Raw genomic sequence first — 57,309 nt, forward strand, 5'->3', positions numbered from 1 at the left:
ATCGATGCGCTTGACCGCATCGTGCGCGCAGCGGCCTTCCAGCATCGCCATCACCGGAAACAACTGGTTGAGGTCTTCCAGCGTCAGCCGGGTGACCCGGCTGCCGCGGCCGGCATCCAGTTGCACCAGGCCTTCGGCCGCGAGCAGCTTGAGACTTTCGCGCAGCGGCGTGCGGCTGATGCCCAGCTCTTCGGCCAGGGCCGGCTCGTCGATCCACTCGCCCGGCGGCAGCGCGTAATCGTAGATCTTCTGACGCAGGCGCTCGGCCACTTCCTCGTACAGCGGCACGCGCTTTTTGGAGGCGCGCGAATCAGGAGCGAGGGTCATGGCGGGCAGGCTGTCGGCATCGGGTCGGGGCACCCATTCTACGTGGGCGCCCCGCTGCGCTGTGGCGCGCGGACCGCATCACAGCCAGCCCGGCACCACGAAGACCAGCCACGCCGCCAGCGGCCCCAGCAACACCACCAGGCCGCTGTAGATCAGGAAGCGGCGGAACAGGCCGTCGCGCTCTTCCTTGGCTGCCGAGGCCACCACCAGCGCGCCGTTGGTGGAAAACGGGCTGACGTCGACGATGGTGGAGGACACGGCCAGCGCGCAGATCACCCCGGCCGCGCCCAACTGGCCCTGCATCAGGAATGGCACCGCCAACGGAATGGTGGCGCCCAGCACCGCTGCCGAGGAGGCGAATGCCGAGACGATACCGCCGACGTAGCAGACCAGCAGTGCGCCCAGCAGCGGCATGCCGATGTGCGACACGCCGGTGCCGATGTAGTCCACCGCACCGGATTTTTCCAGCACGGCGATATAGGTCACCACGCCGCTGATCAGCAGCACCGTCGACCAACTGATGCCGTCCACCGCGCCCTTCTGTGCGTTGGGCGAGATCAGCGCCAATGCCACCGCCACCGTGATCGAGACCAGGCCGACGTTGAGGTTGTAGATCAGCGCAGCAACGCCCAGGCCCAGCAGGCCGATCAAGGTGATCACGCGGTCGCGGGTGATCGACACCGCCTCCAATGCCAGCGGGTCGGTGGACAGGGTGCCACCGCCCGGCGCCACCAGCGCGCCATGCCCTTCGATCGCGAAGCCGCGGTGCGATGCCTGGTCGCCGGCAACCGCCACGTACTGCGCATCGGCCAGCGACAGCTCCTGCCGGCGCATCAGCTTCAACCCACCGAAGGCGCAGAAGCAGATGATCGCCATCATCAGGTTGAAGCCCAGGCTGGTGAGGAACACCGCCATCTCGCTGACGTCCAGCCCGGCCTTTTCGACCACCTTGTTGGTGATGCCGCCATACACGCTGATCGGCGAGAAGCCGCCGCCCTGTGCACCGTGGATCACCAGCAGGCCCATCATCAACGGGTTGATGCGGTACTGCTTGGCGAAGCGCAGCGCCACCGGCCCGATGATGGCCACCGCTGCCGGCCCCAGCGCACCGAAGGCGGTCAGCAGCCCGGTGATGACGAACATCACCCAGGGGATGGCGACGATGCGCCCCCGCACCGCGCGCACTGCCCAGTGCACCAGCAAATCGATGGTGCCGTTTTTCTGCGCGATGGCGAACAGATAGGTAATGCCCACCAGGGTCAGGAACAGGTCGCCGGGAAAGCCGGCCAGCACTTCCTTGCCCTCCAGCCCCACCCACACGCCGCCAATGATGAAGGCCAGCGCGAACGCCACCGCCCCCATGTTGATGGGCAATGCGGTGGCGACGATGAACATGATCACCAAGCCAAGAATCGTTGCAATTTGCGGGGTCATGCGCCCTCCAAGACACCTGATACGCGTACAACACGGATGGCCGCCCGCCACCCTGGGGTCACACCGTGTGCAGCACCTGCCGGACCGTCATGCCGCGCGCTCGCACGCAGCCGTGACCCATTCGAGAACACCCTGAGTGCTGTGGAATTCGTCCACCGAGCGCGCTTCGCATGCCGGCAGCACCTCGCGCGCCATCCGCGCCAATGCGCTGCCGGGGCCGAGTTCGAGAAACACGCGTGCGCCGCGCTCGGCGGCTTGCACCAGCACGTCGTACCAACGCACGGTCTGCGCGATCTGCCTGGACAGCGTGTCGATCACCAGGGCGTGCGTACCGACCGCACGCGCATCGATGCCTGCCAAGACGCGCAACTTGGGCGCGACGAGGTCTGCGGTTGCCAGTTCAATGGCAAAGCCTTCGGCAGCCGCGCTCAACCACGGCGTGTGCGCCGGCACGCTGACCGGCAGCAGCGTGACGCGCGCACCTTGTGCGCTGGCAGCCTCGCCAAGCGCCTGCAATGCAGTGCGCGGGCCGCCGAGTACGGCATGATCGTCGCCGTTGACGATGGCGAGCGCTGCGCCGTGCGTCTGACACAGCGTTTCCAGGCCGCGCAAGGGCACACCGACTACCGCCATCAGCCCTGCCTGCTGCGGGCTGGCCGCATCCATCAACCGGGCGCGCGTCGCTGCCAGCTGCAGGCAGGTGTCGATGGACATGCTGCCGGCCACCGCATGGGCGGCAAGCTCGCCAACGCTATAGCCGAGCACCATCAGCGGCGTGGGAAGTTGCGCATGCAGCACCTGCCAGTGCGCCAGCGTACCGGCGCAGACCAGTGGCTGTGCGATGGCATTGGCGTAGCGGCCCGGATCTGCGGCCAGTGTTCGTGGTGCGGCGCCAAGCACGCGCTGTGCGCTGGCGAGGACGGCGGCTGCCGCAGGCGCATCGCCGACACGCGCGAACATTTCGGCATGTTGGCCGCCTTGGCCCGGGCAGAGCACGGCCAGGCTCATGCGGTGGCCTGGCTGTGTTTGCAGAAATGCCTTGCGCGCACGCTGCCGTGTTCCGCATTGCAAGCGATGTGGCGAGACACCTGGATGCGAAGGTCGACTGAGGAGCAATGTGCGACGTGTGTTGCGACGGCGGGCAGGCCAGCCGGCGTTGCGCCGGCGAGCAGAACGCCGCGGCAGTGCGCCTGCGCATGCACCACATGTTCTGCAGCCAGCGAGCAAACGCGACTCATGCCAGCTCCTGCCGATGCAGGAACCATGCACAGGCCAGCAGATCTGCGCTGCCGCCAGGGCTCAGGCGACGCGCGACAAACTGCTGGCCGATGGCATGCAACTGCGCGCGCCACTGCGGGTGCGCAACGCCGCCGTCGGCAAGGAAGGCTGCCGCCTGCGCCTTGGCGAATGCCAGGCCCTCCGCCCCGCCACGATGCAACAGATTGAGATCGTCCACCTGGGCGATGAGCTGCATCAAGGTCTGCACCAGCGCCGCTTCACGCGTGGCGCCCCCCGCAAGCGCAGTACGCAACGCAGGCAGGGCGATCTCGCGCAGCACCGGATACCCTGCCGCGGCGTGTTCGCGCACGCCACTGATGCGGTACTGCGCACGCACCCGCTGGCCATGGCTGTGCGGATCCAACGGTGCAGCCTGCAATGCATCGCGCCAGGCGCGTACGCCATTGCAGACCTGTTCTGCAGTGGGTCGCCGCCGCTGCGCAACCCACAGGCGTGCAGCCTGCGCAGTGAGCAGGCCCAGGCTGAAAACCGCGCCGCGATGCGTATTGATGCCACGGGTGGCGCGCAACATCGCGGACTCGGCCCCGATACCCAGCTCGCGGAGCCGCTCGAATGGCGCATGGTCGATGCCGGCCTGGGCAATGGCGACAAAATAGCCACGCAAGGCGAACAGGCTACGCATGAAGGTGGCGGCATCCATGTCGGTGTGGCTGCCGCTGTCGAACGGCGTCACCAAGCCCGGCTTGGGCGCGCAGGCCAGCTCTGCATGCAGGGCGCCAACCGCCAGACGTGCGAGCTGGTAGGCAGCATCGCGCGGCAGTGCAGGCGCACCGGCAACCCAGGTTTGCTGCAGGTGTGCGCTCATGCCGCATTCCGGATCGGAAACAGCGCAGCACGCGGCAATAACCGGCAGTCCTGGTTGGATTTCACCAACACCTGTTGCGCAGTGCCGGCGTACTCGCGCCAGTTCACCGCGTTGTCTTCGGGCAACAGCAGTTCGCCATCGGCACGCAGCCCGTGCTGCTGCTCCCAGCGCTGCAGCAGCGTGACCAGCGCGCACGCTTGCTCTGGCGTTTCGATGGGCCACAGCAGATCCAGGTCCGATTGCGCGTGCACGTACGTCAGGCCGGTCAGGGCTTGCCAGGCAAAGCTGCCGAAGACGTGCGGGCGCAACGCATGCGCGTGCGCTTGAGCGAGCAGGACCTGCAGTGCCGGCTGCACCGTGACAGGCGCCTGTGGCGTCACCGCATCCAGTGTCAGTGGGGCAATGCAGCGTGCGATATCGGCCACGTGCGCCTGCAGGGCCAGACGCTGCTTGCCTTCGCTGGGCGGCAGCGGCACGCCAAGCCGAACGCTGCCGGGTGCCTGACTGCCATCGCCACGCGCCACCACCGCTGGCAGGCCGGCCGCGAACCACTGCCGCAGCCGTGGCTGCGCGCCAGGCGTGACGGCCTGCCACTGCGCATCTTCGCGCAACCACACCAGAGCGTGGCGGCCGGCCATGCTCAGGCCTCGCCCGCAGCCACGGCGCTGGCGACATCGCGCGCCAGCGTGCGCCCGCCGCGTTGCGCTCCGCGTGCACGGCGCTGGTCGCCGTCGACCGGCGCGGCCAGTGCGTCGAGCAGCGCCTGCGCCAGATCGCCCTCCCACAGCGATTCCACCGCGCCCATGCGCACGTAGTTTTCCACGCCCGGCGCAAACACCGGCGAGCTCTTGCTCAACGCCTGCAAGGTGTCGACCGATTGCTTGGTCACGCGCGCCATCGCACGCAGATCCATGACCCGGATCTGCGCATCGGGCAATGCATGGATATGGTCGGCCATCAGCCCGAACGACAGGAATCCACCGCTGACCGATTCGCCATAAACCAGTGTGACCAGCCGCGCACCGCGCGTGCGTGCCAACTCCAGCGCACGTGCCAGGTGCGCGAAATACCCGTTGATGCCCAGTAATTCATCGCGCCGTGCCAGCCGCTGCCCGGCGGTGTCGGCCAGCATCACGATCGGGCGCTGCGGGTATGCGCGGGTACTCGCCAAGACAGTGGCAGCCAGGGCCAAGGCGTGATCGACACCGACTTCGAGCTTGTTGGCGGTACCGATCACGGTGACATCGCCGGCGGCGGTGGTTGCGCTGCCGGTCAGCACATCGTCGTTGCGCGCGATGGCGTGACCGAGCGGAAACAGCTGATCGAGCAAGTGACTCAGGTCCATGGAAGGCTCCGGTCTGCGGTCGCGGCAAGAAAGGCCTCGGTATCGAGCAGCGGCAGGCGCTGCGCATCGACGATGCCTTGGCGCTTCCAGATCTCCAGCCCGTCGCGGCAATCGCCGTAGGCATCGATGCGCGCCGTCAACTGCTGCTGCGCATGCTCCAGCGCCTGCAATGCGGCCTCACCCGTCGCTTCGGCGAGTGCATCGAGCGTGGCCAGCGCTGCATCGGCGAAGGCATCGATGCGATCGGCCACCAACGTGTGGGCTTCGCCAAGCAGGTAGCGGTGTTTGCCGCCGGTGATGCGCCACACCAGCGCACGGTCGCGCGCGTCGAACTCTTCCACCCCGCGCACGGTTTCGATCACGTCCGGGCCGGACAACGACAGGCGGCCTTCTTCGGACATGATCACCGCGCTGCAGCAGCGCGCCACGATGCCCATGCCGCCGAACGCACCGTTGCCGCTGCCGATCAAGGCCAGCACCGGCACACCGGCGGCACGCGCGCTCAAGGTGGCACGCATGATTTCGGAAATGGCGATGAGCCCTGCATTGGCTTCGTGCAGACGCACGCCGCCGGTGTCCAGCAGCAATAGCACCGCTGCCGGCTGCATGGTTGCGGCGCGCTCCAGCAGGCCGGTGAGCTTGGCGCCATGCACTTCGCCCACGCCGCCGCCCATGAAGGCGCCTTGCTGCGCAGCGATCAACACGTTGCGGCCGCGCAAGGTGCCTTCGCCCACCACGATGCCGTCGTCGAAGGCGCCGGGTGTGTCCAGTTGTGCCAGGTGCGGGCTGATCAAGCGACGCCGCGGACCAACGAATTCGCGAAAGCTGCCGGCATCCAGCAGACCCTCGATACGTTCGCGGGCATCGGCTTCGTAGTAGCTGCGCTGGGCCATGGGAACGGTGCTCATGTGCGACTCCCGATGACTTGCGTAGGAGCGCACCTGGGCGCGACCGGGGTATTACCGGCAATGCCCGTCGCGCCCGGGTGCGCTCCTACGCAGTGGAGGGGGCGGCTCATGCGTCAGCTCCCTGCAGCACATCCAGCGCTTGTTCCAGGCGCAGGCTCACCACCGCCGGCGTGGCGCCGACATCGTTGATGCTGATGCGCACATCGCGCAGTGGATGGCGTGCAGCGAAATCGTCCAGCACTGCCTGCCAGATTGCGCCAAAGCCGCGTGCAGCAGTGAGGATCTCGATCTCCATGGCGCCCTCGAGCGGCACGCGCTCGACCAGCACTTCCAGATTGCCGGAGGCCACGACACCGACCAGCGCGTGTTCCAGCCCGGCGCGTGCACCGCGCTGTCCATCAAAGCGATATCGCAGGGTTTCCATGCTGTGCCCTTACCAATTGCGAAAACGTTTCGGCGGGTCGTACAGGCCGCCGGACCAGCGCACCAGGTCCTTGACCGTGCGCGCTGCAAGCAGGTCGCGCGTGGCATCGCGCGGGCGAATGCCCAAATCGTCCGGCCGCTTGATGACGCCGCGGTCGCGCAGGTTTTCGACCATGCGCTTGTCGCGGCCCAGGCCCACCGCGGTATAGCCGGACACGCCGCGGATTGCCTGTTCGCGTTCTTCCGGCGTGCGACACAACAGCAGGTTGGCGATGCCTTCTTCGGTCAATACGTGGCTGACATCGTCGCCGTAGATCATCACCGGCGGCAGCGGCATGTTGGCGCGCTCGGCCAGTTCCCAGGCGTCGAGTCTGTCGACGAATGCCGGCGCCATGTGTTCGCGGAAGGTCTCCACCATCTGCACCACCAGCTTGCGCCCGCGCGGCATCTCGCCCGGCGTTGCCGCTTCGCGCCCGGCCTTGAGCCAGGCAGCACTGGCATGCCGGCGACCGCGCGCATCCGAGCCCATGTTGGGCGCGCCGCCGAAGCCGGCGATGCGGTCGCGCGTGGCGGTGGAGCTGTTGCCCTGCAGATCGATCTGCAAGGTGGAGCCGATGAACATGTCGCAGGCATACAGCCCGGCGGTCTGCGACAGCGCGCGGTTGGAACGCATGCTGCCGTCGGCGCCGGTAAAGAAGATATCCGGACGCGCGGCGATGTAGTTCTCCATGCCCAGCTCGGAGCCGAACGAATGCACCGATTGCACGAAGCCCGATTCGATGGCCGGGATCAGCGCCGGATGCGGATTGAGCGCCCAATGGCGGCAGATCTTGCCCTTCAGCCCCAGCGATTGGGCGTAGGTGGGCAGCAACAGTTCGATCGCGGCGGTGTCGAAACCGATGCCGTGATTGAGCCGGTCCACACCGTATTCGGCATAGATGCCCTTGATGGCCATCATCGCCATCAACACCTGGATCTCGGAAATCTGCGCCGGGTCGCGGGTGAACAACGGTTCGATGTAATTGGGCTTGGGCGCCTGGGTCACGAAATCCACCCAATCGGCGGGAATATCCACGCGCGGCAGGGTGTCGAGAATTTCGTTGACCTGCGCAATCACGATGCCGCCCTTGAACGCGGTGGCCTCCACGAGCACCGGCGTGTCTTCGGTATTAGGGCCGGTATAGAGATTGCCGTGACGATCGGCCGCCTGCGCGGTGACCAGTGCGATGCGCGGGGTCAGGTCGATGAAGTAGCGGCCGAACAATTCCAGATAGGTGTGGATGGCGCCGATCTCGATGCGACCTTCGCTCACCAGCCCGGCCAGGCGCGCGGCCTGCGGGCCGGAGAACGAAAAATCCAGGCGCTTGGCGATGCCGCGTTCGAATACGTCCAGATGCGCGGCAAGCGACAACACCGATTGCACCATGTGCAGGTCATGCACGCGCGCCGGATCCACCTCGGTAAGGCACCGCGCCAGGAAATCGGCCTGCTTCTGGTTGTTGCCCTCCAGGCAGACACGGTCGCCGGGCTCGATGACCGCTTCCAGCAACGCCACGACATCCTCGGCAGCCAACACGCGACCCTGCGGCGCCAGCGCGGCGGCCCGCTGCAGACGCTGACGCCGGCTTTCGGCCTGGGTGTCCCACTGTCGACTCATGCCTCTGCCTCGCCGGGGCGAGCCCGTAATGTCAAAGTAATTACATCGTAATTATGAAATTTACGGGTGTCTAGACGCGTTGCAGCATCCGGGTTTGCCACTGGGCAGGCGTCAGCCGCCAGCAAGCCGAGCGCTTGCGCGTCAACACACTTCGATATATCGTTTCTCCATGATTCGATATATCGAATGAAACAGCGCCCGCCCGTCAGGCCAACGGCCGATCTCGATGCGGCACCTGCCCGCACGCGCGGTGCCGGCGCACGTGTGCGCCCGCTGGAGCACGGCGATCTGCGCCTGCTGCTGCTGGCGCTGATTGCCGAGCGCCCGTGCCATGGCTATGAGCTGATGCGGCAGATCGCCGCCCTCTTCAAAGGGCTGTACACGCCCAGCGCCGGGGCGATTTATCCGGCGCTGGCGCAACTGGAGGCCGCCGGCTGGGTGCACACCGATCTGGATGCCGGCCGCAAGCGCTATCAGGTCACTGCCGCTGGCAGCGACTACGTTGCACAGCAACGCGATGCGCTCGATGCCGCACTGGCCCGCACCCATCGACGCGCGCGTGAGCTGATCAAGTCGCAAACGCCGGCCCCGATTCGCGAGGCGATTCATCGCATCAAACATGGCTTGTTCGCGCGCCATGGGCAATGGAGCGAGACAGAAACCGCGCGAATTGCTGCATTACTCAACGCCGCCGCCGACGGCATGGAGCGCGACGACGACTGAGCGGGTGTGGGTAGCACCTGGGCTCGGCCCGACAGCGATCTGCGAACCGCGCAGGGCGATACAACGCCCCCGCTGCCCCGGTTCGAGGTGAAGCGATGCAATTGCATGCAGCTTCACACGCCCCCTCCTCTGCCCCCTGCGGGCACTTCTCCTGCAGAGCTGAAGACCACGCCGTTGCGCTGGATGACAGCACACCAGCATGGCCGATCGCCACTCACCACGTCATTGACTGATCACGCATTGATTTCGTAACGCTCCCTCTTCCCCCGCACCGCCGCGCATCCGTGCGGCACTCCAGGAATTGCATCCCATGGCTGCACACACCAATACCCAACTCCGTCGCGACCCACGCCTGCGTTCCGTGCAGGTGCTGCGTTGCGAAGCGATCACCCCGCACATGCGCCGTATCGTGTTCGGCGGCAGCGACCTGGCCGGCTTTCAAAGCGATGCGCCGGACGATCACGTCAAACTGTTCTTTCCCAACGCCGACGGCGCCTTCGTCCTGCCGACCATGACGCCGGAAGGCCCGCGCTACGAAGAAGGCGCGCTGCCTTCGCCGGCGCGCGACTACACGCCGCGCGATTTCGATCCGCAGAGCGGCGAGTTAAGCATCGACTTCGTGTTGCACGGCGAGGGCGTGGCGTCCAGTTGGGCCGCGCGCGCACAGCCCGGCGATCCACTGAAACTGGGCGGCCCGCGCGGCTCGTTCCTGGTTGCCGATGACTATGACCACTACGTGTTGATCGGCGACGAAACCGCGCTGCCGGCGATCGGCCGCTGGCTCGAAGCGATGCCCGCCGACATGCACGCGCAGGTATTCATCGAGATCGCCGATGCCGCCGAGCGGCAGGAACTGCTCAGCGCGGCCGAGGTGCGGGTGAACTGGCTGGAGCGCAATGGCTTCGATGCCGTCAGCAGCACCCTGCTGGAAGACAGCCTGCGCGACTACGAGCCAGAGGATGGCGACACGTTCTACTGGATCGGCGCCGAATCGATGCGCGCGCGCGCCATGCGCAAATTCCTCGAAGACCACCTGGGTGTGGACAAGGAATGGGTGCGCGCAAAAGGCTATTGGAAGGCGCGCGGCGAGCACGGCGAGGAGTGATTGCCCTGCGTGCACGCAAGGCGCTTCGGCTCTCAACGCGTCACTAAGCCGCTTCTTGCGCACTCGCCGCGCATGACATGCGCTACGGTGACGCCGGCCAGGACTGCATGGCCGGCAACGCCACTTGCACCTGGGCCGGATCGATGCGCGTGCGCAGCCAGGCCAACGCAACCGGCAATGGACACAAGGCCTGACCGTGGCAACCGGGCAATACCAGGGTGGACGAGGCCAGCGCATCGCCGTCGAAGCGCCCACGGCGCAACGCCGCCAGGCTGGGCATCAAGGTCCGCACGCGCAGCAACGGCATGCCGTCGCGTTCGAACACATCCAGCACCAGCGCACCGCCGGGTGGATAGTCGTCGGGACGATCGCTGCGATGCCACTGCACGCCGAGCAGTCCACCGAGCGTGGCCAAGGTAGTGTCGTGTCCCACCAGCACCAGCAGCCGCGTGGAAGGCGGCGCCAATGCCGCTACCGACGGCGTCTGCCCGACCGCGGCCTGCACGGTGGCCAGAAGATGCGCGAGCAGGTTGGATGCCGCCGCCGTGGCAACCGGCAACGGACGCTTGCTCTGGGCGAACGAGGTGTTGTGCAGGGCAATCAATTGCGCCACTGCGGCGCGATCCACCCGGCCCCAGCCCAGCTGCGCCGCATCGAAGCCTTCGATGTCTTCCAGCATCAGGTTCTCGGCCAGTCCGCCGGCCAGCTTCAGGGTGCTGGCCGCGGCCGGCGAGCCATCGCGCGTAGCCGGCTCGTAGAGCAGGCGGGTAGGCGGCGGCGTGGCGCAGCGTCCGTGCTGGCAGGCACTCAACACCGCCTGCAAGTGCGCCAGCTGCGCGCGCGTCTCAGCTTCCAGCCGCACCGGCGGCGTGGGCGCCTTGCCGCCATCGAACAATACAGTGCGCTCGCCCTCCGGCAGGGCCTGGTAGTGCACTGCGCAGCCCGGCGCCATGCCCTGCAGCAGCGCCTGCGCGCTGGCGTGGTTGCGGGCGGTACTGTCGGCGATGGTGACGATCTGTTCGGTGCCCGCGCAGCCACTGGCCGCCAGTCCGAGCGGCGGCGCGAATAACGCGCGATAACGTGCGCCCAGCGCCTGCATGCCGGCTCGTCCGTGCGGCGTCAGCTGGCCCGCGGCCACCGGCCAGTGCGGCCATGGCTGCGCGCTGTAGCGATCCAGCTCGCTGCCGGGCTGGGTCGGTGCACGGATGCCATGCCGCACCAGCACGATGGTCAGGCGCAGGTGCGCGGTTGCAGCGGCGGTCTCTTTTGCCACGACCGGTTTTGCCATCGGCAGGCAGAGCGCCAGACCGAGCAGTGCGTGCCGCATCGTTCCGGCAAAAGAGCGATTGTGCATGGCTTGCCTCATAACGTTGCCGACAACGCGAGCACTCTCCCGCGTCCAGGCTGACCGGCATACCGCGGTGCATGGATGGAACGCGCGCCAACGGTGCGCGTGCCGCGAGGCCGGACATCGCGGTGGCGCAATGGCTGCCCTTGCCGGAACAGCGGCAACAATCTACCCAAGCGCACGACAGACATCACCGCTCCAGAAAAATGCGCCCAGCCTGCGTGGACCGGATGACGCGTGGATGACAGCCGCAACTCCGTTGCCGCGCGTTGCGCCCGGCCGTTGATTCGCGGCGATGGCGATGGCGCGATCTATCGAGACAGTGCAGCGGCGCCAGGTTTGCCAAACGTCGCGACGGCCACCTGTTTGCCGATGCCACGGTCACGCAGTCCACGCTGCCGGCGATGCCGTGAGCGGCGGTGTTTCCCAGGATTCGCCCCGGCACGCAGGCCGCCCCAACATGACGTGACCACGCCCGACGGCATCTCACTTGGCCGTTACCCTCAACGACAAAGGCCCGCCGAAGCGGGCCTTTGCCTGGACAGCAGCCAGACCGCTTACTTGGCAGCGGCATCCTTCGCCGCAGCATCGCCCGCCTTGGCCTGCAGGGCTTCGGTGGTGATGCGGATCTTCACTTCGTCGCTGACGTTCGGGGCGTACTGGCCCAGGCCGAAATCGCTGCGCTTGATGGTGGTGGTGGCGTCGAAACCGGCGGCCGGCACCTTCTTCATCGGGTGCTCGCCGGCACCGTTGAGGGTGACGTCCAGCACGACCGGCTTGGTCTGACCCTTGATGGTCAGGTCGCCGGTGACGGTCAGCTTGTTGGTGCCGGCAGCTTCCACCTTGGTGCTCTTGAAGGTGGCGGTCGGGAACTTGGCCGCGTCGAAGAAATCACCGCTCTTGAGGTGTTCGTCGAACTTGGCGGTGAAGCTGTTCAAGCCGGACAGCGGCAGGGTGACCTGCACGGTGGACTTGGTCACGTCGGCCGCGTCGTACACCAGGGTGCCGTCGACATTGCCGAAGTGCGCGCTCGGGTTGGAGAAACCGAAATGGCTCCACTGCGCCAGCACGTCGGTGTGCGATGGGTCCAGGGTGTAGGTGCCCGACGCCACTTCCACGGCCGGGGCGGTCGAGGCGGCAGCCGCCGGTGCAGGTGCCGGCGCAGCAGCGGCGTCGGCCGGTGCGGTGGCCGCCGCCGGGGTTTCGGCGGCCGGAGCGGCAGTGTTCTCGGCCGGCTTGGAGCAGGCGGCAATGGCCAGGGTCAGGGCGAGCGGCAGCAACAGCTTGTGGGTGGTCTTCATTGGAACTCCATGGGATGAGAGACGCGTCGGATCAACGCGGGTGGGACAGATGCAGACGGACGAGGACTGCAGGAAACGCAAGACACCATGTACGTCGACACGGCGAGCCAGATCAAGCGATCGTCAGGCGAACGGCCAACTGCGTCGCTTGACGCGGCAGGCACACGCGGCGTGCCGGGCCGACGCACGCCGTCCACGGCGCTGCGCGGCAGCCGGCACGCATGCATCGCCTTACTCGAAGCGCGCCGCTTCGTCGAAGCTCAGGCGTGGCGAACGCGGGAACAGCCCGGCCGGGTCGCCATAGCCAAGATTGACCAGGAAGTTGGACTTGATCGGCGTGCCGGCAAAGAACGCCGCATCCACCTTGGCGTTGTCGAAGCCGGACATCGGGCCGGCGTCCAGTCCCAGCGCACGCGCGGCCAGGATCAGGTAGGCGCCCTGCAGCGAGCCATTGCGGAACGCCGATTCGGTGCGGCCCTCGCGCGGGCCGTCGAACCAGCTCTTGGCGTCGGCATGCGGGAACAGGTACGGCAGCTTCTCGTGGAAGTCTTCGTCGTGCGCCACGATCACCGTCACCGGCGCGGCCAGGGTCTTGGCGGCATTGCCCTCCGACAGCGCCGGCTTGAGCTTGGCCTTGCCTTCGGCGCTGGTCACGAACACAAAGCGCGCCGGGCCGCTATTGGCCGCGGTGGGTCCCCACTTCACCAGCTCATACAGCTCACGCAGCACCTCGTGGCTGACCGGCGTGTCGGCAAACGCATTTTGCGTGCGGGCGGTGCGGAACAGCTGATCCAGTGCGGCGGCATTGAGCGAGTCGGACATGAGCACTCCAGAGGAAGGGGCGGTGCGACGGTAGGCTGCGGCGTCGGCGCCAGTGTGAAGACCCGCAGTGTAGAGTGGCGCGATTGCCGCCACACGCGTTCAATCTGAAACAAATCTATGTCGGATCTGAAACGATGGGGCTGACCTGGGCACTGAGCGACGGCCGTGCCGGCAATGCGCGCCAGGCCGAGGCGCTGGCGCGTGCATTGCACCCCGCTGCCTACCAGCCACTGCACCTGCAGACCAACGCGCCGTGGCGTTGGGCGGCGCCGCGGCGGCTCCCCGGCGCACGGCAGGCGTTTGGCGCGGCATTTGCCCGGCAACTGCAGCAGCCCCCGGCGCTGGCCATCGGCTGCGGCAGGCAGGCGGCGCTGGCCACCCGGTTGCTGCGTGCCCACGGCAGCCGCAGCGTGCAGATCCTGGATCCGCGGCTGGACCCGCGGCACTGGGACCTGCTGGTGGTGCCCGAGCACGATGCACTGCGCGGCAGCAACGTGCTCACCCTGCTCGGCAGCCTGCACCCGGTGGACGATGCGTGGCTGGCGGCCGGGCGGGCCGCCTTCCCCGCCTTGGGCGGCTTGCCGGGCCCGCGGCTGGCGCTGCTGGTCGGTGGCCCCACCGCCCAGGTGCCGTGGACGCCACAGGCGCTGGCGGCGCTGTGCACGCGCGTGAGCGCCCAACTGCGCGCGCTGGGCGGCAGCCTGCTGGTGACCACCTCGCGCCGCACACCGGGCGATGCACTCGCAACGCTGCGCGCGGCCTGCGCCGGCCTGCCGCATCTGCTGTGGTGCGATGAGCGCGATGGGCCGAACCCCTACGCTGGACTGCTCGGCTGGGCCGATGCCATCGTGGCCAGCGCCGATTCGGTCAACCTGCTCTCCGAAGCCTGTGCCACCCGCGTACCGGTCGCTGCCGCGTTCGGCGAGCAGGCACGTGGGCGCGTTGACACCTATTTGCAAGCGTTGCGGCAACGCCAGCGCTTGCACTTAGTCGATGAAGTTCTCGCCAGCGCTGTCGATATCGTTCCTGTGCGCGAAACCGAGCGCATCGCCATGCAGGTACGCGCGCGCCTGCTGCCATAACCCAACGCCCGCCAGCGGGCCAGCGAGACAAGGACGATGTGCATGACAGGGGCGATCAACGCGCGATGGATTGGGCAAACCCGGCGCAAGGCAATTGCGCTGCTGGTACTGGCCGCATTACCGCTGGCCGCCACCGCAACAACACCACGTTGCGTGCCGCGTTATCCCACACCGCACGCCGCTGCCGCGATGTTCGACATGGCCACCTCCACCGCACAGGCGCTGGATGCGTTGCCCGATGCCAAGGTGGTGCTGCTGGCGCGCGGCGGCCAGGATCTAAGCCGCTACGGTCTGAAACATAGCCACCTGGCATTTGCCGTGCGCGACGACGATGGCGGCTGGCGGGTGCGCCACCTGCTCAATCGCTGCAAGAGCGATGCGTCACAGCTTTACCAGGAAGGCCTGAGCAACTTCATCGGCGAAAGCGCGTTGAGCAGCGATCTGCGCGTGGGCATTCCCACCCAGGCACTGCAGCAACGTCTGTACGCGCGATTGACTGGCAATGGCGATCTTGCGCACCGCCTGCATGAAACGCGCTACAGCATCGTGGCGTATCCGTTTTCCACCGACTATCAAAACTCCAACCAATGGGTGCTGGAAGTGCTGGCCGTCGCGCTGGCGGCCGACGCGCAACCGGCGGTCGCGATTGCCAACCGCGGTGATGCACAGGCATGGCTGCGCACCGCGCGCTATCACCCAAGCGCCCTGCATCTGGACCTGAGCCAGCGCATCGGCGCGCGCTTTGTCGCCGCCAATGCGGCGGTCACCGATCATCCTGTGAGCGAACGTGTGTCCGGTAACTATTCGGTGGTCACGGTCGAATCGGCATTCGACTTCCTGCATCAGCGCGACGCGGTGGACAAGGAACTGTCGATTGCACGCGCCGCCCCTACTCCTGGAGAAACACCATGATGCACGCCCGCTCTTTTCTCGCTGCCAGCGCATGCCTGTTCGCCGCCTTGACATTGCCCTGCGCACACGCCGGTGAAGCGACCACACCCGGCGAAAAATCCGAGTTCTATTCGGCGCTGTCGCTCGCCATGCCAGTGCTGATCGCGTCCGGTGCGGCGGGCTCTGTGTTTTCCGCACCCGTTGCTGTATCTAATGCAGTGGCCGAATCACGTCGCGAGGCACGCGCGGGCAAGCTGCCGCCAATGCGCGTGCAAGCCGTCGACACCCTGCCTGCGGGTGCACGCCAAGTGCGCCTGCAGGACCCGCAACATGCCGAGAACACCGCAGTGCTGCAATGGCAGGCACGCCAGGACGACCCCGCCGCAGGCTTCCACGTCGGCGAAATGGTGACGTTCCAACCTAGCCCCGCAGGCAGCGGCTGGACCGTGCATGCGGAACAAGGCCAGGCGTTGGCGTTCGTACCGACAGAAGCGGCCGCCGCATACGGCAGCAGCCAGACCTGGTGACGTGCACGCCCTGCGCCGCAGGCCGGGGCCACCTCTGATCGACCGCAGCGCGATCGTCGTTGCATCGGCGGCGTTGCCACGACGCCGATGCCTCCAACCGCGCTGCGTTTACGGATTGCTGGGAGAACGCGGAATGCCGGCAGGCGCCGCATCCAGCGCGCCGATCATCAGCCGCACGACCGGGGTTCCCAAGCCGGTGGTGTAGTTGTACTTGCCGGCGATCGGCACGTCGTTGCCGACGACCCCGTTGTTGCCGGGAATGCCGCGGTGATAGGCCTGCGGGCCGTTGGCGGCCAGGCGATACAGGTAATCGTTGAGATTGCCCTGCCGGCCCTGCTTCTGCACCAGCAACGCGGCCACGCTGGCGAACTCCGGCGCCGCCACGCTGGTGCCGATCACCTTGGTGATGGCACCGGCCACGTAGATGGACACCGAGCTTGTGCCCTGCTGACAGGGATGCACGGCGATTCCCGGGCAGCCGCCGACCAACATGCCGACATCGGGCAATGCGCGCATCGAGGTGCGCGTGCCGCCCAGCGCGCGCAGCTGATATGCCGGACGCTGGAACAGCGTGCTGACGCCGCCACCGGCACCCCAGTAGCCGCCGCTGAGCAGCGCGCCGACGCCATACGGGTCCTCGGCCTGCAACGGGTCGGCAAACGCGCTTTCGCTGAGGTAGCTCGAATCCAGGCTGCCCTTCTTGTAGGCAGTGAGCAGGTTGCCGCCACCGACCGCGGTGACATGCGCATCGGCGGCGGGCCAATGCACGCTGGGGACGTACCGGCCGTTCTTGCCTTCCACCAGGTATTGCGTGTCCGGGCAATCCAGGCCGGCATTGTCGCCGCTGGAGGCGACGAAGCTGATGCCCTGCGCATTGCCTTGCTTGAAGACCGAATCGAACAGGCCAAGGATGGAAGTGGCGTCCTTGCCGTTATAGGCCGCGGTGAAGATCTGTTCGCAGAACCCGAACGAGGAGCTGACCACGTCCGCCTCATTGTCCTGCACGATCTGCCGGTAGCCGGCCAGGATGGAATCGATGGACAGATCGGGGAGCACGTACAGCAGCACGTGCGCGCCCGGTGCGCCGCCGAGTGCCATGTCCACATCGAGCGTTGCCTCGCGCACCGCAGCGCGATTGCCGTCCTGCACCCCGGGCTTGGCCCCGGCCACATAGCGGCGTGCATACAGTGTCGGGTTGGCATGGTTGCCGGCATAGCGGCTGAAGCGCTCGTGGTCGAACATCGCGGCAATGTCCGTATCCAGCACGTCGCTGCCGATCAGGACGGCGATCGTGCTGCCGCTACCGTCGAGCCGCTGTTGCTTGCCTGGCGCACCGATCATCGTCTGGTAGGACGGATAGCCGTAGGCCTGCTTGAGATCGTTGTACCAATAGCTGGTGGTGCCATCGCCGGTGCGGTTGCCGGGCGTGCCGGCCAGCATGCGCGAGTCCATGCGCGCCGCCGGCAGCCCGCGGCTCAGGCCGGTGACGGTGACACCGTTGGCACGCAGCGCGGCCGGCAGCTGCAGCGGAGCGGCAGCCGCCAGGCGTACCTGCTGGCCGGCGTTCAGATCAGCCACCAGCGGCGCGGCAAACAACCGCTCCACGCTGTCGGCATTCGCGCTGACATGCAGGGTTGGACCCTGCTGCACCACGGTCATGTGCGCGGCCTGCAGGGCGGCGCGTACCTGCGCGAGCTGCGCAGGCGCCGGACCAAAACGCCGCTGGAATTCGGCCGCCGACAGCCACTTGTGGTACTGCGGCGACAGCGGGTCCTGGATGTCGGCCAGCAGGGCGTTCAGGGCCACTTGGTCGCGTGGTGGCAGATGCACGTCGAAGGACACGGGCGCTGTGCGCAAGCTGGCCGTGATCGCGTCAATCCGGGCATCGGGGACGGTGGTGGCAGCGTTGGCGCTACCGAAGGCCAACAGCGAAGCGGACAGCACGGCAGCCAGCAGCGGCCGACAGCGGATGCGAGTAAGCATGGATCTCTCCAGGGGGCACAGCAGTGAGCGAGGCCGAATGGCATCGCAGGGACGTGCACGACCGCTCGCGACCACCGGCGCGATCATGTCGACACGGAAACAGGACACAGATGCCGGCTGCGATCGATGGCCGCGCGGGCCGCGATCCACGCGGCTGGCCGCTGACACAGACCACGGCAAGGCCGAGCGCTGACGGTGCACCATCGCGACACTGCACATTCGGCGGCTATCTCCATCGGCATCGGCAGGTCGCGCGGCTTGCAAGGGTTGCCATCACTCAGACGGCGGGTCGGGAGCCGGGACGATACGTGCGATGTCTACCGCTGAAATGCCAGCGGGCGAGGTTGTGTCGCCATCAGCGAGGTGCGCGCGCCTGCGGCAGCAGGTGCCGCTGCGTGCCAGCTCGCCGCGCGTGGCTGCCTCAAGGTGCGCGCCGTTGCCGCGAGTACATGCAAGCGCCCATTGCGCGCACCTGCGCCCGCTCATCACCGCAGTTCCTGCGTCGAGGCTGCCGCCCGCTTTGCGATCACCGCGTGCTGCCGATGCCGCCGGTCAGGCGTCATGTGCACGCGTCACCGATGACGACCCGATGTCGTGGCGCAGGCTTGCCACCCGCTGTGCACATCGCATGCCGACGGTGCTGCCGAGCGTCGCCGCCGCCACGAACGCAGGCGCCTTTGTATTGCGGCCGCGATGTGCGCACGCGCCCGGTCGTCGCCGCCGACGATACAGGCACGGTCCGGCGCCAGGTGCCTGCGCGATACGGGAAGGGGTCTTCGCGCAGCGGCGCCGTGGTCGGGGCGCGCATCGCTGCGCTGGTCCAGTCCTGCCGTCGAAGCGATAATTGCGCGCCCAATCAACCGTGTCGCCATGCGTCCTGCCTCGCCACCTGCCTTTGCCCCGCTCACCTCTCGCGCATTGATCTGGGCGGTGTTGGCAATGGGCGCGGTGGTCCTGCTGTCCAACATCCTGGTGCAATACCCGATCAACGACTGGCTGACCTGGGGTGCGTTCTCCTACCCGCTGGCGTTTCTGGTCAGCAACCTGATCAACCGCCGCTTCGGTCCACGCGCTGCGCGCCACGTTGCCTGGTGCGGGTTCGCGCTGGCGGTGCTGCTGTCGATCTGGCTGGCGACGCCCCGCATCGCGGTGGCCTCGTGCAGCGCTTTCATCGCCGCGCAATTGCTGGACATCAGCGTGTTCGACCGCCTGCGCGATGGCAGCTGGTGGCGCGCGCCGATCGTGGCCACCACCTGCAGCGCCACCCTGGATACCACCATCTTCTGGAGCATTGCGTTTGCCGGCGCGAGCCTGCCGTGGGTCAGCTGGGCCGCAGGCGATCTGGCGGTAAAACTGGGCATGGGCGTGTTCCTGCTCGGCCCGTTTCGCGCCCTGCTGTGGCGGAGTGCGCCGCGTCGGTAGAACGCATGACGCGCATGGATGCGGGGCTTTCCGCCAGGACAGCCAGGCACCGTTGCCGCCGTTTGCCGCAGCTGCATCGAAAGCGGCGCACTCACCAGGGCCCTTACAGCGCTGTTTCATCCTTGCCCAGCGGAAACGTCAGGCCCTGCCCACGTGCTGCGTTGAAGATGATGCCGCGCGCCTGCTGGATGGCCGGCGTCGGTGCGAGCAGGCGTGGGCGGCGGTCCAGCGTGCAGCTCAGGCCGGCATCGACCAGCGTTGCGTGCGCCTGATGCAGTGGTGCGCCGCTCTCGTCCGGGAGCCAGTGCGTGCGCGCCAGTGCGTCGATCAACGCTGGCGTGTCGCAGGCGTCCAGCAGCTGCGGCTGCTGCGCTGCCAGCCCGAGCACGCCGGCCTGCAGCACGAATTCCAGATCCACCAGGCCGCCAGCGCCCTGCTTGAGATCCAGCCGGCCGGCATCGCTGCGATCCAGTTCGGCGCGCATGCGCGCCCGCATCTTGCGCACGTCTTCGTGCAACTGCGCGGTGTCGCGCACCCGCATCAGCGTGTCGCGACGCACGTGGGCAAACGCGTCGCAAAGCGCCGCGTCGCCGGCCACCGCGCGTGCACGCACCAGGGCCTGATGCTCCCAGGTCCAGGCGCGATCGCGCTGGTAGTCGCGGTAACTGGCCAGCGAGGACACCAGTGCGCCCTTGCCGCCATCCGGGCGCAGTCGCACATCGATGTCGTACAGCCGGCCGGCGCCGGTCTCGGCAGCCAGCAATGCCATCACTTTCTGCGCAAGCCGCGCAAACCAGCGCCCGGCTTCCAGCGGGCGCTTGCCGTCGGAGGCGTCCACCTCGGGCGGATGATCGTACAGGAACACCAGATCCAGATCCGATCCGAACCCCAGCTCCAGCCCGCCCAGACTGCCGTAGCCGACAATGGCGAAGCTGCCGCCAGGCACGTGTCCGTGCGCGGCCAGCATGTCGCTGCGCGCCAGGTGCAGCACGGTCTGCACGACCGCTTCGGCAAGCCAGGCCAGTTGGCGGGTGCTCTCCACCGCCTGCTGGCGGCCATCCAGCGTGGCCAGCGCAATACGGAAGCTCAGTGCAAGCCGGCGCTCGTTGAGTTCACGCAGCGCCGCTTCGGTGTCGTCGATGTGCAAGGTCTCGGCGCAGGCCGCGTGCAACGCTGCGCGATCCGGTAGCGGGCCGCTGATGCGGGTGTCGAGCAATTCGTCCAGCAGCAACGGATACGCCGCCAGCCGCTCGGCCAGCAGCGCACTGCGCGAGAGCACATCGACCAGGCGGGCAAGCGCGCTGGGTTGCTCGTCGAGCAACGCCAGATAGCTGGTGCGGCGCAAGGTGGCCTGCAGCAGGCCGAGCATGCGACGCACTGCCGCGTCGGGCTGGCTGGCGCGGGTGGCCGCGTGCAGCAGTGCCGGCATCACCCGATCCAGCCGCGCACGCGCGCTATCGGACAGCGCGCGCACGCCGGAAGACTGCGCGAAATCGGCCAGCGCCTGATGCGCGCCATCGGGATCGTGCAAGCCAATCCCCGCCAACGGCGCAGCATCGCCTTCCGGCAGCGCGCGCCAGTAATCGGCAAGCGCGTCCGGTGCGGTGGCGCGCACGCGCGGGGCCAGCAGTTCGGCGAATTCCGCGGCCACGCGTGTGCGCTGCGGTGCCAGCGCGTCCAGCAATGCCGACCAATCCGCATACCCAAGGCCCAACGCAATGCGCTCGCGATCCAGCGGCGCCTGCGGCAATGCGTGGGTCTGCGCATCGCGCAACATCTGCAGGCGATTTTCCAGCCGGCGTAGAAAACGATACGCCGTCGACAGCGCCTGGCCGTTCTCCTGGTCGATCTGGCCTGCGGCCACCAGCGCCTGAAGCGCGGGCAGCAGCCGGCGTTCGCGCAGACTCGGTTCGCGTCCACCACGAATCAGCTGCAGCGATTGGGCCAGGAACTCGATTTCGCGAATCCCGCCGGGCCCGCGCTTGATGTCGTCCAGACGATCGTGCCGCGCCACTTCGGCGGTGATGGCGGCCTTCATTTCGCGCAAGCCATCCAGTGCGGTGAAGTCCAGATACCGCCGGTAGACGAAGGGGCGCAGCGTTTCCAGCCAGGCTTCCCCGGCGTCGATATCGCCAGCCACCGCGCGCGCCTTGAGCCAGGCATAGCGCTCCCAATCGCGACCTTCGCGCTGGAAATACTGGTCCATGCCGGCGAACGACAACGCCACGCGGCCGGCGGTGCCGAATGGACGCAGGCGCAGATCCACGCGATGGCTGAAGCCGTCGGCGGTGGTTTCGTCCAGCAACCTGGCCAGCTGCTGGCCCAATCGCGCGAAATACTCTTCTGCTGCCAATGGACGCGCGCCATCGGATTGGCCGCCCTGCGGATAGGCGTACACCAGATCCACGTCCGAGGAAAAATTCAGCTCGCCACCGCCCAGCTTGCCCAGCCCGAACACCACCAGGCGCTGCACGCTGCCGTCTGCAGCAACGACCTTGCCGTGGCGGGTGTGGAACTGCTGCTCCAGCGCTTGCAGGCCGCATTGCAGGCAGTGCTCGGCCAGCCGGGTGGCGCCGGCCAGGGTGGCTTCGACGCTGTCCAGACCGAGCACATCGCGCCAGACCAGGCGCGTGGACTCGGCGCTGCGATAGCGTCGCAATTGCGCAGGCCACAGCGGTGGCTGGGCCGGATCCAGCTGCGGCAGTGGCAGTGGCGGCGGATCGGGTTGGGCCAGGTGCTGCAGCAACACCGGTTGCCGCGCCAAGGTATCGAGCGCGAACTCGCTGGCCAGTGCGACCTGCGCAAGCTGCCGATCGAACGCGCCGCCCGGCCACGCCTGCTCGACAGGCAATGATTGACGAACACGCGCCATGGCCCGCTCGATCAGGGCGGTGAGCGCAGGAGACATGGAAACGGTCGGCATCGGCATGACCGGATTTTGGCATCCCCGCCACGCGGGGAGTACACGCATGCGCGACATCCCCCAGGGCGACTGCAACAGGGCGTGCAGCATTTCGCCGCCTTGAACATCTCGCTTACGCAGCCCTGACGACAGCCATGCTGCACTGCGGCTTTCGCACGAGGTCCCGCCATGTCGCCCACCACCTTGCCTGCTCACTTGCTGCCCTCGCAGATTCCGCTCCAGACCGATGGCAACGATCCTGCGCTGCCGCCCAGCCTGCCCTTTCTGCATCTATGGACCGGGCCGGATGGCAACAGCTGCCTCAACGCCTCGCAGCTGCCCGGCTTCGGTCGCAAGAGCGTGGGTGGCGGTGCCGCACCGCAGTGGTTGCGACCGTTTCCCGGCGAGGTGCTCGGCATCCAGTTCGCGGTGCTGCCGGTAGGCTGGGTCGGCGACTGGCATGAGAGCCCGCACCCGCAATGGGTGATTCCGTTGCGTGGCCGCTGGTTCATCGAAACCGGCGACGGCACACGCGTGGAAATGGGTCCTGGCGACATCCATTTCGGCCAGGACCAGGGCACCACCGATCAGCGCGGCCATCGCTCCGGCCAGTTGGGCGATGAACCTTGCCTGCAGATGATGGTGCAGTTTGCGCAATCGCCGGGCGCGGCCACCGCGCATCCGTTCGGCCATCCGGCGCCGCGCTGATGGACCGCCACTGCCGCGTCCGCGCGCCCGGCGCCGCCCGGCCGGCCGAGTGCCCGCCCCCCGCCACGCGCCACGCCGGGCTGGCGGCGCGCCTGGGCAACGCGCGCCTGCTGACCCTCTACGACCAGGCGACCTGGAGCGAGGGGCCAGCCTGGTGGGAGGCGCAGCGCACGCTGGTCTGGAGCGATGTGGTCGGCCGCCGCGTGCTTGGCTGGCGCGAGGACGGCGCGGTGGACGTGCTGCTGGATGCCACCGCCTTCACCAATGGCAATGCGGTGGATGCGCAACAGCGACTGGTGCACTGCGAACACGGGCGCCGCGCGATCACCCGTAGCGATGTCGATGGCCGGGCGCATCTGCTGGTCGGGCGGTTCGAGGGCAAACGGCTCAATTCGCCGAACGATCTGATCGTGGCGCACGACGGCGCGATCTGGTTCACCGACCCGCCGTTCGGGCTGCTCAAGCCCAGCCAGGGCTGCCCGGGCCCACAGGAGCTGGACCATCACGGCGTCTACCGGCTGCCGCCCGATGGCGGTGCCCTGCAGTGCATGGTCGGCCTGGATCACCCCAACGGGCTGGCGTTCTCCCCCGACGAACGCGTGCTGTACGTCTCGCAGACGCCCGAAGGTGGCCCGACCTCGCCGGAGATCACCGCCTTCGACTGGCGCGATGGCGCATTGCACAACCGGCGCCGCTTCGCGGTGGTGCCGGACGGCCTGCCGGATGGCTTTTGCGTGGACCGCCAGGGCTGGCTATGGAGCAGCTCCGGCGCGGGCGTGTGCGTCTTCGACACCGATGGCCAATACCTCGGCCTGGTGCCGACACCGGCCACGGCGTCCAACTGCAGCTTCGACCTGGAGCAACGGCGGTTGTTCATCACTGGCGGCAGCACGCTGTGGCTGCTGGAGTTGCAGCAATAAGAACGGTTAACGAAAACCGCCAGGCGGACGCGGCCGCTGCCCGCGATGGCAGGGATCACGCGTACGAACGGTTGCACGCACGCCGTGCACATCCAGCAGCATGATCGCTCGCCAGGTTTTGGGCGCAGCGCCACGCCATGCAAGCCTGCTCGCCGCGATGCGCGCAGGCGGCAGCCACGGCATGAGGTGCGGCCTTCATTTGCAGCGGATCTCGCGCGGATTGGCGCTTGACCCGGCAACCTGCAGGCATAAAAAAGCCCGCTTGCAGCGAACTGCCAGCGGGCTTTGCTCCCTCCCCCACGTCGGGATGCAGGATCATAGTGCGCGCCCCGAATCGGACTTGCACGCTGCACTGCAAAACAATACCAGGCAGTACAGAACTGGTGTTTTTTCTTCACGCCTGCGCGCGCGATGCAGGCGTCAGCGCAACAGGTCAGGTTGCGCGCGATACCACTCCGGCGCACCTCGCAGATGCCATTCGGGCGTGTCGCCGCGCAAGCCCACTGCCGCGCTCAGCAATCCCCAGCGGGCCAGCAGACTGCCGCGACGTTGATTGCCCTGCAGGCGCAGGCGCGCATCGACCTGAAAGCGTTCGTTGCGCGCCTGCAAGCGATCGACGATGACCGTGTCGCCTTGCCAGTGCGCGCGTGCGGTCAGCTGCGCCTGGCCTGCATCCACCAGCCGGAGCATCCAGTTCGGAATCGAGCGGTCGCGTGCATACAGCGCCACCAGAAATGCCAGATCGCGCACCTGGATGCGCACACGCCCATCCACGCCCACCGGTTGTCGCCATTGCATGCGCGCATCGTCCAGCACGATGCGCGCCCACCAGCCATCGCGGTGTTGTCCATCCGGGCCGGTGAATCCGACATTGCGCAGCTGGATGCGGCTGGCATCGAGACTGAACTGTTCGGCGCGTAGATCGCCGCGCTGCAGGCGCAGATCCGCATCCACATCGCCGCGCAACGGCAGGCCGGCGAACTGCAGCCGCGCTGCACGCGCCCCGATGCGCACACCGCCCTTGCCGATGCGCCCACCCGGCTCGATCTGCAGATCGCCGCTGAGCACGCCGTTACCGCCGTCAAAGCGCAGTTGCTGCTGCGGCAGATAGCGGTTGTAGGCACGCAGATCCGGCACGCGGGCATTGGCGAAGACCAGATGCGCGCGCGTGGCATCGCGCAGGCTGCTCAGGTTGCGCGCATCGGCGCGTGTGCGCAGATCCAGGCGCAGATCGCGGCCTTGCACGAACGGGCGCGCGGGTGCGTCGGTATGCGCGATCGAAAACTGCTGCATCTGCAGTGCAAGCGCCGGCAGCAACTGTCCACTGGCATCGGCGTCCACGCGCAGATCTGCACTGGCCTGTCCCGTGATCGCATGCCCCATCACGCCCACCTGCGCGTGCACGTGCGGCACCTGCAGGCGGCTGCCGGCAGCAAGCTGGCCGCGATCGATCCGCAGATCGGCATCGACCAGGCCCTCGCCCTCCAGGGTCAGCCAATCCACATCCGGAAACAGCGCAGCAATCCAGCGCAACGAAGACAGCTGCCAATGCAGCCGCGCATGCCCGGACGTGCGCGGCAACAGGCTGCGCATGGATTGCACCGGCAGTTGCCTGCCTTGCACGCGCAGGTCGGCGTCCAGCGTCAGCCCGACATCGGCCGGCTCGGGCATGCTGACCTTGAGCCGCATGTCCTGATCGACCTGTAACTGCGCCGTCAATTCGCCCAGCAATGCGGCCGGCGCGCGCGTGCTGTCGTGCAGCGGCGCGCGCCATTGCAGCTGGCTCCCGGGCTGCAACGCGCCACGTATCCAGCGCAGCTCGCCATCTGCACGCCCCTTGCCGGCACGGGTCGCCAGCGTGTGCCGGCCCTGCGCATGACGGGTGACATCCAGCGCTGCGGTGTCGCCATGCACGGCGATCAGCGCATCGGTGAGTTGCAGCACCGCCAGTCCGCTTGCCTGATCCGGTGCATGCCGTGCGATGCTGGCGTCGATACGCAGCTGCCCATTGCGCATCACTTCGTCCTGCCCCCACCGCACACGCGCCGATTCGAACACTGCATGGGAGGGGAAGATTTCCATCGGCCCGCCACGCAGTTGTTTGAACAGGCCCAGTTGCAGTTGGCCCTGCCCTTCGATGTGCAGCTGACGCAGCGACACGGCCTGCACCTGCTCGGCAACGATGCGGTCCAATTGCAGGGTCCAGGCGGTTGGCGAGGCGGGTGTACCGGCTTGCGTGTCGGCGCGCCTGGCTGATTGCGGTGTGCTGGTGATAGGCATTCCGGGCTTCGCGTCCGTCGTGGCCGTTGCAATCGTCACGCGCAGATCCTGCGCGGGCGTCTGCGTCGTCGCCGAGTGTTCGGCATTGGGCGTTGCTGTGGGCGCCCGCTCGTTTGCTAAAGCGGCCGGCGTATCCGCGGCCCCCTTCGCCGCAGCAACAGCAGCACGCGTCGCTTGCGCCGCCGCAGGGGATTGCATCGCCCCCGTCCCGGGCGTTGCGGCTGCAGCCTGCATACCGCCACGCACACCGCGCACATGCAACTGCGGCACCAGCAGCTGGCGGTGCAGCAATGGCAGCAGCCGAATCTGCCCACTCATCCGCTGCGCGCTGACATTCCAGTGCGTGCGTGCCGAATGGCCTTGCAGGTCGACATCCCACAGCACCACACGCCCCGGCCACCAGGTCAGCGCAGGGCCCCAGTGCATCGTGAACTTGTCGGGCGAGCGATTCAGCGCAGCCGGGCCAAGCGGCGTGTTGAGCAATAGGTTGCCCAGCAGCAAATAGCTTGCGTACAGCGCAATCAGTGCCGATAACGGCCATCGCAGTAAGCGTGGCAAGGCGCGCCAGCGGGCGCGAACAGGCATCGTCATGACGGCAGGCTCCTGGAAACCGCGCACGCGGCTGGGCACAGTGTGCCAAGCCAGCCGTGAGCAGGGCGCAGCACGCTCACGCCAGCGGCCGCATCACTTGGTTTTGGAGACCGCCGGCAACAGTGCGGGCTGCGCGTCATACCACTGGCGCGCGCCGGCCAGATGCCACTGCCGCTGCTTGCCATCGAGTTCGATGCCGGCACCCAGCACACCCCAGCGCAGATACAGATCGCCGCGCCGCTGCGCATCGTTCAAGGCCAGCCGCGCACGCAGCGACAAGCGCGCGTTTTCCGCATGCAGGTCGTCGATCAGCAGCTGCTGCTTGCGCCAACGCAGCCGGCCGGTCGCATCCAGTTCGCCCGAATCCAGCAGACCCAGCACCCAGCGCGGATAGTCGGCGCGCTGGGCGAACACCGAGAGCAGTGGTGCGATATCGCGCATGCGAAGGGCTGCCTCGGCATCCACCTGGAACGGTGCCTCGGCCTGGATGGTGCCGGCACCCACTTGCAATTCGCCCCACCAATCGGCGTCTTTATCGTCGTCGCCCACGCGCGTGTTGCGCAGGCGTATGCGCGTGCCACTGAGGTCGAAGAACTTGTTCTTGAAGTCGGCGCGCTGCAGCGTTGCCTGCAACTCGGCATCGCCGCGCATCTGCACGCCAGCCAACGCCAGGTGCGCGCCCTGCCCGCGCAGATGCGCATGCCCGTTACCGACATCGCCGGAGGCATTGAGCGCCACATCGCCGGTCAGGCTGCCGCTGCCGCCGAGCAGGCGCACGTTATTGCCCGGCAGATAGCGGTTGTAGGCGGTGAGATCGGGCACACGCGCATCGCTGAAACGCAGCTGCGCCTTGAGCGTGTCGCTCAGGCGGGCCAGCTCGGCATCGCCATGCATGGCCAGTTGCAGATCGCGGCCGTCCAGCAGGAGCTGTTTGGGCGCATCGCGTGGCGCCGCCTTGAAGGTGGGAATGCTGACATCCAGATGCGCCTGCGGGGTGGCGGCATCGTCGATGCGCCCATGCGCCTTGGCCACGCCGGCCAGGCGCGTGTCAAATACCTGCGCCACGGCCTCCACGCGCGGAATGTCCAGCGTGCTGCCGGCACTCAACCGGCCCCGTGCAAGGCGCAGGTCCGCTTCGACCAGACCGCCACCTTCCAGCTGGAACCACGGCTTGCGCACGAACAGCTCGGCGATCCAGTTCAACGATTCGAACTTCCAGCGCCCACGCACCTGCCCCGACAGGCGCGGCAACAGCTGCGCAGGCCGTTCGAACGGAACGCTGCGCCCGGCGACGCGCAGATCGGCGTGCAGCTCGCTGCCGGTCTTCTCATCGCGCGGCAGCCGCGCCTGCACGCGGATGTCCTGCGCCACGTCCAGTTGCAGCGCAAGCATGCCGCGGTCGGTGGCACCAACGCCCGCAAGCAATGGCAGCCGCCACACCGCACGGCTGCCCGGCTGCAGCGCGCCGCTGGCCAGGCGGATATCGGCCTCCACGCGCGCGGCCGATGGCCCGCTGCCGATGTCCACATGCGGCGCGCCGGTGTCGATCTTCAGCGCCACGGAATTGGCTTTGAGCTGTAGCCGTGCGGCGGTGATGCCGAGCTTGCGCAAGCCCGGCGCCTGGTCGCGGTAATGGCGTGGAAACTGGAACTGCGCATCCAGCTGCGCACCGTTGAACACCTGCACTCCGTCGTAGCTGACCACCGCGTCGGTAAAGCCCGCTTCGGAAGGAAACAGTTCCGACGGCCCGCCCTTGAGTTGCTTCAGGAAACCGACCTTGCCGTGCCCTTGTCCGGCAATCAGCAATTTGCCCAGGCGGGCACTGCGAATGCTGTTGCTGGTGATTGCATCAAAGCGCAACGTCCAGCCCTGGTTGCCCCGCGGCGGTGGCGGAATCGGCGTATCGGAGGTTTCCACTTCTGCGCTCACGCCGGTGGCATGCAGCCAGGGCAGCCGCACTTCGCGCCGAAACAAGGCCAGCAGGGCGATACGCGCATGTGCGCGGTCGGCGTGGAAGACGTACACGGTGCGGTTGGCCTGCCCACGCATGCGCACGTTCCAGGCGATGACCTCGCCCGGAAACAGCGTCACTGCCGGGCCGGTCTGCATGGTGAACTTGTGCGGTTGCCGATTGGTGCTGGCGTCGAACAGCGGGGTATTGAGATACAGGTTGCCGGCCAGCAGATACAGCGCGTACAGCGCCAACACCACGCCCACTGCACGACGCCACGGCCGTGGCCAGCGCTGGAAGCGGTCGCGAAGTGAGGGCATGGGCAAAGGCAGGAAAGAGTCTGCCGCCACTATCCCGGTTGCGCTGACCGCGACGCGTGAACAAGGCTGGTGCCGTTGCGGGAATCGGGAATCGGCGGCGAGCCTGGAAGTTGGCGCGCGGCCGGTGACCGGTGCTGCGCCGGCGATGCGCTGAACCGCTGCAATCGCGCAATCCCGGCGTTTAACGCTTCTCGAACTTCATTGCTGCGCACGACATGCAGCGACATCGCAGGGTCACGTGCCGGGTGGATAACGGTCCTGCCCGCTCGCTTCCTGTGCCAGGAAGGCTCTCTCCCCCTTCTGTCACTGAGCGAAACGGGCCATCACTGGGTGGTGTCCAATCCGTCGGGCCGGCTCCCTGCGCCGGCCCGACGTTCTTGGCCTGCAGCGGCCTGCCAGACGCCTGCGCTCACTGCCAAAGCCGATCAATGTCGCCATTGGTCGTCGCTGAGCGTCGTCGCCGATGGCACCGCCGCGCGTCACCTTGAACGTGCTGCACCTGCACGAGATCGGCGCGCCAGCTGTGCCTTCTCTCCTCGGTGAGGCGTGGACGAGCGTTCGGCGCATCCACTTCATCGCCTGCGCAGTTGCCGACGCCCGCTGCACCGACGCGCGTGCCAGCCGCAAGACACTTTTCCCATCGGGAGAAGATGACCCCCAGCGCCGGATGAGGGGACGCGCGAGGCCTCACGCTCACCGCAGACCAGCCAACGCGCTGCCTGGCAATCATTCCGTGTTGGCGATGCTCCACGCAGCATCAGCACATGTTCTGCCGATGCTGCTGCGTCGCCACTCACGCAGCCTCGGCAATCCGGCGCATGCGCCGTGCGCGCACTGCGCTCGCCAGGCGTTCCAGCACCTGCACCGAACTGTCCCAGCCGATGCAGCCGTCGGTAATGCTCTGGCCGTAGGTCAGTTCGCACACCGGCAACAGGTCCTGACGCCCACCGACCAGATGGCTTTCCACCATCACGCCGACGATGCGCGTTTCGCCGTTTTCCAGCTGATGGGCGATGTCCTCGACGACCTTGGGCTGGTTCTCGGGATTCTTGCTGCTGTTGGCGTGGCTGGCATCGATCATCAGGCGCGCAGGCAGGCCGGATGCATTGAGCACCTGGCTGGCCGCTTCCACATGGGCCGCATCGAAGTTGGGCTGCTTGCCGCCGCGCAGGATCACATGGCAATCCGGGTTGCCCGCCGTCGCTGCCACGGCGGTGTGTCCGTCCTTGGTCACGGCCAGGAAATGATGCGGATGCGAGGCCGCGCCCACCGCGTCCACCGCAATCTTGACGTCGCCGCCGGTGCCGTTCTTGAAGCCCACCGGGCATGACAGCCCGGATGCCATTTCGCGATGCACCTGGCTCTCGGTGGTGCGTGCGCCGATCGCGCCCCAGGCCACCAGGTCGGCGATGTATTGCGGCGAAATGATGTCGAGAAATTCCACGCCGGCCGGCAGGCCGAGATTGTTGATATCGCGCAGCAGGCCACGCGCTACGCGCAGACCCTTGTTGATCTGGAAGCTGCCGTCCAGGTCCGGATCGTTGATCAGGCCCTTCCAGCCGATGGTGGTGCGCGGCTTTTCGAAGTACACCCGCATCACGATCTCCAGCGCGTCGCCGAACTGGTCGCGCAACGGGCGCAGGCGCTGTGCGTACTCCATCGCCGCGACCGGGTCGTGGATCGAGCAGGGGCCGATCACCACGGCCAGGCGATCGTCGCGCCCATGCAGGATGTCGTGCAGCGCGGCGCGCGCATTGGTCACGGTTTCGGAGGCGCGCTCATCGCAGGGCAGCAGCGACAGCAGTTGCGCAGGCGGTGCGAGGGCTTCGATCTTGCGGATACGCAGGTCATCGGTTACAGGCGGCATCACAGTGTCTCGGTGGGCGGTGTTGCATCGGGGAGCCAGGCGAGGCGGCAACAAAAAAGCCGCCAGGTGTGCGCTGGCGGCTTTTCGGGAATGCTGCTGAAGTTGCCTTCAGGGTGAGCGCAATCCTTCCTCCGCCAGCGGCATCGGAAAACCGTAGTACCAAAAATAAAACTGGCTGCGGGGTGCGTTCATGGGATGCATTGATACCACGCACTTTTGCGCGTTGCCACTGTTTCATCGGCAACGGACCGGGCACAGGTGGACGCGAACGCCCTTCCACGGGCTCCGGCACACCCCCGCGTTGAAATGCATGCGGCCGCAGCGGTGAAGTCGGCACAGGTTACCGCGGCGGCCGCCAATCCAACGGGTGACGATGGCGCTGCCGCCAATCGGCGCGATGCAAACAATCGATGACGCGCTGATCGAGCTGGTCGTCTCGCCAGGTCCTGCGGCCCTGCCGGAAGCAGTGCAGACACCAGACGCCCGCACGCCACGGCCGCCACCGTGGCGTGCGCAAGCGCCGCACTCGCTCAGAACGTGAACACGTATTCGGCCGCCACTTCGCGGCCGATCGGGTTGAACAGCGTGGTGTTGTAGAAGCCGTACCCGTAGAAGCGTTCCTTGTGGTCGTAGCCCACTTCGTTGAAGACGTTGTTGACGTAGAAATTGACCTTGGCGTGGTCGGTGATCTTGTAGCCGGTGCTCAGGTTCCAGTAGATCGCCGGGCCCACGCGGCCGAAGTAACGCTTGCTGGTTTCGCCCAGATGCACGTTGGCGGTGTCGGTCACCAGGCACGCATCGGAGGCGCTGGGTTGATAGCCGTCGTCGAAGCGTTCGCAGGTGCCCCAGTTGACCGCGCGCATGGAGCCGATCCGGCGGAAATACACGGTCCAGTCCCAGGCGCCGCCGTTGTCCCAATGCACGCTGCCACGCACGCGGCTGCGCACGCGTTCGTCGCGGCGGTTTTCGTCGCTGTCGGTGCGGTAGATCTGCTCGCGGTAGGCGATCAGATTGTTGTAGTCCAGCGACAGCTGGAAGTTGCCCCAGCCTGCGGTGGCAAGGCGATACTTCAGCGACGCATCGATGCCGGAGGTTTCCATCTGCGCCAGGTTGATCGGGCCGCGCTCGATGCTAGCGATGGTGCCGTCGGCATTGCGCATCACGCGCGAGGTGATGGTGTCGCAATAGCCCGCGCCGCCGGGGTTATTCCACGTGCCGCCGCTGATGGTAGTGCCGGTACGGCAGCCGGCTTCGGCCGACAGGATCTCATCGCGGTCCAGGTCCTTGATCATTTCCTCCAGCTGGATGCGGTAGTAATCCACGCTCAACGACAGCCCTTGGGCGATGTCCCACACCACGCCACCGGTGAACGAGCGGCCGGTTTCCGAGCGCAGATCCGGGGTGCCGCGACGATTGACGTCCACCGTGTAGAAGATGTTGTTGTTCTCGTCGTTGCAGCCGCCGGTCAAATACGCGCCCGAGGAAATGCAGCGGTATTGATCGATCACCGTCTGGTTGGTGGAGCTGGGTTCGCCAAGCACGTAATGCATGTCGGGTGCGCGGAAGCTGGTGGCCACGGTGCTGCGCACCAGCAGGCTTTCCACCGGCCGCCATTCCAGGCCCGCGCTCCAGGTGGTGTCGCTCTGCGTGCCCACATCGGTGGGGATGGCGGCCGAAGAACGGTAATTGCCGTAGCGGTCGTAACGGCCGGCCACATTCGCGCTCAACGTGGAGAGCAATGGAATCTGGAATTCCAGACCGGCCGAACTGCGCATGCGTTCGCCACCGCCGCTGTCCACCACATCCACCGGGTAGCACTCGTTGGCGCAGGGGTCGGGCGAGAGTTGATAGCCTTGCTTTGCCACTTCGGCCACGGTGGCGAAGCGGATCGGCCCGGCCCAGCCCTGCACCACATCGCCGCTCACGCTGAAACTGGCTTGATTCACCCACGAATACGCCGAGTTATGCGACTTGGCGACCAGCGCGTCGTACTGGTCCGACGACAGCGGCGTGTACAGGCGCGCCTCGTTGATCGCATGGATCGGCGTGCCATCGGCGGCGGTGCCGAGGGAGCTGCCGAGGAAGTAGTCGGTGGCGCGCGCGGTGTCCACGGTGCGAATGTATTCGTCGACGGTGTAACGCGAGCGGCCCACGCTCAATTCCCAATCGAAACGGTCGGCCCAGACGCCGCGCAAGCCGGCGCTCAGATCCCAGGACTGCTCCTTGTTGTAGTTGGCAAGCCGGTCCCAGCCGCCGGCTTCGCGCCGGGTGAGCTGGCGGATCAGGTTCAACGAACGCCCGGTGGCCGCGTCCTGGAACGGGCCCAGGTACGCGTACGGCGGGTCGTAGGTCCAGCGGCCGATGCTGCGGTTGGCAGACAGCGTGGCCCAAGCCTCGGTGTGCTCGCCGAATTTCCAGGTGCCGTAGAGATATGCCGAATAATCCTCGCTGCCGGTGACCAGACCCCAGTCGCCGTAATCGCGCGCGACGCCGCAGTAATCGCCGGCATTGGTGAGCGCGCCTGTGTTCTGGTTGTAGCTCAGCCGCTGCCCGTCGATGAACTCACCGCCAAAGCGCGCGCAGGTGCCGGCCGGCGGTGCCAGGCGCTCGTTGGTATTGGCGTCGATCAGGCTCAAGCCGGTGAACGGATTGAAGCCGTACAGGCGGTTCTGGCCGGTCCAGTTGGAATAGGACATGTCGTCCGAATCGTCCATTTCAGGGCGATCGCGCCCGCTCAACGGGTCGCGCTTGGTGGCCTGCAGCGCGTAGGTCAGGCTCCAGTTCTCGCCGGTGCGCCCGCCGGCCCAGGACACGTCGAAACTGTCGCGCCCACCTTCGGTGGCGGTGCCGCCGCGCAGGCGCACCTGGTCGCCCTGATAGTCGCGCTTGAGGATCACGTTGATCACGCCGGCCACTGCATCGGAGCCGTAGATCGCCGACGCGCCGCCGGTGAGGATGTCGATGCGCTCCACCGCAGCGGAAGGAATATTGCTGTAGTTGGAGAAGTTGCTCTCGCCGCCGTAGGGCAGCGGGTAATCGGCCACGCGATGCCCGTTGACCAGCAACAGCGTCCGTCCCGGCCCGAGGTCGCGCAGATTGATCGGCGAGGCGTTGGGCGTATGCGAGCCCCACTGCGTATCGGCTTCCACCGAGCCCTGCTGATTCATGCTGTTGAGCACGTCGTAGACGGTGGCGAAGCCTTCCTGCTGGATCTGCTGCGCACTGATGGTGACCACCGGTTGCGCACCTTCGACCTGCGCGCGCTTGATGCGCGAGCCGGTGACGCTGACCGCATCCAGCGTGGAGGTGGCGCGCGTGGCATCGGGTTCGGTTTGCTGGGCCATGAGCGGCGGCGCGCACGCGGCAGTCACGGCAAGGGAGACGGAAATCGACAAGGCAAGGCGATGACTGCGGCAGTTCATAAGATCCCCGGGAGAGGCCGGACGTGGCCGGCGTGGCAATGCGCTGCAACGACGCCTGCCAGCGATGCGTGCACCGCTGCCCCTTGTCCGATGGCCCCCCGACCGCTCGGCGCAAACGCCTGCCCAGCGACGCTAAGGCTGCGATGACATCGGTGTCAACAGGTGGTCGCGGAGTGTGACGGCGATCGACTATCCGGCAGGCTGGGGCTGCCCTCACTGCGATGATTGCGCTCCCAGCGCACTCGACCCTGCGCAGCTGGCAACAGGTCATGCGATCACAAGTTGCCATCGTCCTGCCTGGTTGGTTCTTCCTGCAACGCAGTAGTTCGCATCGCGTTAGGCCGGCCGGGCAGGCTTGTTCGAATGATGCAGGCGCGCCAGCCAGTACGCGCTGGCCGCTCCCCCTCATCAAGGAAACCCACCATGGAGATCAAGAAACAGCAAACCGCAGGCCCCTCTTCTCTGGCGCCATTGCACGACATCCATACCGACAATGCCCCCGTCGCCGACGCCACATCGCCGACGCAAACCCCGCTCCACCCCAGCCTGGCTGCGCTCACTCCGCGCAGCCGTTCGCGCGCATCCAGCGCCGACTCCGAGCACGGCGCTTCGCCGGTGCCTTCGCACGACACCGAACCGCAGGCCGACTCACCCGAACGCGCCTCCGGCCCGTCCACCGCCGCAACACTTGCCGCACGCGCAAACGCCGCACTGGCAAGCGGCGTTCAGCAGGCTTACGCTGCGGTATCGAAGGGGGCGTCCAATCTCTGGTCGCTGGCGGACCTGCGCACCATGCTGCAGATCCATGCGGACGATCCCGCATTCCTGCAGATGGTGCGTCACACCGACCCGGAACAGAGCGCCCCGCACACTCTGGCCGCGTGCCGCCAACAGATCACGCAGCTGCGCGATGCCATCGAAGCGGCAACCGGCCTGGAAGCACGCTTCAGGCAGCAGTTGCTCGGCGACATCAAGGCCGTGGAAGACGCCCTGCAGCCGCTGGAGCACGGCACACCTGCGACCGGGCGGGCGCTCAAGTCGCTGGCCAACCTGGTCAATCTCTGGCCCCTGGTGGTCCCCAGTCCGTTGCTGGGCAACCAGGCCAAGACCTTCGCCTATTCCATCGCCGCGGCAACCAAGGGCGTGATGACGCTCTCGGCATCTGCACTGCGCCCCACCGCCGACGGGCTTCCGTTCCCGCTGATGGGCGGGCAGCTGGGGCGCGACGCCAACGAAATGCACTTCTATTCCGTTCTGCTCAACGGATTGTTTCTCACCACCGAACTGCCCAAGAAATTCGGCACCCCCTCCATGCGGCACCAAGCCGAAGCAGTGGAAAACAACCTGGGATTTGCCGCGGCCGCATCGACGGCATGCGCGGCGATGGTGCTGACGCCCTTCCTTTGGAACAGCCTCAACGTGCTGGGCAACCGGCTGCAGCACAAGCTGTCGCATCTGGGCGCCGGCATTGCAGAAAACGCCGGCTTTCAGAGCCAGGCGCAGCGGTTGCGTGCACGCCTGACGCCCGGCCAGGTCAGCGCGCAACTGCGCACGCAACTCAACGAGATCTGCGCCGCTCTGGAGCACGGCCGGGAAGCGTTTCAACAGGCACGTCGCGACTTCACCGACCCAAGCCAAGGGCGCGAGCTGACCCGCACGCTCAATGCCCAGTGCACGCACCTGCTGGAGACCCTGGACCGATGCAGCAAGCGACTGAGCGCTGCGCTACAAGTGGACCAGGACCAGCCAGCCACCCTCCCGCGCCAGGTGACCAACCACGACATCGCCCCCAAGTTGGCATTGGCATTGCTGGGAGCCGGAGTGACCGGGCTGACGGTCTACCTGATCCAGCCCGATCGCATCGGCACGGTGGATCTGTTGGCCGACTCGGTCGTGGTGACGGCGGTGATGATGCAATCGGCGGTCAACGCACATGCGACCCGTCAGGACGCCATGGAACGCTTCAAGGCCATGTGCTCCGGCAGCCTGGTCATGGCGCTGGCCCTGGGCGTGGAGAAATTGTCCAAGACCTTCGCAGACAAGAGCCTGATCGAAGCCTCGTCCTCATCGCCCTACTACGCCGGCGCGATCATGTCGCTGATGTCGATGACCATGCCCGGCCCCATGGCGCGTGGCGCAGAGCTGGCGATGAACTGGGGCGGCGGTCAGATCATGCGTGTCTTCAGGGGGCCCGACGGTACCGCGCTCGCAACCCGCATGCCGTCCTCGCCCGAGGAACTCATCCAGCACGTGCAGGACACCGCCAGATATGTGCAAAGCCTGTCGCCGGAACAGGCGCAGGAGTACGCGCAGACCGTTGCCGATAGCGCCCTGCAGGGGATCGAGGACGCCGGCGCGCAGACCAGGCCCGCCAGCAGCGTCACCATCACCGAGATCACCGAGGCAAACGAGGAGGAGGCGCTCGCCGCAGCCAGCGCATCGCCTGAGCAACGCTCGCCTGCGCGCACCCATCCGTCGCCGGATCAGGCCGCAGCCAGCACTGCACCTTCGTCCTGACGGTACGGCCGCCGGTCATCGGCAACTGCCGCGTGCCTGCGCAAGCGACGCGCATAAAAAAACCCCGCCGTTGGGCGGGGTTTTTTTTGCTGCAACAGCCGAAGTGGCGTGGATCAGAAATCCATGCCGCCCATGCCGCCCATGCCGCCGCCGGCCGGCATCGCCGGCTCGTCCTTCTTCGGCGCATCGGCCACCATGGCTTCGGTGGTGATCATCAGGCCGGCGATCGAGGCGGCGTTCTGCAGTGCCGAACGGGTCACCTTGGTCGGGTCCAGGATGCCGAATTCGACCATGTCGCCGAACTCGCCATTGGCGGCGTTGTAGCCGTAGTTGCCGCTGCCTTCCTTGACCTTGTTCAGGATCACGGACGGCTCTTCGCCGGCATTGGCCACGATCTCGCGCAGCGGGGCTTCCATGGCGCGCAGGGCGATCTGGATGCCGTGGGTCTGGTCTTCGTTGGCGCCCTTGAGCTCGCCCACGGCCACCAGCGCACGCACCAGGGCCACGCCGCCGCCCGGGACCACGCCTTCTTCGACGGCTGCACGGGTGGCGTGCAGGGCGTCTTCGACGCGTGCCTTCTTTTCCTTCATTTCGATTTCGGTCGAGGCGCCGACCTTGATCACTGCAACGCCACCGGCCAGCTTGGCCACGCGCTCCTGCAGCTTCTCACGGTCGTAATCGGACGAGGTGTCTTCGATCTGGGTCTTGATCTGGCCCACGCGCGATTCGATCGCCGCGGTGTCGCCGGCGCCGTCGATGATGGTGGTGTTTTCCTTGGAGACCTGCACCTTCTTGGCGCGGCCCAGGTCCTTGATGGTCGCCTTCTCAAGCGCCAGGCCCACTTCCTCGGAGATCACGGTACCGCCGGTCAGCACGGCCATGTCTTCCAGCATCGCCTTGCGACGGTCGCCGAAGCCCGGCGCCTTGACGGCCACGACCTTGACGATGCCGCGGATGGTGTTGACCACCAGGGTCGCCAGCGCTTCGCCTTCGACTTCTTCGGCGACGATCAGCAGCGGCTTGCCGGCCTTGGCCACGCCTTCCAGCACGGGCAGCAGGTCACGCACGTTGGAGATCTTCTTGTCGTGCAGCAGGATGAACGGGTCGTCCAGGTCGGCCGACTGGCTCTGCTGGTTGTTGATGAAGTACGGGGAGAGGTAGCCGCGGTCGAACTGCATGCCCTCGACCACGTCCAGCTCGTTTTCCAGGCCCGAGCCTTCTTCAACGGTGATCACGCCTTCCTTGCCGACCTTCTTCATCGCTTCGGCAATGATGTTGCCGATCGACTCGTCCGAGTTGGCCGAGATGGTGCCGACCTGGGCAATCGCCTTGTCGTCGGTGGTGGGCTTGGAGATGTTCTTCAGCTCGACGACCGCAGCCTTGACGGCCTGGTCGATACCACGCTTGAGGTCCATCGGGTTCATGCCGGCGGCCACGGCCTTGGCGCCTTCGCGGATCAGGGCCTGGGCCAGCACGGTGGCGGTGGTGGTGCCGTCGCCGGCGTTGTCGTTGGTCTTGGAAGCGACTTCCTTGACCATCTGCGCGCCCATGTTCTCGAACTTGTCGGCCAGTTCGATTTCCTTGGCGACGGAAACGCCGTCCTTGGTGATGGTCGGCGCGCCGAAGCTCTTCTCGAGCACGACGTTGCGGCCCTTCGGGCCCAGGGTGGCCTTCACGGCATTGGCAAGCACGTTGACGCCACGAACCATGCGGGTACGTGCGTCTTCACCGAAACGAATGTCTTTAGCAGCCATTGGTTGTTACTCCGGGATTTGAGATTGGGGATTGGGGATTGGCTAGAGCGGGATCCGGAGGAGAGGCGGATTGGTGCGGCAAGCCGCGGTGACCAATCCCGAATCTCGACTCCCGAATCCCGCCGGCAACGGCTATCAGCCGATGACGGCCAGGATGTCGTCTTCGCGCAGCACCTTGTACTCGACGCCTTCGGACTTGTAGCTGCTGCCGGCGTACTGGCCGTAGATGACCTTGTCGCCAACCTTGACCACCGGCGCGCGCAGGCTGCCGTTGTCCAGCGGCTTGCCGGCGCCGATCGCGACGACTTCACCCTTGGTGGACTTTTCCTTGGCGGAGTCCGGAATCACGATGCCGCCGGCGGAAACTTCGTCGGCTTCGATCGGCTTGACTACAACGCGGTCGTGAAGCGGCTTGATGCTCATAGAGAGAAGACCTCTTAAGTGTTTGATTGGCCTGGAAATTATCGGCGATGTTAGCACTCGCACATGACGACTGCCAGCACAGCGCGCGGAAAAAACCCGACAAGCGGGTGCGGGCCAGAGATTGTGCTGCGCGGGCGGCTTTCAAGGGCTGGCGGCAAAAATTTTTCGCCGACCGCTTCTTTCCGAACCACCGGGGCGGCCGACAAAACGGAGCGAGCGGTTGTCAGGTGGGCGCGGACATCGCGGAGGAACCGGAATGGAGTGCATGCCCACGGGCACCGGGCGCGCCCACCTGGCAGGCGTATAGCGGTCTGGTCCAATGCTCTAGAAATGGAACCAGGTTCCATCGCCTGTCATGCGCGCGCCTTACAGTCGGGAACGCATTCCCCGATCACAAGGAGCTGTCGATGAGGTTGCCGTCCCGTTTCGTGTCCCTGCGTTGCACCCTTCCCCTGGCCTGCGCGTTCGCGCTCGGTGCCACCTCCGCCAATGCGGCGGTTTTCATCAACGAGCTGCACTACGACGACGCGGGCGCCTCCGGCGACAGCGGCGAGGGGGTGGAAGTGGTGGCCACTGCCGGCGAATCGCTGAGCGGTTACCGCATCTACCTGTACAACGGCAACAGCCCCAGTGCGGCAGTGGTGTACGCCAATACGGCGGTGCCGGCCGGCACGGTGGTCAGCTGCGGCAGCCAGGTGCGTATGGCCACGGTGAGCTATGCCAGCAACGGCGTGCAGAACGGCCCCAACGACGGCGTGGCGCTGGTCGACCCCAACGGGCAGCTGGTGCAGTTCCTCAGTTATGAAGGCGCCATCACCGGCAGCGGCGGCCCGGCGGCCGGCGTGACCAGCCAGAACCTGCCGGTGAGCGAGAGCAACAGCACCGCGGTCGGCAGTTCGCTGCAATTGACCGGTACCGGCAGCAGCGCGGCCAACTTCAGCTGGGCCGGCTCGGCGGCGCAGACCTTCGGCGCCTGCAACCGCGGCCAGACCTTCACCGGCAGCGACGGCGGTGGAAGCACCGGTGCTCCCACCATCAGCAGCACCACACCAACGCAAGGCGCCACCGGCTTTCCGGCTGCCGGCGATCTGGCCGTGGGCTTCAGCGAAGCGGTGACGCTGGGCAGCGGTGCGTTTGCGCTGAGCTGCGCCAGCTCCGGCAACGTGGCGTTGACATACCCGACCAGCGGCACCCGCTTCACCCTGTCCACCAACACCGCCCTGGTCGGCGGCGAGCGCTGCACGCTGGCCATCACCGCCAGCGCCATCCGCGATGCCACCGGCCTGAGCCCGGCCGCCAACCAGTCCATCGCCTTCACCGTGGCCACCGCCAGCGGCGGCGGTACCGGGTACTACGCGCGGGTCAATACCGCCAGCGCCAGCCAGCTGCGCTGCTCGTTGCACGCCACCATCAAGGGGCACACGGTCTACCCGTACAGCGGCAGCGGCACCAGCACCTGGACCATCCTGGAAATGGCCGACGAGGATCCCAACAACAGCGGCCGCATCCTGGACGCCTACCGCAACCGCAGCTACGCCAAGGTCAGCGACCGCGCCGGCACCGGCAGCGGGCTCACCTACAACCGCGAGCACACCTGGCCCAACTCGCTGGGCTTTGGCAGCGCCACCGGCGACCGCGGCCTGCCGTACGCGCCCTATACCGACACCCACATGCTGTACCTGACCGACACCAGCTTCAACGCAGACCGCGGCAACAAGCCCTATGCCACCTGCACCAGCAGCTGCGGCGAGCGGGCGACCGAGGTCAACGACGGCAGTGGCGGCGGCAGCGGGCGATATCCGGGCAATTCCAACTGGGTCCGCACGCCCGACGGCAACAGCGGCACCTTCGAGGTGTGGGGCCGGCGCAAGGGCGACATGGCGCGCGCGGTGATGTACATGGCCATCCGCTATGAAGGCGGGCTGGATGCGGCCACCGGACAATCCGAGCCGGACCTGGAGCTGACCGACGACCGCAGCAAGATCGTGCAGACCGCGGCCTCGCCGGCCTACATGGGCCTGCTCTCCACCCTGCTGGCCTGGCATCAGGCCGACCCGCCGGACGATGCCGAGCGCGCCCGCAACGAGGTGATCTTCAGCTTCCAGGGCAACCGCAACCCGTTCGTGGATCACCCCGAATGGGCCACCGCCAGCCTGTTCAACTCGGCCAAGCCGGCCAGTTGCCAGCTGGCCAACTAAGACCGGCTCGCGCACGTCGCGCGCAGTCGCCAGGCGGGGTAAACGGCACGCTCGGAACCGCACTGTACGCATGGTACATGCCGCTTCCGGGTCCCGCCCGCACCCGCCTGGCGGCAAGCGCAACCGTGTTGCCTGTTGGCCTGGGCTGCACCGGCCGGGCGGGTGAGGCGCGGGGCCCGGAGCAGATCGCGCCGGGCGCCTTGCCCCAACCGGTGACGCCGGGCGTCTGTACAGACGGCGTGCGTTGCCGGCAGGCGCCACGGCATTGATCCCCATTGACCGAACCCGGGTAGCCGCCCTGCCGTGCACGGCAGGGCGCAAGCGAACCCGGAACCATCCAAGGCGCCGCGTGCTGACCGCAGGGTCGCTTGAGCACGCCATCTCACCGGGGCCACGAAGTTAACGTCTTGTTCCGGAATCGGCGGTCGATCCCCCGCAAACAGGGGATTACACTGCCGGGTCCAATGAGCGCACCTTCCCTCCATTTGTTAGTGAGCACCTGCCCGGATACCGACAGCGCCGAGCGCATTGCGCAGGCCTTGCTCGACGAACGGCTGGCCGCCTGCGTCACCCTATTGCCCGGCGTGCAATCGCTGTACCGCTGGAAGGGCGCGATCGAGCGCAGCACCGAGGTGCAGTTGCTGATCAAAACCTGGGACGACTGCCTGCCCGACGCCATCGCGCGGCTGCAGGCCTTGCATCCGTATGAACTGCCGGAGGCGGTCGCTGTCCAAGCCAGCGCCGGGCTGCCGGCGTATCTCGATTGGGTCCGGGCCGAAACCCGCAAGGAATTCTGACGTCCATGAAGTCTCTGTCCCGCTGGATCGCCCGCTGCGCGCTCTTGGCCGCCCCCTTGCTCGCCGCGCCGCTGGCGGTACTGGCGCCCGCCCCCGCGCAGGCCGCCGTAACCGAAGCCGACCTGCTGCCGGTGGACCAGGCCTTCGCGCTGAGCGCCACCGCCGACAGCCGCGACCGCATCGCGCTGCACTGGAAGATCGCACCGGGCTACTACCTGTATCGCCACCGCATCAGCGTCAAGGCCGGAAAGGGGTTTGCCGCGGGCGAACTGGCGCTGCCGGAAGGCGAGAGCAAGCACGACGAGTTCTTCGGCCAGGTGCAGACCTACCGCAAGCAACTGCAGGCCACCCTGGCCGGCAAGGCCGACCCGGCAGTGCAGACCGCCGTCCTGCAGGTGCAGTACCAGGGCTGCGCCGATGCCGGCGTGTGCTATCCACCGCAGCGGCGAGAAATCCGCCTCGACCTGCCCGCGGCCGATGCCACCGGGGCGCAGGCCACCGCTGCGCCACGCGAGAACCTGGGCGCGCTGGTGCCACGCAACGCCGCCCCGCGCCTGTTCGGCGCCTCCGGCCAGACCGCCGGGGTGGACGCGTTGCCGCTGCCGGCCGAGCAGGCGTTCAATTTCGAAGCCATCGTCGGCGACGGCAACAGCCTGCTGCTGCGCTTCACCCCGGCGCCGGGCTATTACATCTACCGCGACCGCACCTCGCTGGCCCTGGAAGGCGCCAGCGGCGTGCGCACCGGGCTGCCGCGCTGGCCGCAAGGCAAGGCGCACCGCGACGAACACTTCGGCGATGTGGTGGTGTATTTCGACCAGGCCGAAGTGACCTTGCCGCTGCTGCGCGACCACCCTGACCCGGCCCACGTGACCCTGGTGGCCACCTTCCAGGGCTGCCAGACCGACGGGATCTGCTATCCGCCGATGACCCGCCGCGTCGCCCTGGATGTACCGGCCGGCACCGTGTCGCCGCAGAACCAGGCGCAGGCCGCGCCGTTGATGATTTCGCCGCTGGCCGCCGGTCAGGCACCGGTCGAGCCGGCGCCGGCCGCCAGCACGGCCGTCCCGGTCGCCGATGCCTCGGCCGGCAACCCGGAGCGCACGCCGCCGCCGCATGCCGACAAGGGCCTGCTGGGCATGCTGGTGCTGGCTCTGCTTGGCGGGTTGGTGCTGAACCTGATGCCCTGCGTGCTGCCGATCCTGTCGCTGAAGGTGCTGGGCCTGGCCCATAGCGGCGAGAGCCGCAGCCACGCGCGTCGCCATGCGATCTGGTACTCGCTGGGCGTGCTGGTGTCCTTTGCCGCCATCGGTGGGCTGGTGATCGGCTTGCGCGCCGCCGGGCAGGCCGCCGGCTGGGGCTTCCAGCTGCAGCAGCCGTGGTTCGTCGCGGCGCTGGCGTATCTGATGTTCGCGGTGGGGCTGAGCCTGTCGGGCGTGTTCACCTTGGGCACCAACCTGGGCGGCATCGGCCAGTCGCTGGCCGCGCGCAACGGGCCGCTGGGCGACTTCTTCACCGGCGTGCTGGCCTGCGTGGTCGCCAGCCCCTGCATCGCGCCGTTCATGGGCACGGCACTGGCCTACGCCTTCACCGCGCCCGCACTGCTGGCGATGCTGGTATTCCTGGTGCTGGGCCTGGGCCTGGCGCTGCCGTTCCTGCTGATCGGCTTCGTGCCTTCGCTGGCGCGGCGCCTGCCCACCCCCGGAGCGTGGATGGAAACGCTCAAGCAGGTGCTGGCGTTCCCCATGTATCTCACCGCGATCTGGCTGCTGTGGGTCTTGGGCAAGCAGCGCGGCGTGGATGCGCTGGCCTTGATGCTGGTGGGCGCCACCCTGCTGGCCCTGGGGCTGTGGTGCTTCGAGCGCAGCCGCTGGAAGAGCCACCGCCTGGGCATGGGCCTGGCCACGACGATGCTGGTGCTGGCCCTGGTGCCGGTGGTCGCGGTCACGCGCCTGAGCCTGCCGGCGGCCACCGCGGCCGAGGGCGTGGTGGCGTTCTCGCCGCAGTTGCTGGACCGCCTGCGTGCCGACAACCGCGTGGTCTTCGTCAACATGACCGCCGATTGGTGCGTGACCTGCAAGGCCAACGAAAAGAACGTGCTGAGCAGCGCCGAATTCCGCGACGCGTTGCGCCGCGTCGATGCGGTCTACATGAAGGGCGACTGGACCAATGTCGACCCCGCCATCAGCACCTTCCTGGACCAGCACCAGGCCGTCGGCGTGCCGCTGTACGTGGTCTACGGCCCCGGCGCCCCGCCGGCGATCCTGCCGACCGTGCTGACCGGCGCGATTACCGAAGACGCCTTGCTGCGCGCTGCGCGGTAAGGCGCGCCTTCGCTGCGGCCGGTGGCCTGGGCGGCCGTCTGTTGGCGGGCCAGGCCGAAGATTTTGCGAACCGTGTGGGCCGACACCCGCGCCACAGGCGTGTTGCGACAGGTCCAAGCGCGGGTTTAGCCCCTCCTGGCCGGGGTCTGCACGCCCCGCGCTGCTGGCGCCCTGCAGACCTGACCGGCCGATGTTGGCATGCGCATAGGTGGCGTCAGGCTGCGCGCGGCCTCGCCTGTTCGGTGCCCCTGGCACCTCCAACGCTTGATGCATGCGATGCGCAGCAGGCGACCGTGGCCGCGGCCTGCACGGCGGGAAGCTGCGGGAAGCTGCGGGAAGCGAGGCAGCAGAGGGGGTCGATCGCGCTGGTCGCCCTTCATCTGGCACGCCGGCCGGTCCGGCCCGACGCCACGTTGTTGGGAGCCTGCATCTGCGCGCAAAACGCAGATCGCGGCCCTGCTGCAACTCACCTCCTGCGCGCTTGCCATGAACAAGCCGGGCACTCACCGAATTGCTGCCGCCGGCACAACATTCCGACGCCCGACAGGAGAGGATGCCGCCAGCAGCCGTTGCCGCGTAACCGGCCGGGACGGCTGCCTCCATCGCGCCAGGCGCAAACGCTGCGCTCCGGAGGCGCACGGCCGGCTGCCGGTTCCGCTCGCAGCGGTCCGGGCGATTCAAGGCCGGCACGATGACCTCCGGCACGCCATTGCCCGCCGCCATTAGCCACCGCCCAAACCATTCGAAATTTAAAACATCCGTTTTAAACAGACCTAAGTTCGTCGAACTGGACAGCATCGGCGACATCGCGCAGACTTCCGGCCTTTCCGCTCTTCCGGATCCCATGGCCCATCTGCTGCTGTTGCATGGCCCCAACCTCAACCTGCTCGGCACCCGCGAGCCGGAGGTCTACGGGCGTACCACGCTGGCGCAGATCGATGCGGCCCTGGTGGACCGCGCGCAGGCGGCCGGGCACGTGCTGCACTGTCTGCAGTCCAATGCCGAGCACGTGCTGGTGGAGCGCATCCACGCCGCGCGCGAGGACGGCACCGCCTACATCCTGATCAACCCGGCCGCCTTCACCCATACCTCGGTGGCGCTGCGCGATGCGCTGCTGGGCGTGGGGCTGCCGTTCGTGGAAATTCATCTGTCCAACCCGCACGCGCGCGAGCCGTTCCGGCACCACAGCTATCTCAGCGACAAGGCCGACGGGGTGATCTGCGGCTTCGGCGCCGACAGCTACCGGCTGGCGCTGGAAGCGGTGATCGCGCGCCTGGAGCGCGACGCATGACCCCTGCCGCATGACCTCGGCCAGCGCGCTGGCGTCCTGATCCCATTCCGCCGGCATCCGCCGGCACTCCCCACCGTTTCACTTCCAGAGGCCCTTATGGATCTCCGCAAAATCAAGAAACTGATCGACCTGCTCGAAGAATCCAATCTCGCCGAAATCGAGATTAAGGAAGGCGAAGAAAGCGTGCGCCTGGCGCGCGTACCCAAGGGCGCGGCCATGCTGAGCGCCCCGGTGCAGCAGCAGTACGCGCCGGCCCCCGTCCAGGCGCCGGCCGCCGCGGCCACCATGCCGATGCAATCGCCCACCGAAGCCTCCACCGGCGGCGCCAAGCAGGCCGCCGCACTGCCGGAAGGCCACGTGCTGCGCGCCCCGATGGTCGGCACGTTCTACACCTCGCCCTCCCCGGACAAGCCGGCGTTCGTCACCGTCGGCCAGCAGGTCAAGGTCGGCGATACCCTGGCGATCATCGAGGCAATGAAGATGTTCAACCCCATCGAAGCCGACGCCTCCGGCACCATCGTCGCCATCCTCGGCGAAACCGGCCAGCCGGTGGAATTCGACCAGCCGTTGTTTGTGATTGGCTGAAGCGCCGGGATTCGGGAATCGTGATTCGGGATTCGCAAGAGCGACCACACGAGCGCCTGACGGTGTGGCGCGACGCGATGTCGCTCGTCGAAGCGATCTATCGCCTGAGCCACGACTTTCCTGATTCCGAACGCTTTGGGCTGACGGCACAGATGCGCCGCGCCGCGATCAGCATTCCATCCAACATTGCCGAAGGAGCTGCACATCGCTCCACGGCCGAGTACCTGCGCTATCTCTCGATGGCGCGTGGTTCGTTGGCGGAGCTGGACACGCAGCTGCAGATCGCAACACGACTGCAGTTCGCATCGCCCGATGCGGCAATTGCCGACTTGCTGAATCGCACGTTTGCCAAGCTCAACGCATTGATCCGCTCGTTGGAAAAGTCGCGACATCTCCGCGAACCCAGCGCCTTTTACGAATCCCCAATCCCGAATCCCCAATCCCATGCTCGATAAAGTCGTCATCGCCAACCGAGGTGAAATCGCGCTGCGCATCCTGCGCGCGTGCCACACGCTCGGCATCCGCACGGTCGCGGTGCATTCCACGGTCGACCGTAACCTCAAGCACGTGGCCATGGCCGATGAGTCGGTGTGTATCGGCCCGGCCGCCTCCAGCGACAGTTACCTCAACATTCCGGCGTTGATCGCCGCGGCCGAGGTCACCGATGCGCAGGCCATCCACCCCGGCTACGGTTTCCTGTCGGAAAACGCCGATTTCGCCGAGCGCGTGGAGCAATCCGGCTTCATCTTCATCGGCCCCAAGGCCGACACCATTCGCCTGATGGGCGACAAGGTGGAAGCGATCCGCGCCATGAAGGCCGCCGGCGTACCGTGCGTGCCCGGCTCGGGTGGCCCGCTGGGCGATGACATCGTCGCCAACACCAAGGTCGCGCGCGAAATCGGCTACCCGGTGATCATCAAGGCGGCCGGCGGCGGCGGCGGACGCGGCATGCGCGTGGTGCATTCGGAGGCTGCGCTGAAGGCTGCCATCGAAACCACCAAGTCCGAAGCCAAGGCCGCCTTCAGCAACGATCAGGTCTACATGGAGAAGTTCCTGGAAAATCCGCGCCACGTGGAAATCCAGGTGCTTGCCGACGGCCAGGGCGGTGCGATCCATCTGGGCGAACGCGATTGCTCGATGCAGCGCCGCCACCAGAAGGTGGTGGAAGAAGCGCCGGCACCGGGCATCACCGAAGAACTGCGCAACGAGATCGGCAAGGTCTGCGTGGACGCCTGCATCCGCATCGGCTACCGCGGCGCGGGCACCTTCGAATTCCTGTTCGAGAACGGGCGTTTTTACTTCATCGAAATGAACACGCGTATCCAGGTGGAGCATCCGGTCACCGAGCGCATCACCGGCATCGACCTGGTGTGCGAGCAGCTGCGCATCGCCGCCGGCCACAAGCTGAGCATCAAGCAAAGCGACATCGTGCTGCGCGGGCATGCGATCGAATGCCGCATCAACGCGGAAGATCCGGAAACCTTCATGCCCAACCCGGGCCTGATCACCGCCTTCCATCCGCCAGGCGGCCCTGGCGTGCGTGTGGATACGCACATCTACAGCGGCTACAAGGTGCCGCCGAACTACGACTCGATGATCGGCAAGCTGATCGTGCATGGCCCCGATCGCGAAACCGCGATTGCGCGCATGCGCGTGGCGCTGAGCGAGATGGTGGTGGACGGCATCAAGACCAACATCCCGCTGCAGCAGCGCATCATGCGCGACAAGGGCTTCCAGGCCGGTGGGCAGAACATCCACTACCTGGAAAAGCGCCTGGCCGAGCGCAAGAACAAGTCGATCGCGCTGACCTGATCGCACTTGCCGCCGTATCGATGAAGCAAAAAAGCCCGGGAAACCGGGCTTTTTCGTTGTTCCCCGGTGCATCGCGCCGACACTGCGTCGCGCCGCCAACCCTGTAGCCGGCCAGTCTATGCGTAGGAGCGCACCTGGGCGCGACCGGGCTTACCGATAAAGCCCTGTCGCGCCCGGGTGCGCTCCTACAGAGCCCGAGGGTTCGACGCCCGGATGGCGCAAGCCAGCGCCGGATCCGATCTGCAGACCCTCGGTCGTCTGCACACATGAGAATGACTGAAGCTGCAGCCGCACCTAGCCGCCTTCGCCGCCTGCGCTACCGGAGACGTAGCGGCTGCGGCCGTGTCGATATGTAACGCGCCGCACCCCTCACCGCCGCGGCGCAGGCGCCTGCTGGCTGCCGGGCACCGGCACGATGCCGCTGGCCGATGACGGGTCGACCACGGTCATGGTTTCGGTGGAGCCGTCCGGCCACACCACCTGGAAGGTGGAGCCGGCCGGCAAGGTGGAAAACGGCATGGCACTGCTGGCGCGGTAGACCGCAGCGACCTGGCTTGCGCCCCGCCGTCGCTGCTGTTCGTCGCCGGTAACGCTGGTGGATTTGACCGACAGCGGCTGGTACCGGTGATCGGCGGTATCGATCATCACGATGCTCACTGCCGCCGCCGAATACGCCACGAACAACGCCACCCATAACCAGAACTTGGCGCCGTGCGCCAACCGACGGTAATTCATGACTGCGCTCCCGCATCGGAGACCAATGTATCGACCATCTCATCCACCCTGTCTGCTCCCTGCCGCGGCACCGCGGCATCGAATACGAACGACACGAAATCCTGTGCGCTGTTGCGCGAGCAGATGCCCGCGTTGGCGCAATAACTGGTGACCAAGGTGCTGCTGGCACTGCAATCGAGCCCCAGCCGGCACGCAGCCACTTGCCAGGCCAGCTCGGCGAACTGATCGCCGGCCACATAGCCTTGCAGGCTGTCATCGCCGCTGGCCCGCGCGCCCATCGCCGGGGCCAGGGCCAGATAGGCCTCGGGATCGCGCGAGGCCAGCACGCGTCGTACCAGCGCGCGCTTGTAGCCGGGCGATGCGTGCAACGGTTCGCCCAACGCCAGCATGGCGGCCTCGGCGGCCAGGCTGCCGGCGCGCGCCGCGGCCAGGCGTTGCTGCGCAACCATGCGCGGACTCAGCCCGTCGGTGGGGGCGAAGCCGGCGCAACGCTGCGCCAGGCGCTCGCGTGCGGCATGCATCGCTGCCACTCCCGGCGTGCGTTGCGCGGCGATCCATGCGCTATCGGCGGCATAGCCGGACGGGCTGGCCGCATAGGGCGCGCAGTAATCGTAGACACGGCTCAACCGCCACCCGGCCTGTGCGTCGCCGGCACGCACCTGCTGCTGCAATTGCTGCGCGTAGCGATACAGATCCGGCTGCGCTTCCACCGCATCGCGATGCGGCAGCTGCAACGCGGCGCCGTGCTCGGCCGCCGCGTGCAGCTGCGGTGTGGCAGCGCTGACCGGCGCCACCTGTGCAGCAACCGGCGCTGCGCGGTCAACATCACGCTCGACCGGTTGCGCGCGGACATACCACCACGCGGCCGCCGCAAGCGCAGCGGGAGCGAGCAGCAGCCAGAGATGGCGGGCACGAGCAAGCGGCATAGATGGCGGCGACCCTGCTGCGGAACCACCCGCAGCGACGGCGCGGAGTCTAGCACCCACCCACGCGCACAGCCGCCGCCAAGCAGACGCTGCCAGTGGAGGTGGCGGGAAGGGGGCGACATGCGTCACGGCCTGAACGGACTGCACGTGAGTGGCGCGCTGCATGCGTTCGGTTGTGCGGTGTGCTGCGCTGTGGTGCTTGCTCTGCCGTGCTGCGTGTTGGGTGTTGGTGTGGTGTCGGTGTTGCTCAGCTGCGTGTGGCTTGCGGTTGAGTTGATCGGTTGCCGATTGCCGGATGCGGCATCGATCTTCGCCGGTTGGGCATCCGATAGCAGCGCATGTTGGAGAGCGCCGCTTCGAGCGAGCCTGTCCTCTGGCAACATCACTCGCCGACGCTGCGATGCCCAGCTGCAGCGCTGTTGCGTCATCGGTGGACGCAGCGTGCCGCACACATCGCGCTGCACGGCGGTACGCAACACGGCAGCACATCACGCAGCTGTCTGCGCACGCGTTTGCGCGTGTTCGCAAAGACGCAGCGCCTCTTCCTGGTTGCTCGACGCGGCCGTCGACCAAGCCCGTGCCCGATTGCGCAGCAGCATCATCGGTTCAGTCCCAGGCGTGGCGGCATCGGCCTACAGCCATCCGCCGGGCACCACATCCAGCCGCAGATGCGCTGTCTGGCAGCGTCGCACCGGGCAGTCGTCCATTCGCCAGCAGCAGCCGTCTGCCTGGCGGCGGACGCATCTTGATCAGCAAGGCAGTTTTCACCGCACGCATGGGCAAGACACCGCCGAAGCGACGGCGCCTGCGAACGCCGTCGCCTGCAGCGCGGCAGGCACGCCGGCACGAATGGTCTAGGATGCGTGCTTTCGAATTGCCCGACCGCCACGATGCCGTTTCTTGAACTGACGCTTTCCTGTTCCGAGGTCACCCTGCCCCGTTTCCAGAACGCCCTGGACGATGTGGGCGCACTGGCGGTGACCATGCTCGACGCCGATGCCGATACCAGCAACGAGCGCGCCATTCTCGAACCGGGCGTGGGCGAAATGCCGCTGTGGGACCGGCTGACGATGACCGCGCTGTTCGATGGCGACAGCGACGCGCTGGTGGTGCTGGCAGCGCTGGAAGCCTTCGATCCGGGCCTGGACTGGAGCCAGGTGGCGTTTCGCATGGTCGAAGACAGCGACTGGGAACGCGCCTGGATGGACCTGTTCAAGCCGATGCAGTTTGGCGAACGCACCTTCATCGTGCCGTGGAATCACGCGCTGCCCGAAGCCGCCGACACCCCGGGGGCCGCCGTGGTGCGGCTGGACCCGGGCCTGGCGTTCGGCTCGGGCACCCATCAAACCACCGCGCTGTGCCTGCGCTGGCTGGACAGCCTGGCCGGCAGCGGCGAGCTGCAGGGCCGCAGCGTGCTCGATTTCGGGTGCGGCTCGGGCATCCTGGCGGTCGCCGCGCTGAAGCTGGGCGCCGCCGGCGCGGTCGGCGTGGACAACGACCCGCAGGCGCTGCTGGCGACTGCCGACAATGCACAACGCAACGGTGTGGACGCGCAGCTGACGGTCTACATGCCGCAGGACGAACCGGTGCAGACCTACCAGGTGGTCGTGGCCAACATCCTGGCCTCGGCACTGGACGCCCTGGCCGGCACCCTGGCCGCGCGCGTGGCACCGGGCGGACGGATCGCGCTGTCGGGCATCCTGCACGGCCAAGAAGACGACTTGCTCAAACGCTACGCCCCCTGGTTCGACCAGTTGCGCTGCGAACGCGACGAAGACTGGATGCGGATCGACGGCGTGCGCCGCGGCTGATCCGGGGTATCGTCCACGCCGGCTAGCGCTGTGGCCGGCCGGCGCGAATCTGCGCGGTGGTCACTGCATCGGCCACGCTGATCGCCCGCAACCGGGTCACCGGTTGCCAGCCGTCGCGTTGCAGTGCCGCCGTGCGCCACGGCCCGGCCTGCCGGGCCACCCAGACCCGTAGCAGCACCTCAGCCGCCAGCAGCGCCGTCCAGGCCACCGGCGACCACGCCCGCACACCTGCAAGCGCCACTGCGCCGGCAACCACAAGCATCGGCGCGCTCGCCGCCAGCAGCGGCCAGTGCCGCTGCCGTAGCGCCCAGACCCGCGGTGCCAGCGCCGCTGACCACTGCGGACCATCGGCCACGGCCGTCCACTCGTGGCCACGCCGCCAGATCGCGTACCGGGCCGCGCCCCGAAAACGTCTCACCGCAGGGTCCAGCGGCGAATGGGCCGGCCACGGCACGTCTGCGGGCGCGGCGTGCGGGGGCGGGCTGCGCCGCTGGGGGTCGGGTTTTCGACCGGCAGGCTCGACCATGAACATCCTCCTTGAGTTCGCTGTGATGTAGCCATCATTGATCCGCCGACAGTATCGCAAACATATGGCGATATGAAAGTTATACGAACTATCTCCAGGCGCTGCTAGGGCTATATCTCCCGCCCCTGCCTGCCCTCCAACGGTGCCGTGTGAGCAAGCTGTACGAACGAGTACGCGAAGCCCGCAGCCTCACCAAGCTGACCCAGGAAGCCCTGGCCGGCGAGCTGGGTGTCACCCGCAGCGCGGTGGCGCAATGGGAGATGGCCGAAGGCACCGCACCGTCGGTGGAAAACCTGATCGGCCTGGCCAGGCGCAGCGGCATGGCGTTCGAATACCTGGCCACCGGCCGCGGCGACCGCGTGTTCGGCCCGCCGGTGTCGGCCATCGCCGAAGAACCGGCGCAGTACCGCCGGCTGGATGACCAGCAACGCGTGCTGCTGACGCGCTTCGATACCCTGACGCCGCGCCAGCGCGCCGGCCTGTTGGATCTGTTGCTGGCTGAAGGGAAGACGCGGCGCAGGCGGTGAATCGGGAATCGGGAATCGGGAATCGGCGAGCCGACGCAACCGGCACCGAGATTTCAAGGCGATATTCCGCTGGCTGTGGCCTCCTGATCCTGGATGCGCCCGGGCGTCTTCGTCGGCTTGCATGGGCGTGGCGGCGGCCGTTTTCGGAGAAGGCATGCGCTGCGTGCGTTGCGTGGGCATCGACGCAGACGCCGCCATGACCACCTGGGCCGGAGACGAACACCTGCAGGCATGCGCGCGGCGGCTTGACCGCATCGCCGTCGGCACAGGTTCGCCCCTGGACGTGCGCGTGGTTGAATAGGGGTCTTCCCGCTGCACGCCTGCCGATGTCCGAGACTCCGCCACCGCGCCGCCCCCTGGCCACGTTCCTGCGTGCGACGCCGGCTGCTCCGCCGCTGGTTCCGACCCCGGTGGTTCCACCTGCGGAGCCGGCCGAGCAGGCCACATCGGCCCCGGGCTCTGCGTTGCCGCCGGCGCCAGCGCCAGAGGTGGATGCGCAGCCGGCACCGCGTGTGCCATTGCCTGCTGCCGCGGTGGCTTCGTCGCCGCAGCGCGCAACGGGCATGTCCGGGCACGATGGTCTCCAGGCGCCGGTGTCCGGCCAGACGCCACTGCCCGCGCCCGGCACCGCGACGCCGTCCGCTTCGGCGAGCGCGCCCGCGGCCGGACACGTTCCTGATGCGATGCTCGATCCACCTCGCTCGGCGTCGGCCGCCACCGATACCCGGGCCGACGACGGGCTGGCCGCGACCGATGCTGACGACCTCGGGCACCCAACCGCGCGGGCTGCACCTGGCCCATCGAATTCAGCGCAGCAACGGGCACTACGCGCCTCGGCGGATGCAGATCTGGCATTTCAGAATGCGCCGGGCACGCCGAAGGCGCTGGCAGAAACGCCCGCGCGCCAGGCTTCAGTCGCAACGCCAGCAGCGTCTGCGGGATCTACCCCAGCTGTGGCAACGGCGGCAGCCGCAACGCAGGCCGACACCAGCGCCAGCGAGCGGTCGGCGGGCACAGCCGACGGCCAGTCACACCCGGGCCGCCCCTCCAGCCATCCCGACCCGGCAACCACCGAGTCCGGCGCAGCCAGCGCATTGGCAGGCGAGCACGCGCAGTCCGATGCCGGCATCGCGCAGCCCCGTACCACTGCCGTGCAACTGCAGCCCCTGCCCGCGCCCGCCTTGGCCGCACCCGCCTTCGCGCGGCGTGGCGTCACCCGCCCGCGGCTACGCGCCAGCGGGCGCCAGTGGGCGCTGCTGGTCGGGCTGGTCGGCGTGCTCGGGTTGCAGATCGTCATCGCCGACCGCGCGCACCTGGCCGCCAACGCGCGCTTGCGGCCGCTGGTCGGCGCGGCCTGCACGCTGGCGCGCTGCAGCTTGCCGGCCTGGCGCGAGCCGGAGGCGCTGACCCTGCTCAACCGCGAGGTGCGGCCGCTGCCCGGTGTGGCCGGGGTGCTGCAGATCCAGGCCAGCTTCCGCAACGACGCGCGCTGGGCACAGGCCTGGCCGTGGCTGCAGCTGTCGCTGTCCGATGCCGACGGCCGGGTGATCGGCACCCGCATCCTGTCGCCGCAGGAGTATCTGGGACCATCGCCGCCGGCGCAGGACACGCTGGCGCCGGGTCAGGCGGTGCAGGTCGCGTTCCGGGTACGCGAACCGGCCGCGAGCACCGCCGCCTTCAGTTTCGACTTCCGGTGAACGGGCGCGACCGCCACATGGGCGTGGCGAGCGATGAGGTCACGCGCTAGACTCACTCCCCCTCGCCGGCCACGCGTCCCGGCTTCGTGACACTGGGAACCTCCTTTGAACGCAGCCCCCTCTCGTCCTGACACCAGTCGTGGCGCCCCGAAGTCGCCCCTGCGCGAACACGTGGCCCAGTCCGTTCGCCGTTATCTGCGCGACCTGGACGGCAGCGACGCGGACGATGTTTACGAAATCGTGCTGCGCGAGATGGAGATCCCGTTGTTCGTCGAAGTGCTCAACCACTGCGAAGGCAACCAGAGCCGCGCCGCGGCGATGCTGGGCATTCACCGGGCAACCTTGCGCAAGAAGCTCAAAGAGTACGGGCTGACGTAGGCCTGGGATTCGGGATTCGGGATTCGGGATTCGGGATTCGGGAATCGGGAATCGGGAATCGGGAATCGGGAATCGGGAATCGGAAAAGCGTGCTTCTGCCAGACGGTGCGCGCACGGGTTACCGGTCACAGCGCGGTTTCGTGCGGGTCAGCTTTCCGGTTGGCCAGATGCGGTAGCCGACCGACGCGCGCTGCGCCGATCCGATGCTGCAGATTGCCAACGGCACGCGATGCACGTGTTGCGATTTCATGACGAGCGATGTGACAAGCGGTCACGCCCAGCCATAGCGGATCAGGTGGAAGAACACCGGCGCGGCGAAGCACACCGAATCCAGGCGGTCGAGCACGCCGCCGTGGCCTTCGATCATATGGCCCCAGTCCTTGATGCCGCGATCGCGCTTGATCGCCGACATCACCAGCCCGCCGAAAAATCCCATCAGGTTGGCCACCAACGCCAGGCCGAAGGCATGCCACGGCGCGAACGGGGTGATCCACCACAGCGCCATCCCGAGCAGGCTGGCCGACAACACGCCGCCGATGAATCCTTCCACCGTTTTGGACGGCGACAATTTCGGCGCGATCAAATGGCGGCCGGCCAGTTTGCCCCACACGTACTGCAGCACATCCGAAGACTGCACCACGATCACCAGGAAGGCGATCAACAGCAGATTGCGCCCGGCATAGCCGGGAATGTCCAGGTTCAACAGCGCCGGCACATGCGAAATGCAGAACACGCAGATCATCAGGCCCCACTGCACTTTGGCGGTACGTTCCAGATAGCGCGTGGTGTCGCCGCCGATGGTGGCCAGGATGGGCAACACCAAAAACGCGTAGACCGGAATGAGCAAGGTGTACATGCCGTACCAGCCGGTCCACACCAGGCCGTATTGCCACGGCAGCACGATGTAGAACGCGGCCAGCAATGCGTAGTAATCGCCGCGCCGGGTCGGGGTCAAGGTGATGAACTCGCGCAGCGCAAACAACGACACCAGCGCGAACAAGCCGATGACGCCTGCGCGGCCAAACACGAACGCAAGGCCGACCACCGCAGCCATCACCCACCACGCGCGGATACGGGCGACCAGGTTGTCCAGCACTGCGCTGGGGCGTTCGCGTGCGCGCCAACGCAGGGCTTCGGAAATCAGCGTGGCGATGACCAGCACCAGCGCGATACCGCTGAACAGCCACAGCGTCTGCTGATGCATCGAAGACTGCTGCAGCTGCCCGCTGTACACATATAGGCTCATGCGCGCGCCTCCAACTGATCGGGCGACAACGCCAGCAACGCCGCACGTGCACGCGCCAGAAACGCATCCTTGGTTTCGTCCGCATCCAGGCGTAATGGCGCACCAAAGGTGGTGGTGCACAGCAGCGGCAACGGCAACCACTTGCCCTTGGGCATCACGCGCTTGAGGTTATCGATCCACACCGGCACGAACTCCAGTTCCGGGCGTTGCCGTGCCAGGTGATACAGCCCGCTCTTGAACGGCAGCACGCCGTCGTCCGGGTTGCGCGTGCCTTCGGGAAACAGGATCAACGAATCGCCGGCGTCCACCGCATCGCACAGGCATTGGATCGGGTCGCGCGTGCGCTGCGCCGGGTCGCGTTCGATCAACACGCCGTTGAAGACCGCGTGGATCAGGTAGCGCCGCAGGGCGGTACGCTGCCAGTAGTCGGCCGCCGCCACCGGGCGCACTTCATGCCGCAGGCTGGCTGGCAGCGATGACCAGATCAGCACGAAATCGCCGTGGCTTGCATGGTTGCCGTAGTACACGCGACGCTCGTTGGAGGGCGCGCAACCGCGCCATAGCGCACGCGCGCCGGTCAAGGTACGAATGGCGCCGCTGCAAGCGCGCGCGATCAAACGGGCAATCATTTCTGCTCCAGGGTGCGCACGATCGTGCGCAGTCGTACCGCCACCGTCAGCAAGGCACCGGCGATCAACACCGCCAGTGCTCCGATCAGCAGCCAGGCCGCAAGACGCGGCTGGCCCATCCATTGCAGCGGCAAGGCCAGCGCGCCTGCCAGCGTCAACCACTGCATGCGTTGCACGCGGCTCATCGGCCCCTGCCGCGGCTCTGGCGTGCCGCAGGCCAGGCCCAGCATGCGCACGTATGCGGTGGCCACGCAGCACAGCGCCGCCGCCCACCCCAGTTGCGCAGCCCACGGCAGACCGGCCTGCAGTCCATAGCCCAGGCCCACGCAGACCAGCACATCGGACAACCGATCGGGCGCGTCGTTGTAGACCTCACCGGCGCGCGAGACCATGCGCGCCTGGCGCGCCAGCACGCCATCCATGCGGTTGCACCACAGCCGCCCCTGCAGCCCGAGCACCGCCAGCAGCAGCGGCATGGCTCCTTCGCGCGCAGGCGCGCTCAACCCGATGTAGAACATCAGCCCGGCCAACGCCGCACATGCGATGCCCACCCACGCCACGCCATTGGGCGTGGCGCCACGTCCGCGCAGCACGCGCGCCCAAAGCAACTGCCGCTGTCGCTGTCCGTGTTGCATCAGTCGCCTCCTCCGCCGCAGCCGCCACAGCCACCGCCACCATCGCTGCTACCACCATCGCCGCCGCTGTCGCCGCCACCCCCGCCGCAGCTGCTGCCACTGCCATCGGCGTGGCCATGCGGCGCACGCAGGCTGTGG

At 67.3% G+C, this 57,309-nt stretch carries 47 protein-coding genes, 2 other RNA genes and 1 pseudogene (2 of these 50 running past the window's edge); 20 read left to right on the forward strand and 30 right to left on the reverse strand.

From position 1 onward, the window contains the following. From AC1POX_RS19160 to mdcA, 9 genes are all read right to left on the reverse strand, one after another. A protein-coding gene (locus AC1POX_RS19160) for a GntR family transcriptional regulator (protein ID WP_008576608.1) crosses the window boundary here: on the reverse strand, positions 1-327 show its 5' end (the start). The gene continues 393 nt to the left of window position 1, outside the view; the window shows 327 of its 720 coding nt (coding positions 1-327); it begins with the start codon at positions 325-327; its stop codon lies beyond the left edge, outside the window. A gap of 78 nt (positions 328-405) precedes the next feature. Beyond that, positions 406-1,761, reverse strand: coding sequence for an SLC13 family permease (locus tag AC1POX_RS19165; protein WP_003483268.1), 1,356 nt, complete (start codon positions 1,759-1,761; stop codon positions 406-408). Positions 1,762-1,848: 87 nt separating this feature from the next. Beyond that, positions 1,849-2,769, reverse strand: coding sequence for a malonate decarboxylase subunit epsilon (gene mdcH, locus AC1POX_RS19170; protein ID WP_218504814.1), 921 nt, complete (start codon positions 2,767-2,769; stop codon positions 1,849-1,851). Positions 2,770-2,995: 226 nt separating this feature from the next. Then, positions 2,996-3,865: a triphosphoribosyl-dephospho-CoA synthase MdcB gene (gene mdcB / locus AC1POX_RS19175; protein ID WP_372356488.1), complete on the reverse strand. Its 870-nt coding sequence runs from the start codon at positions 3,863-3,865 to the stop codon at positions 2,996-2,998. After that, positions 3,862-4,503, reverse strand: coding sequence for a malonate decarboxylase holo-[acyl-carrier-protein] synthase (mdcG, locus tag AC1POX_RS19180; protein WP_057681115.1), 642 nt, complete (start codon positions 4,501-4,503; stop codon positions 3,862-3,864). The genes mdcB and mdcG overlap by 4 nt, the downstream gene beginning before the upstream one ends. 2 nt (positions 4,504-4,505) lie before the next feature. Continuing rightward, positions 4,506-5,210, reverse strand: coding sequence for a biotin-independent malonate decarboxylase subunit gamma (gene mdcE / locus AC1POX_RS19185; protein ID WP_008577480.1), 705 nt, complete (start codon positions 5,208-5,210; stop codon positions 4,506-4,508). Further along, a complete protein-coding gene (locus AC1POX_RS19190; protein ID WP_122273344.1) occupies positions 5,201-6,103 on the reverse strand; it encodes a biotin-independent malonate decarboxylase subunit beta in 903 nt (300 codons plus the stop codon). The genes mdcE and AC1POX_RS19190 overlap by 10 nt, the downstream gene beginning before the upstream one ends. Before the next feature lie 121 nt (positions 6,104-6,224). Beyond that, positions 6,225-6,542, reverse strand: coding sequence for a malonate decarboxylase acyl carrier protein (gene mdcC / locus AC1POX_RS19195; RefSeq protein WP_029818538.1), 318 nt, complete (start codon positions 6,540-6,542; stop codon positions 6,225-6,227). A gap of 9 nt (positions 6,543-6,551) precedes the next feature. Further along, a complete protein-coding gene (gene mdcA / locus AC1POX_RS19200; protein WP_372356489.1) occupies positions 6,552-8,198 on the reverse strand; it encodes a malonate decarboxylase subunit alpha in 1,647 nt (548 codons plus the stop codon). 186 nt (positions 8,199-8,384) lie between these two features. Here mdcA and AC1POX_RS19205 point away from each other — a divergent pair, with 186 nt between their 5' ends. Then, entirely contained in the window at positions 8,385-8,921 is a 537-nt protein-coding gene (locus AC1POX_RS19205) for a PadR family transcriptional regulator (RefSeq protein WP_011346229.1), read from the forward strand. Positions 8,922-9,231: 310 nt separating this feature from the next. After that, positions 9,232-10,026, forward strand: a complete 795-nt coding sequence (locus tag AC1POX_RS19210) for a siderophore-interacting protein (RefSeq protein WP_046935078.1) — start codon at positions 9,232-9,234, stop codon at positions 10,024-10,026. An 82-nt stretch (positions 10,027-10,108) separates the two neighbouring features. Here AC1POX_RS19210 and AC1POX_RS19215 read toward each other — a convergent pair whose 3' ends face one another. The 4 genes and pseudogenes from AC1POX_RS19215 to AC1POX_RS19230 form a co-directional block, all read right to left on the reverse strand. Beyond that, the gene (locus AC1POX_RS19215; protein WP_372356490.1) at positions 10,109-11,380 is read right to left on the reverse strand and encodes a histidine-type phosphatase; all 1,272 of its coding nucleotides are present in this window, start codon (positions 11,378-11,380) and stop codon (positions 10,109-10,111) included. Between the two features lie 184 nt (positions 11,381-11,564). After that, positions 11,565-11,804 (reverse strand): annotated as a pseudogene (locus AC1POX_RS19220) (hypothetical protein). 127 nt (positions 11,805-11,931) lie between these two features. Continuing rightward, the gene (locus tag AC1POX_RS19225) at positions 11,932-12,675 is read right to left on the reverse strand and encodes a YceI family protein (protein ID WP_005920166.1); all 744 of its coding nucleotides are present in this window, start codon (positions 12,673-12,675) and stop codon (positions 11,932-11,934) included. Positions 12,676-12,906: 231 nt separating this feature from the next. Further along, positions 12,907-13,497 (reverse strand): malonic semialdehyde reductase, encoded by a 591-nt coding sequence (locus tag AC1POX_RS19230; RefSeq protein WP_008571724.1) that lies wholly within the window; start codon positions 13,495-13,497, stop codon positions 12,907-12,909. A 134-nt stretch (positions 13,498-13,631) separates the two neighbouring features. On the opposite strand from AC1POX_RS19230, the gene AC1POX_RS19235 reads away from it, so the two are divergent. From AC1POX_RS19235 to AC1POX_RS19245, 3 genes are read left to right on the forward strand one after another with little or no spacing between them, the layout of a single operon-like run. Continuing rightward, positions 13,632-14,579: a mitochondrial fission ELM1 family protein gene (locus AC1POX_RS19235; protein ID WP_372165107.1), complete on the forward strand. Its 948-nt coding sequence runs from the start codon at positions 13,632-13,634 to the stop codon at positions 14,577-14,579. Positions 14,580-14,621: 42 nt separating this feature from the next. Next, the gene (locus tag AC1POX_RS19240; protein WP_372356491.1) at positions 14,622-15,491 is read left to right on the forward strand and encodes a DUF2145 domain-containing protein; all 870 of its coding nucleotides are present in this window, start codon (positions 14,622-14,624) and stop codon (positions 15,489-15,491) included. Further along, entirely contained in the window at positions 15,488-15,997 is a 510-nt protein-coding gene (locus tag AC1POX_RS19245; protein ID WP_218531737.1) for a hypothetical protein, read from the forward strand. Before AC1POX_RS19240 ends, AC1POX_RS19245 begins: the two co-directional genes overlap by 4 nt. A gap of 108 nt (positions 15,998-16,105) precedes the next feature. Here the strand turns inward: AC1POX_RS19245 and AC1POX_RS19250 are convergent, their stop codons facing one another. Further along, positions 16,106-18,067 carry a S53 family peptidase gene (locus AC1POX_RS19250; protein ID WP_372357196.1) on the reverse strand — a complete coding sequence of 654 codons (1,962 nt, stop codon included), beginning with the start codon at positions 18,065-18,067 and terminating at the stop codon, positions 16,106-16,108. Between the two features lie 783 nt (positions 18,068-18,850). On the opposite strand from AC1POX_RS19250, the gene AC1POX_RS19255 reads away from it, so the two are divergent. Beyond that, complete coding sequence (locus AC1POX_RS19255; protein WP_127167675.1) at positions 18,851-19,402, forward strand: VUT family protein; 552 nt, start codon at positions 18,851-18,853, stop codon at positions 19,400-19,402. A gap of 103 nt (positions 19,403-19,505) precedes the next feature. On the opposite strand, the gene glnE is transcribed toward AC1POX_RS19255, so the two are convergent. Continuing rightward, on the reverse strand, positions 19,506-22,331 hold the full coding sequence (gene glnE, locus AC1POX_RS19260; protein ID WP_372356492.1) for a bifunctional [glutamate--ammonia ligase]-adenylyl-L-tyrosine phosphorylase/[glutamate--ammonia-ligase] adenylyltransferase: 2,826 nt from the start codon (positions 22,329-22,331) through the stop codon (positions 19,506-19,508). A 162-nt stretch (positions 22,332-22,493) separates the two neighbouring features. On the opposite strand from glnE, the gene AC1POX_RS19265 reads away from it, so the two are divergent. Next, positions 22,494-23,012: a cupin domain-containing protein gene (locus AC1POX_RS19265; RefSeq protein ID WP_008577083.1), complete on the forward strand. Its 519-nt coding sequence runs from the start codon at positions 22,494-22,496 to the stop codon at positions 23,010-23,012. Further along, positions 23,012-23,932, forward strand: coding sequence for an SMP-30/gluconolactonase/LRE family protein (locus AC1POX_RS19270; RefSeq protein WP_057681108.1), 921 nt, complete (start codon positions 23,012-23,014; stop codon positions 23,930-23,932). The genes AC1POX_RS19265 and AC1POX_RS19270 overlap by 1 nt, the downstream gene beginning before the upstream one ends. A gap of 420 nt (positions 23,933-24,352) precedes the next feature. Here the strand turns inward: AC1POX_RS19270 and AC1POX_RS19275 are convergent, their stop codons facing one another. From AC1POX_RS19275 to AC1POX_RS19290, 4 genes are all read right to left on the reverse strand, one after another. Next, on the reverse strand, positions 24,353-26,803 hold the full coding sequence (locus tag AC1POX_RS19275; protein ID WP_338334645.1) for a hypothetical protein: 2,451 nt from the start codon (positions 26,801-26,803) through the stop codon (positions 24,353-24,355). Between the two features lie 93 nt (positions 26,804-26,896). Further along, on the reverse strand, positions 26,897-29,074 hold the full coding sequence (locus AC1POX_RS19280; RefSeq protein ID WP_338334646.1) for a translocation/assembly module TamB domain-containing protein: 2,178 nt from the start codon (positions 29,072-29,074) through the stop codon (positions 26,897-26,899). Between the two features lie 793 nt (positions 29,075-29,867). After that, a complete protein-coding gene (locus AC1POX_RS19285; protein ID WP_338334647.1) occupies positions 29,868-30,941 on the reverse strand; it encodes a 3-deoxy-7-phosphoheptulonate synthase in 1,074 nt (357 codons plus the stop codon). A 530-nt stretch (positions 30,942-31,471) separates the two neighbouring features. Further along, positions 31,472-34,285 carry a TonB-dependent receptor plug domain-containing protein gene (locus AC1POX_RS19290; protein WP_029818524.1) on the reverse strand — a complete coding sequence of 938 codons (2,814 nt, stop codon included), beginning with the start codon at positions 34,283-34,285 and terminating at the stop codon, positions 31,472-31,474. 501 nt (positions 34,286-34,786) lie between these two features. Between AC1POX_RS19290 and xopX the strand changes: the two genes are divergently transcribed. Continuing rightward, a complete protein-coding gene (gene xopX, locus AC1POX_RS19295) occupies positions 34,787-36,880 on the forward strand; it encodes a XopX family type III secretion system effector (protein ID WP_372356493.1) in 2,094 nt (697 codons plus the stop codon). A 113-nt stretch (positions 36,881-36,993) separates the two neighbouring features. On the opposite strand, the gene groL is transcribed toward xopX, so the two are convergent. The 3 genes from groL to AC1POX_RS19310 form a co-directional block, all read right to left on the reverse strand. Beyond that, positions 36,994-38,634, reverse strand: a complete 1,641-nt coding sequence (groL, locus tag AC1POX_RS19300; protein ID WP_011346211.1) for a chaperonin GroEL — start codon at positions 38,632-38,634, stop codon at positions 36,994-36,996. A 135-nt stretch (positions 38,635-38,769) separates the two neighbouring features. Then, on the reverse strand, positions 38,770-39,057 hold the full coding sequence (locus AC1POX_RS19305) for a co-chaperone GroES (protein WP_003483210.1): 288 nt from the start codon (positions 39,055-39,057) through the stop codon (positions 38,770-38,772). 197 nt (positions 39,058-39,254) lie between these two features. Further along, positions 39,255-39,324: non-coding RNA, sX9 sRNA (locus AC1POX_RS19310), on the reverse strand. 140 nt (positions 39,325-39,464) lie between these two features. Here AC1POX_RS19310 and AC1POX_RS19315 point away from each other — a divergent pair. Further along, positions 39,465-41,255 carry an endonuclease gene (locus AC1POX_RS19315; RefSeq protein WP_277574492.1) on the forward strand — a complete coding sequence of 597 codons (1,791 nt, stop codon included), beginning with the start codon at positions 39,465-39,467 and terminating at the stop codon, positions 41,253-41,255. Between the two features lie 4 nt (positions 41,256-41,259). On the opposite strand, the gene AC1POX_RS19320 is transcribed toward AC1POX_RS19315, so the two are convergent. Further along, positions 41,260-41,334: non-coding RNA, sX9 sRNA (locus tag AC1POX_RS19320), on the reverse strand. A 385-nt stretch (positions 41,335-41,719) separates the two neighbouring features. On the opposite strand from AC1POX_RS19320, the gene cutA reads away from it, so the two are divergent. The 6 genes from cutA to accC all read left to right on the forward strand — a co-directional run bounded on the left by cutA (position 41,720) and on the right by accC (position 48,061). Continuing rightward, positions 41,720-42,052 (forward strand): divalent-cation tolerance protein CutA, encoded by a 333-nt coding sequence (gene cutA / locus AC1POX_RS19325; protein WP_008571855.1) that lies wholly within the window; start codon positions 41,720-41,722, stop codon positions 42,050-42,052. 5 nt (positions 42,053-42,057) lie between these two features. Beyond that, positions 42,058-44,373 carry a protein-disulfide reductase DsbD family protein gene (locus AC1POX_RS19330; RefSeq protein ID WP_029818519.1) on the forward strand — a complete coding sequence of 772 codons (2,316 nt, stop codon included), beginning with the start codon at positions 42,058-42,060 and terminating at the stop codon, positions 44,371-44,373. 844 nt (positions 44,374-45,217) lie between these two features. Then, the gene (gene aroQ / locus AC1POX_RS19335) at positions 45,218-45,664 is read left to right on the forward strand and encodes a type II 3-dehydroquinate dehydratase (RefSeq protein ID WP_003483185.1); all 447 of its coding nucleotides are present in this window, start codon (positions 45,218-45,220) and stop codon (positions 45,662-45,664) included. Positions 45,665-45,760: 96 nt separating this feature from the next. Next, the gene (gene accB, locus AC1POX_RS19340; RefSeq protein WP_008571858.1) at positions 45,761-46,249 is read left to right on the forward strand and encodes an acetyl-CoA carboxylase biotin carboxyl carrier protein; all 489 of its coding nucleotides are present in this window, start codon (positions 45,761-45,763) and stop codon (positions 46,247-46,249) included. A 77-nt stretch (positions 46,250-46,326) separates the two neighbouring features. After that, complete coding sequence (locus AC1POX_RS19345) at positions 46,327-46,704, forward strand: four helix bundle protein (RefSeq protein WP_228885150.1); 378 nt, start codon at positions 46,327-46,329, stop codon at positions 46,702-46,704. Next, entirely contained in the window at positions 46,694-48,061 is a 1,368-nt protein-coding gene (gene accC, locus AC1POX_RS19350; protein WP_008571860.1) for an acetyl-CoA carboxylase biotin carboxylase subunit, read from the forward strand. Before AC1POX_RS19345 ends, accC begins: the two co-directional genes overlap by 11 nt. Before the next feature lie 369 nt (positions 48,062-48,430). Here accC and AC1POX_RS19355 read toward each other — a convergent pair whose 3' ends face one another. After that, positions 48,431-48,796: a hypothetical protein gene (locus tag AC1POX_RS19355; RefSeq protein ID WP_011346207.1), complete on the reverse strand. Its 366-nt coding sequence runs from the start codon at positions 48,794-48,796 to the stop codon at positions 48,431-48,433. Continuing rightward, entirely contained in the window at positions 48,793-49,722 is a 930-nt protein-coding gene (locus tag AC1POX_RS19360) for a hypothetical protein (protein ID WP_218531715.1), read from the reverse strand. Before AC1POX_RS19360 ends, AC1POX_RS19355 begins: the two co-directional genes overlap by 4 nt. 890 nt (positions 49,723-50,612) lie before the next feature. Here AC1POX_RS19360 and prmA point away from each other — a divergent pair. Then, on the forward strand, positions 50,613-51,533 hold the full coding sequence (prmA, locus tag AC1POX_RS19365) for a 50S ribosomal protein L11 methyltransferase (protein ID WP_372356494.1): 921 nt from the start codon (positions 50,613-50,615) through the stop codon (positions 51,531-51,533). A gap of 22 nt (positions 51,534-51,555) precedes the next feature. On the opposite strand, the gene AC1POX_RS19370 is transcribed toward prmA, so the two are convergent. Further along, positions 51,556-52,065, reverse strand: coding sequence for a hypothetical protein (locus AC1POX_RS19370; protein WP_008571864.1), 510 nt, complete (start codon positions 52,063-52,065; stop codon positions 51,556-51,558). A 143-nt stretch (positions 52,066-52,208) separates the two neighbouring features. On the opposite strand from AC1POX_RS19370, the gene AC1POX_RS19375 reads away from it, so the two are divergent. The 3 genes from AC1POX_RS19375 to fis all read left to right on the forward strand — a co-directional run bounded on the left by AC1POX_RS19375 (position 52,209) and on the right by fis (position 54,661). After that, a complete protein-coding gene (locus AC1POX_RS19375) occupies positions 52,209-52,586 on the forward strand; it encodes a helix-turn-helix domain-containing protein (protein ID WP_008571865.1) in 378 nt (125 codons plus the stop codon). 326 nt (positions 52,587-52,912) lie between these two features. Further along, complete coding sequence (locus AC1POX_RS19380) at positions 52,913-54,283, forward strand: DUF3426 domain-containing protein (RefSeq protein ID WP_240495934.1); 1,371 nt, start codon at positions 52,913-52,915, stop codon at positions 54,281-54,283. 105 nt (positions 54,284-54,388) lie between these two features. Next, positions 54,389-54,661: a DNA-binding transcriptional regulator Fis gene (gene fis / locus AC1POX_RS19385; protein ID WP_002804983.1), complete on the forward strand. Its 273-nt coding sequence runs from the start codon at positions 54,389-54,391 to the stop codon at positions 54,659-54,661. A gap of 271 nt (positions 54,662-54,932) precedes the next feature. Here the strand turns inward: fis and AC1POX_RS19390 are convergent, their stop codons facing one another. The 4 genes in view from AC1POX_RS19390 to AC1POX_RS19405 are tightly spaced (each overlapping or abutting the next) and all read right to left on the reverse strand, a layout consistent with a single transcriptional unit that may run on beyond the window. Then, complete coding sequence (locus AC1POX_RS19390) at positions 54,933-55,907, reverse strand: phosphatidate cytidylyltransferase (protein WP_014089215.1); 975 nt, start codon at positions 55,905-55,907, stop codon at positions 54,933-54,935. Continuing rightward, on the reverse strand, positions 55,904-56,536 hold the full coding sequence (locus AC1POX_RS19395; RefSeq protein WP_008571203.1) for a lysophospholipid acyltransferase family protein: 633 nt from the start codon (positions 56,534-56,536) through the stop codon (positions 55,904-55,906). Before AC1POX_RS19395 ends, AC1POX_RS19390 begins: the two co-directional genes overlap by 4 nt. Beyond that, positions 56,533-57,171, reverse strand: a complete 639-nt coding sequence (locus tag AC1POX_RS19400; RefSeq protein ID WP_218533935.1) for a CDP-alcohol phosphatidyltransferase family protein — start codon at positions 57,169-57,171, stop codon at positions 56,533-56,535. Before AC1POX_RS19400 ends, AC1POX_RS19395 begins: the two co-directional genes overlap by 4 nt. Beyond that, on the reverse strand, positions 57,171-57,309 hold the final stretch of the coding sequence (locus tag AC1POX_RS19405) for a TIGR04222 domain-containing membrane protein (RefSeq protein ID WP_372356495.1). It continues 1,355 nt past the right edge of the window; only the last 139 of its 1,494 coding nucleotides appear in the window; the start codon falls outside the window, past its right edge — the gene reads right to left on this strand; it ends in the stop codon at positions 57,171-57,173. The genes AC1POX_RS19400 and AC1POX_RS19405 overlap by 1 nt, the downstream gene beginning before the upstream one ends.

Source organism: Xanthomonas sp. NCPPB 3442 (genome assembly GCF_056725145.1).

Excerpts from the sequence above, each read along its gene's own strand:
- AC1POX_RS19165 (WP_003483268.1), bottom strand. The coding sequence starts at position 1,761 with ATGACCCCGCAAATTGCAACGATTCTTGGCTTGGTGATCATGTTCATC.
- mdcH (WP_218504814.1), bottom strand. The coding sequence starts at position 2,769 with ATGAGCCTGGCCGTGCTCTGCCCGGGCCAAGGCGGCCAACATGCCGAA.
- mdcB (WP_372356488.1), bottom strand. The coding sequence starts at position 3,865 with ATGAGCGCACACCTGCAGCAAACCTGGGTTGCCGGTGCGCCTGCACTG.
- mdcG (WP_057681115.1), bottom strand. The coding sequence starts at position 4,503 with ATGGCCGGCCGCCACGCTCTGGTGTGGTTGCGCGAAGATGCGCAGTGG.
- mdcE (WP_008577480.1), bottom strand. The coding sequence starts at position 5,210 with ATGGACCTGAGTCACTTGCTCGATCAGCTGTTTCCGCTCGGTCACGCC.
- AC1POX_RS19190 (WP_122273344.1), bottom strand. The coding sequence starts at position 6,103 with ATGGCCCAGCGCAGCTACTACGAAGCCGATGCCCGCGAACGTATCGAG.
- mdcC (WP_029818538.1), bottom strand. The coding sequence starts at position 6,542 with ATGGAAACCCTGCGATATCGCTTTGATGGACAGCGCGGTGCACGCGCC.
- mdcA (WP_372356489.1), bottom strand. The coding sequence starts at position 8,198 with ATGAGTCGACAGTGGGACACCCAGGCCGAAAGCCGGCGTCAGCGTCTG.
- AC1POX_RS19205 (WP_011346229.1), top strand. The coding sequence starts at position 8,385 with ATGAAACAGCGCCCGCCCGTCAGGCCAACGGCCGATCTCGATGCGGCA.
- AC1POX_RS19210 (WP_046935078.1), top strand. The coding sequence starts at position 9,232 with ATGGCTGCACACACCAATACCCAACTCCGTCGCGACCCACGCCTGCGT.
- AC1POX_RS19215 (WP_372356490.1), bottom strand. The coding sequence starts at position 11,380 with ATGCACAATCGCTCTTTTGCCGGAACGATGCGGCACGCACTGCTCGGT.
- AC1POX_RS19225 (WP_005920166.1), bottom strand. The coding sequence starts at position 12,675 with ATGAAGACCACCCACAAGCTGTTGCTGCCGCTCGCCCTGACCCTGGCC.
- AC1POX_RS19230 (WP_008571724.1), bottom strand. The coding sequence starts at position 13,497 with ATGTCCGACTCGCTCAATGCCGCCGCACTGGATCAGCTGTTCCGCACC.
- AC1POX_RS19235 (WP_372165107.1), top strand. The coding sequence starts at position 13,632 with ATGGGGCTGACCTGGGCACTGAGCGACGGCCGTGCCGGCAATGCGCGC.
- AC1POX_RS19240 (WP_372356491.1), top strand. The coding sequence starts at position 14,622 with ATGACAGGGGCGATCAACGCGCGATGGATTGGGCAAACCCGGCGCAAG.
- AC1POX_RS19245 (WP_218531737.1), top strand. The coding sequence starts at position 15,488 with ATGATGCACGCCCGCTCTTTTCTCGCTGCCAGCGCATGCCTGTTCGCC.
- AC1POX_RS19250 (WP_372357196.1), bottom strand. The coding sequence starts at position 18,067 with ATGATCGCGCCGGTGGTCGCGAGCGGTCGTGCACGTCCCTGCGATGCC.
- AC1POX_RS19255 (WP_127167675.1), top strand. The coding sequence starts at position 18,851 with ATGCGTCCTGCCTCGCCACCTGCCTTTGCCCCGCTCACCTCTCGCGCA.
- glnE (WP_372356492.1), bottom strand. The coding sequence starts at position 22,331 with ATGCCGATGCCGACCGTTTCCATGTCTCCTGCGCTCACCGCCCTGATC.
- AC1POX_RS19265 (WP_008577083.1), top strand. The coding sequence starts at position 22,494 with ATGTCGCCCACCACCTTGCCTGCTCACTTGCTGCCCTCGCAGATTCCG.
- AC1POX_RS19270 (WP_057681108.1), top strand. The coding sequence starts at position 23,012 with ATGGACCGCCACTGCCGCGTCCGCGCGCCCGGCGCCGCCCGGCCGGCC.
- AC1POX_RS19275 (WP_338334645.1), bottom strand. The coding sequence starts at position 26,803 with ATGACGATGCCTGTTCGCGCCCGCTGGCGCGCCTTGCCACGCTTACTG.
- AC1POX_RS19280 (WP_338334646.1), bottom strand. The coding sequence starts at position 29,074 with ATGCCCTCACTTCGCGACCGCTTCCAGCGCTGGCCACGGCCGTGGCGT.
- AC1POX_RS19285 (WP_338334647.1), bottom strand. The coding sequence starts at position 30,941 with ATGCCGCCTGTAACCGATGACCTGCGTATCCGCAAGATCGAAGCCCTC.
- AC1POX_RS19290 (WP_029818524.1), bottom strand. The coding sequence starts at position 34,285 with ATGGCCCAGCAAACCGAACCCGATGCCACGCGCGCCACCTCCACGCTG.
- xopX (WP_372356493.1), top strand. The coding sequence starts at position 34,787 with ATGGAGATCAAGAAACAGCAAACCGCAGGCCCCTCTTCTCTGGCGCCA.
- groL (WP_011346211.1), bottom strand. The coding sequence starts at position 38,634 with ATGGCTGCTAAAGACATTCGTTTCGGTGAAGACGCACGTACCCGCATG.
- AC1POX_RS19305 (WP_003483210.1), bottom strand. The coding sequence starts at position 39,057 with ATGAGCATCAAGCCGCTTCACGACCGCGTTGTAGTCAAGCCGATCGAA.
- AC1POX_RS19315 (WP_277574492.1), top strand. The coding sequence starts at position 39,465 with ATGAGGTTGCCGTCCCGTTTCGTGTCCCTGCGTTGCACCCTTCCCCTG.
- cutA (WP_008571855.1), top strand. The coding sequence starts at position 41,720 with ATGAGCGCACCTTCCCTCCATTTGTTAGTGAGCACCTGCCCGGATACC.
- AC1POX_RS19330 (WP_029818519.1), top strand. The coding sequence starts at position 42,058 with ATGAAGTCTCTGTCCCGCTGGATCGCCCGCTGCGCGCTCTTGGCCGCC.
- aroQ (WP_003483185.1), top strand. The coding sequence starts at position 45,218 with ATGGCCCATCTGCTGCTGTTGCATGGCCCCAACCTCAACCTGCTCGGC.
- accB (WP_008571858.1), top strand. The coding sequence starts at position 45,761 with ATGGATCTCCGCAAAATCAAGAAACTGATCGACCTGCTCGAAGAATCC.
- AC1POX_RS19345 (WP_228885150.1), top strand. The coding sequence starts at position 46,327 with ATGTCGCTCGTCGAAGCGATCTATCGCCTGAGCCACGACTTTCCTGAT.
- accC (WP_008571860.1), top strand. The coding sequence starts at position 46,694 with ATGCTCGATAAAGTCGTCATCGCCAACCGAGGTGAAATCGCGCTGCGC.
- AC1POX_RS19355 (WP_011346207.1), bottom strand. The coding sequence starts at position 48,796 with ATGAATTACCGTCGGTTGGCGCACGGCGCCAAGTTCTGGTTATGGGTG.
- AC1POX_RS19360 (WP_218531715.1), bottom strand. The coding sequence starts at position 49,722 with ATGCCGCTTGCTCGTGCCCGCCATCTCTGGCTGCTGCTCGCTCCCGCT.
- prmA (WP_372356494.1), top strand. The coding sequence starts at position 50,613 with ATGCCGTTTCTTGAACTGACGCTTTCCTGTTCCGAGGTCACCCTGCCC.
- AC1POX_RS19370 (WP_008571864.1), bottom strand. The coding sequence starts at position 52,065 with ATGTTCATGGTCGAGCCTGCCGGTCGAAAACCCGACCCCCAGCGGCGC.
- AC1POX_RS19380 (WP_240495934.1), top strand. The coding sequence starts at position 52,913 with ATGTCCGAGACTCCGCCACCGCGCCGCCCCCTGGCCACGTTCCTGCGT.
- AC1POX_RS19390 (WP_014089215.1), bottom strand. The coding sequence starts at position 55,907 with ATGAGCCTATATGTGTACAGCGGGCAGCTGCAGCAGTCTTCGATGCAT.
- AC1POX_RS19395 (WP_008571203.1), bottom strand. The coding sequence starts at position 56,536 with ATGATTGCCCGTTTGATCGCGCGCGCTTGCAGCGGCGCCATTCGTACC.
- AC1POX_RS19400 (WP_218533935.1), bottom strand. The coding sequence starts at position 57,171 with ATGCAACACGGACAGCGACAGCGGCAGTTGCTTTGGGCGCGCGTGCTG.